50 protein-coding genes (1 of these 50 running past the window's edge) are annotated in these 57671 nt (G+C 68.6%); 31 read left to right on the top strand and 19 right to left on the bottom strand.

The annotated features are described in order from the left end of the window. Positions 1–384: 384 nt before the first annotated feature. From ABZS29_RS37495 to ABZS29_RS37485, 3 genes are read right to left on the bottom strand one after another with little or no spacing between them, the layout of a single operon-like run. Positions 385–1563: an SWIM zinc finger family protein gene (locus tag ABZS29_RS37495; protein WP_355469652.1), complete on the bottom strand. Its 1179-nt coding sequence runs from the start codon at positions 1561–1563 to the stop codon at positions 385–387. Continuing rightward, positions 1560–4298 (bottom strand): DEAD/DEAH box helicase, encoded by a 2739-nt coding sequence (locus ABZS29_RS37490; RefSeq protein ID WP_355469650.1) that lies wholly within the window; start codon positions 4296–4298, stop codon positions 1560–1562. The genes ABZS29_RS37495 and ABZS29_RS37490 overlap by 4 nt, the downstream gene beginning before the upstream one ends. Positions 4299–4348: 50 nt before the next feature. Next, positions 4349–6235 (bottom strand): ABC transporter ATP-binding protein, encoded by a 1887-nt coding sequence (locus ABZS29_RS37485; RefSeq protein ID WP_355469741.1) that lies wholly within the window; start codon positions 6233–6235, stop codon positions 4349–4351. Positions 6236–6372: 137 nt separating this feature from the next. Here ABZS29_RS37485 and ABZS29_RS37480 point away from each other — a divergent pair, with 137 nt between their 5' ends. The 5 genes from ABZS29_RS37480 to ABZS29_RS37460 all read left to right on the top strand — a co-directional run bounded on the left by ABZS29_RS37480 (position 6373) and on the right by ABZS29_RS37460 (position 12454). Then, positions 6373–7131: a TetR/AcrR family transcriptional regulator gene (locus ABZS29_RS37480; protein WP_355469648.1), complete on the top strand. Its 759-nt coding sequence runs from the start codon at positions 6373–6375 to the stop codon at positions 7129–7131. Positions 7132–7172: 41 nt separating this feature from the next. Next, positions 7173–7784: a helix-turn-helix domain-containing protein gene (locus ABZS29_RS37475; protein WP_355469646.1), complete on the top strand. Its 612-nt coding sequence runs from the start codon at positions 7173–7175 to the stop codon at positions 7782–7784. Further along, entirely contained in the window at positions 7778–9511 is a 1734-nt protein-coding gene (locus ABZS29_RS37470; RefSeq protein ID WP_355469645.1) for an ABC transporter ATP-binding protein, read from the top strand. Before ABZS29_RS37475 ends, ABZS29_RS37470 begins: the two co-directional genes overlap by 7 nt. Further along, positions 9508–11538: an ABC transporter ATP-binding protein gene (locus ABZS29_RS37465; RefSeq protein WP_355469643.1), complete on the top strand. Its 2031-nt coding sequence runs from the start codon at positions 9508–9510 to the stop codon at positions 11536–11538. The genes ABZS29_RS37470 and ABZS29_RS37465 overlap by 4 nt, the downstream gene beginning before the upstream one ends. 91 nt (positions 11539–11629) lie before the next feature. Then, positions 11630–12454, top strand: a complete 825-nt coding sequence (locus tag ABZS29_RS37460; RefSeq protein ID WP_355469641.1) for a DUF4232 domain-containing protein — start codon at positions 11630–11632, stop codon at positions 12452–12454. A 2-nt stretch (positions 12455–12456) separates the two neighbouring features. On the opposite strand, the gene ABZS29_RS37455 is transcribed toward ABZS29_RS37460, so the two are convergent. Genes ABZS29_RS37455 through ABZS29_RS37445 form a run of 3 tightly spaced genes read right to left on the bottom strand, consistent with a single transcriptional unit; the run spans position 12457 to position 15465 of the window. Continuing rightward, entirely contained in the window at positions 12457–13266 is an 810-nt protein-coding gene (locus ABZS29_RS37455; RefSeq protein ID WP_355469639.1) for an alpha/beta hydrolase, read from the bottom strand. A 49-nt stretch (positions 13267–13315) separates the two neighbouring features. Beyond that, on the bottom strand, positions 13316–14515 hold the full coding sequence (locus ABZS29_RS37450; RefSeq protein WP_355469637.1) for a M20 family metallopeptidase: 1200 nt from the start codon (positions 14513–14515) through the stop codon (positions 13316–13318). Between the two features lie 29 nt (positions 14516–14544). Continuing rightward, positions 14545–15465, bottom strand: a complete 921-nt coding sequence (locus ABZS29_RS37445) for a 5'-3' exonuclease H3TH domain-containing protein (RefSeq protein ID WP_355469739.1) — start codon at positions 15463–15465, stop codon at positions 14545–14547. An 83-nt stretch (positions 15466–15548) separates the two neighbouring features. Between ABZS29_RS37445 and ABZS29_RS37440 the strand changes: the two genes are divergently transcribed. After that, entirely contained in the window at positions 15549–15989 is a 441-nt protein-coding gene (locus tag ABZS29_RS37440; protein WP_355469635.1) for an Lrp/AsnC family transcriptional regulator, read from the top strand. 17 nt (positions 15990–16006) lie between these two features. Continuing rightward, entirely contained in the window at positions 16007–16672 is a 666-nt protein-coding gene (locus tag ABZS29_RS37435) for an HAD family hydrolase (RefSeq protein ID WP_355469633.1), read from the top strand. On the opposite strand, the gene ABZS29_RS37430 is transcribed toward ABZS29_RS37435, so the two are convergent. Further along, positions 16662–19106 carry a YfhO family protein gene (locus tag ABZS29_RS37430; RefSeq protein ID WP_355469631.1) on the bottom strand — a complete coding sequence of 815 codons (2445 nt, stop codon included), beginning with the start codon at positions 19104–19106 and terminating at the stop codon, positions 16662–16664. The two genes, ABZS29_RS37435 and ABZS29_RS37430, sit on opposite strands and share 11 nt — an antisense overlap. Before the next feature lie 231 nt (positions 19107–19337). Here ABZS29_RS37430 and ABZS29_RS37425 point away from each other — a divergent pair, with 231 nt between their 5' ends. Genes ABZS29_RS37425 through ABZS29_RS37415 form a run of 3 tightly spaced genes read left to right on the top strand, consistent with a single transcriptional unit; the run spans position 19338 to position 22394 of the window. Beyond that, positions 19338–20495, top strand: a complete 1158-nt coding sequence (locus ABZS29_RS37425; RefSeq protein WP_355469629.1) for an ROK family transcriptional regulator — start codon at positions 19338–19340, stop codon at positions 20493–20495. After that, positions 20492–21337 (top strand): sugar phosphate isomerase/epimerase, encoded by an 846-nt coding sequence (locus tag ABZS29_RS37420; protein ID WP_355469627.1) that lies wholly within the window; start codon positions 20492–20494, stop codon positions 21335–21337. The genes ABZS29_RS37425 and ABZS29_RS37420 overlap by 4 nt, the downstream gene beginning before the upstream one ends. Before the next feature lies 1 nt (position 21338). Continuing rightward, complete coding sequence (locus ABZS29_RS37415; RefSeq protein WP_355469626.1) at positions 21339–22394, top strand: Gfo/Idh/MocA family oxidoreductase; 1056 nt, start codon at positions 21339–21341, stop codon at positions 22392–22394. On the opposite strand, the gene ABZS29_RS37410 is transcribed toward ABZS29_RS37415, so the two are convergent. Beyond that, positions 22384–23283, bottom strand: a complete 900-nt coding sequence (locus tag ABZS29_RS37410) for an alpha/beta hydrolase (RefSeq protein WP_355469624.1) — start codon at positions 23281–23283, stop codon at positions 22384–22386. The two genes, ABZS29_RS37415 and ABZS29_RS37410, sit on opposite strands and share 11 nt — an antisense overlap. A 31-nt stretch (positions 23284–23314) precedes the next feature. Between ABZS29_RS37410 and ABZS29_RS37405 the strand changes: the two genes are divergently transcribed. Next, positions 23315–23788, top strand: coding sequence for a MarR family transcriptional regulator (locus tag ABZS29_RS37405; protein WP_355469622.1), 474 nt, complete (start codon positions 23315–23317; stop codon positions 23786–23788). 93 nt (positions 23789–23881) lie between these two features. Here the strand turns inward: ABZS29_RS37405 and ABZS29_RS37400 are convergent, their stop codons facing one another. Further along, a complete protein-coding gene (locus ABZS29_RS37400) occupies positions 23882–25363 on the bottom strand; it encodes a lysine 2,3-aminomutase (protein ID WP_355469737.1) in 1482 nt (493 codons plus the stop codon). A 150-nt stretch (positions 25364–25513) separates the two neighbouring features. Between ABZS29_RS37400 and ABZS29_RS37395 the strand changes: the two genes are divergently transcribed. The 7 genes from ABZS29_RS37395 (at position 25514) to ABZS29_RS37365 (ending at position 33434) form a co-directional block, all read left to right on the top strand. Further along, positions 25514–26557, top strand: a complete 1044-nt coding sequence (locus tag ABZS29_RS37395; protein ID WP_355469620.1) for an L-erythro-3,5-diaminohexanoate dehydrogenase — start codon at positions 25514–25516, stop codon at positions 26555–26557. Positions 26558–26560: 3 nt separating this feature from the next. Beyond that, entirely contained in the window at positions 26561–28165 is a 1605-nt protein-coding gene (locus ABZS29_RS37390) for an amidohydrolase (RefSeq protein ID WP_355469618.1), read from the top strand. Then, positions 28165–29733, top strand: a complete 1569-nt coding sequence (locus ABZS29_RS37385; protein ID WP_355469616.1) for a lysine 5,6-aminomutase subunit alpha — start codon at positions 28165–28167, stop codon at positions 29731–29733. Before ABZS29_RS37390 ends, ABZS29_RS37385 begins: the two co-directional genes overlap by 1 nt. Continuing rightward, entirely contained in the window at positions 29730–30482 is a 753-nt protein-coding gene (locus tag ABZS29_RS37380) for an OAM dimerization domain-containing protein (protein ID WP_355469614.1), read from the top strand. The genes ABZS29_RS37385 and ABZS29_RS37380 overlap by 4 nt, the downstream gene beginning before the upstream one ends. A gap of 2 nt (positions 30483–30484) precedes the next feature. Next, a complete protein-coding gene (locus ABZS29_RS37375; RefSeq protein WP_355469612.1) occupies positions 30485–30874 on the top strand; it encodes a hotdog domain-containing protein in 390 nt (129 codons plus the stop codon). Between the two features lie 390 nt (positions 30875–31264). Continuing rightward, on the top strand, positions 31265–32830 hold the full coding sequence (gene lnt / locus ABZS29_RS37370) for an apolipoprotein N-acyltransferase (RefSeq protein WP_355469610.1): 1566 nt from the start codon (positions 31265–31267) through the stop codon (positions 32828–32830). A gap of 49 nt (positions 32831–32879) precedes the next feature. Beyond that, complete coding sequence (locus ABZS29_RS37365) at positions 32880–33434, top strand: FxsA family protein (RefSeq protein WP_355469608.1); 555 nt, start codon at positions 32880–32882, stop codon at positions 33432–33434. 4 nt (positions 33435–33438) lie between these two features. Here ABZS29_RS37365 and ABZS29_RS37360 read toward each other — a convergent pair whose 3' ends face one another. The 4 genes from ABZS29_RS37360 to ABZS29_RS37345 form a co-directional block, all read right to left on the bottom strand. Beyond that, positions 33439–33945 carry a Uma2 family endonuclease gene (locus tag ABZS29_RS37360; RefSeq protein ID WP_355469606.1) on the bottom strand — a complete coding sequence of 169 codons (507 nt, stop codon included), beginning with the start codon at positions 33943–33945 and terminating at the stop codon, positions 33439–33441. After that, a complete protein-coding gene (locus ABZS29_RS37355) occupies positions 33942–35096 on the bottom strand; it encodes a GDSL-type esterase/lipase family protein (RefSeq protein WP_355469604.1) in 1155 nt (384 codons plus the stop codon). The genes ABZS29_RS37360 and ABZS29_RS37355 overlap by 4 nt, the downstream gene beginning before the upstream one ends. Then, positions 35093–35662, bottom strand: a complete 570-nt coding sequence (locus tag ABZS29_RS37350) for a WHG domain-containing protein (protein ID WP_355469602.1) — start codon at positions 35660–35662, stop codon at positions 35093–35095. The genes ABZS29_RS37355 and ABZS29_RS37350 overlap by 4 nt, the downstream gene beginning before the upstream one ends. 94 nt (positions 35663–35756) lie before the next feature. After that, positions 35757–36128, bottom strand: a complete 372-nt coding sequence (locus ABZS29_RS37345) for an RNA polymerase-binding protein RbpA (protein WP_130385606.1) — start codon at positions 36126–36128, stop codon at positions 35757–35759. A gap of 247 nt (positions 36129–36375) precedes the next feature. Between ABZS29_RS37345 and ABZS29_RS37340 the strand changes: the two genes are divergently transcribed. From ABZS29_RS37340 to ABZS29_RS37295, 10 genes are all read left to right on the top strand, one after another. Further along, positions 36376–37704: an HlyD family efflux transporter periplasmic adaptor subunit gene (locus ABZS29_RS37340; protein WP_355469600.1), complete on the top strand. Its 1329-nt coding sequence runs from the start codon at positions 36376–36378 to the stop codon at positions 37702–37704. Between the two features lie 34 nt (positions 37705–37738). Then, positions 37739–38431, top strand: coding sequence for an ABC transporter ATP-binding protein (locus ABZS29_RS37335; RefSeq protein ID WP_355469598.1), 693 nt, complete (start codon positions 37739–37741; stop codon positions 38429–38431). Further along, entirely contained in the window at positions 38431–39660 is a 1230-nt protein-coding gene (locus ABZS29_RS37330) for an ABC transporter permease (RefSeq protein WP_355469596.1), read from the top strand. Before ABZS29_RS37335 ends, ABZS29_RS37330 begins: the two co-directional genes overlap by 1 nt. A gap of 13 nt (positions 39661–39673) precedes the next feature. Then, positions 39674–40207: a hypothetical protein gene (locus tag ABZS29_RS37325; protein ID WP_355469594.1), complete on the top strand. Its 534-nt coding sequence runs from the start codon at positions 39674–39676 to the stop codon at positions 40205–40207. Positions 40208–40361: 154 nt separating this feature from the next. After that, entirely contained in the window at positions 40362–41687 is a 1326-nt protein-coding gene (locus tag ABZS29_RS37320; protein WP_355469592.1) for a sugar ABC transporter substrate-binding protein, read from the top strand. Then, entirely contained in the window at positions 41684–42652 is a 969-nt protein-coding gene (locus ABZS29_RS37315; protein ID WP_355469590.1) for a sugar ABC transporter permease, read from the top strand. The genes ABZS29_RS37320 and ABZS29_RS37315 overlap by 4 nt, the downstream gene beginning before the upstream one ends. Continuing rightward, complete coding sequence (locus ABZS29_RS37310; protein ID WP_355469588.1) at positions 42649–43515, top strand: carbohydrate ABC transporter permease; 867 nt, start codon at positions 42649–42651, stop codon at positions 43513–43515. Before ABZS29_RS37315 ends, ABZS29_RS37310 begins: the two co-directional genes overlap by 4 nt. Before the next feature lie 50 nt (positions 43516–43565). Continuing rightward, the gene (locus ABZS29_RS37305; RefSeq protein WP_355469586.1) at positions 43566–44960 is read left to right on the top strand and encodes a polysaccharide lyase 6 family protein; all 1395 of its coding nucleotides are present in this window, start codon (positions 43566–43568) and stop codon (positions 44958–44960) included. Next, positions 44957–45829 carry an AraC family transcriptional regulator gene (locus tag ABZS29_RS37300; protein WP_355469584.1) on the top strand — a complete coding sequence of 291 codons (873 nt, stop codon included), beginning with the start codon at positions 44957–44959 and terminating at the stop codon, positions 45827–45829. Before ABZS29_RS37305 ends, ABZS29_RS37300 begins: the two co-directional genes overlap by 4 nt. An 11-nt stretch (positions 45830–45840) precedes the next feature. Further along, complete coding sequence (locus tag ABZS29_RS37295) at positions 45841–47280, top strand: polysaccharide lyase 6 family protein (protein ID WP_355469582.1); 1440 nt, start codon at positions 45841–45843, stop codon at positions 47278–47280. Between the two features lie 108 nt (positions 47281–47388). On the opposite strand, the gene ABZS29_RS37290 is transcribed toward ABZS29_RS37295, so the two are convergent. Further along, complete coding sequence (locus tag ABZS29_RS37290; protein ID WP_355469581.1) at positions 47389–48762, bottom strand: MFS transporter; 1374 nt, start codon at positions 48760–48762, stop codon at positions 47389–47391. A 47-nt stretch (positions 48763–48809) separates the two neighbouring features. Next, positions 48810–49562 (bottom strand): glycerophosphodiester phosphodiesterase, encoded by a 753-nt coding sequence (locus tag ABZS29_RS37285; RefSeq protein ID WP_355469579.1) that lies wholly within the window; start codon positions 49560–49562, stop codon positions 48810–48812. A 26-nt stretch (positions 49563–49588) separates the two neighbouring features. Here ABZS29_RS37285 and ABZS29_RS37280 point away from each other — a divergent pair, with 26 nt between their 5' ends. Both ABZS29_RS37280 and ABZS29_RS37275 read left to right on the top strand, forming a co-directional pair. Next, positions 49589–50716, top strand: coding sequence for an aminotransferase class V-fold PLP-dependent enzyme (locus tag ABZS29_RS37280; RefSeq protein ID WP_355469577.1), 1128 nt, complete (start codon positions 49589–49591; stop codon positions 50714–50716). Beyond that, positions 50713–51372 (top strand): class I SAM-dependent methyltransferase, encoded by a 660-nt coding sequence (locus tag ABZS29_RS37275; protein ID WP_355469575.1) that lies wholly within the window; start codon positions 50713–50715, stop codon positions 51370–51372. The genes ABZS29_RS37280 and ABZS29_RS37275 overlap by 4 nt, the downstream gene beginning before the upstream one ends. Here ABZS29_RS37275 and ABZS29_RS37270 read toward each other — a convergent pair. The 4 genes from ABZS29_RS37270 to ABZS29_RS37255 are packed head-to-tail and all read right to left on the bottom strand — an operon-like array spanning position 51362 to position 57197. After that, positions 51362–52213 carry a carbohydrate ABC transporter permease gene (locus ABZS29_RS37270; protein WP_355469573.1) on the bottom strand — a complete coding sequence of 284 codons (852 nt, stop codon included), beginning with the start codon at positions 52211–52213 and terminating at the stop codon, positions 51362–51364. The genes ABZS29_RS37275 and ABZS29_RS37270 overlap by 11 nt on opposite strands. Beyond that, positions 52210–53073, bottom strand: coding sequence for a sugar ABC transporter permease (locus ABZS29_RS37265; RefSeq protein WP_355469571.1), 864 nt, complete (start codon positions 53071–53073; stop codon positions 52210–52212). Before ABZS29_RS37265 ends, ABZS29_RS37270 begins: the two co-directional genes overlap by 4 nt. Next, positions 53067–54404 (bottom strand): extracellular solute-binding protein, encoded by a 1338-nt coding sequence (locus ABZS29_RS37260; RefSeq protein ID WP_355469569.1) that lies wholly within the window; start codon positions 54402–54404, stop codon positions 53067–53069. Before ABZS29_RS37260 ends, ABZS29_RS37265 begins: the two co-directional genes overlap by 7 nt. A 30-nt stretch (positions 54405–54434) precedes the next feature. Beyond that, positions 54435–57197, bottom strand: a complete 2763-nt coding sequence (locus ABZS29_RS37255; RefSeq protein ID WP_355469567.1) for a family 78 glycoside hydrolase catalytic domain — start codon at positions 57195–57197, stop codon at positions 54435–54437. Between the two features lie 120 nt (positions 57198–57317). On the opposite strand from ABZS29_RS37255, the gene ABZS29_RS37250 reads away from it, so the two are divergent. Then, positions 57318–57671: the 5' end (the start) of an AraC family transcriptional regulator gene (locus ABZS29_RS37250; protein WP_355469565.1), read on the top strand. It continues 543 nt past the right edge of the window; only the first 354 of its 897 coding nucleotides appear in the window; its start codon is at positions 57318–57320; its stop codon lies beyond the right edge, outside the window.

Below are 57671 nucleotides of genomic sequence, written 5' to 3'. Positions count from 1 at the left end.
CGGGGGAGGTGGTTGCGGCGGAGAGGGGGCGTCGGGGCTGGTGGTGGTGGCGAAGGGGACGGGTGTGGTCCGGGGCGGGCCGCTGGGGGGATGGGCTGGTCCAGGGTGAGCGGGTGGGGTGGCCGCAGGGAGAGGGATGGGGTGGCTGCGGGGGCTGACGGGGGAGGTCGGGGGGTCGGGCCTGGTGGTGGTGATGAAGGGGAGGGCGGCGGCCGGCGGTGGCTGGCGCCGGGGAGGCAGGGGTGATCGAGCTCCGTCGCTCGGTCATCCGAACCGTCACAGAGGGAGCTAGTTACAATGACACTTGTACAAGAGGTCTTGTCTAACCGCTAGACGCGTGCGCTTTTTGGAAGGGGAAAACAAACACAGCCAAGGCGGCCGGGGTCAGGCGTCGACGGTGAGGGCTATGAGGGGGTCGGGGGATGCGGGGCCGGCTGGCGTCCAGGTGCCGTCGACCAGGCGGTAGCCGTGCCAGTTGCCCTGGCGATCGAGCCGCAGCTGCGTGTCCGGGTGGATCGTCAAGCGGTTGCCCGCGACGGCAACGTCCTCGAGCTCCTCCATGACCAACTCCGTGCGCGCCTTCGTGAGCTCGAGCGCACTCGGCTCCCACGCATGCTCCAGTACGTCGAGGCCTGCGACCCCGCCGTACTGCCAGGCTTGCACGCCGAGCGCGAGCTCGGTCGGCTGCCGGGTGGCCTCGGCGAGCGGCGCCAGCAACTCCGGGAAGTCTGCCGCCAGGCGCACGGCGTCCTGCCACTCGTCGAGCGGTTGTGGCTCCGGCGTGCCGTTGAGCAGCGCGATCAGCAGCGCCCGCGCTCGACGGGATGCGTCCAGCACGAGCATCGGCAGCACGCCGGCCGCCATCGACGGCGGCGGTTCGATGCCGCTCACGGCCAGTTCCTCCAGCTGCACCTTCGGCGGCACTGCGGGAAGATCGGGCAGCTCGCCCATCACCCTCGACTCGGCCGCTACCTCAACCTCAACTTCAGCCTGAGGCTCCGCGCCAGCCGACCGCGCCACGAGCTGATCAAGCAGCAGCTCGCGCGACCGCCCGCGGAGGTGCAGCAACACGAACGGATCAGAGTCGAGGAGCCACGCGACCTGGTAGGCCAACCCGGCCGCGTGCTGGCACGGCAGCTCCCAGTCGTCGCAGGTACAGCTCGGGTCCAGATCACCGATGCCCGGCAGCAACGCGACACCGGCTGCCTCCGCGGCCTCGACCAGATCGTGCGGCATCTCGCCGTCGAGAAGCGCGGCGATGTGACCCGCCCGCGCCGCGACCTGCTCCAGCAACTGCTCCCACTCGGCCTCGGTCAGCTCGTCCACCCGGACGACGACCTCGTAGGTGTCATCGGGGGAGTAGACCGTCGCGCCGATCCGGCCCGGACTGATCGTGATTGTCCCGACGTGGCCGGAGTTCGCGTACCGGCGGCCCTTCAGTAGCTGCGCGTTGTCCAGCGAGGTGTCCTCCAGCGCCTGCACCCACGCGCGTGCCCACCACGAGCGACCGCGCGTGCTCCGGCGTTGCGCCGGGAACGCCGGGTAGCCCTGTGCCGTACTCATCGCAGACCTCCCCGCAGCTCGACCAGATCGGCGAGCTCGCTGTCCGACAACTCGGTGAGCGCCGCCTCGCCGCCGGCCAGGACGGCATCTGCCAGTTCGCGTTTGGCTGCGAGCATGGCCGCGATCCGGTCCTCGATGGTGCCCTCGGCAATCAAGCGGTGCACCTGCACCGGCTTGGTCTGCCCGATCCGGTATGCCCGGTCGGTCGCCTGATCCTCGACGGCCGGGTTCCACCAGCGGTCGTAGTGCACGACGTGGTCGGCGCGGGTCAGGTTGAGCCCGGTACCGGCCGCCTTCAGCGACAGCAGGAAGACCGGTACGTCGCCCGCCTGGAACCGCTCGACCATCTCCTCGCGCTTCCGCACCGGCGTCCCGCCGTGCAGCAACTGCGTGCCGATCCCGCGCGTGGCGAGATGCCGCTCGAGCAGTCGCGCCATCGCGACGTACTGCGTGAAGACGAGGACGGCGCCGTCCTCCGCGACGATCGTCTCGACGAGCTCGTCGAGTAGTTCGAGCTTCCCGGACCGGCCGGTCAGCCGAGCGTCCTCGCCCTCTTTCAGATACTGCGCCGGGTGATTGCAGATCTGCTTGAGTCCGGTGAGCAGCTTCACGATCGCGCCTCTGCGCGCCATCTGATCGCTCGCCGCGATCGCCGCCATCAGCTCCCGCACGGTCGCCTCGTAGAGGACGGTCTGCTCACGCGTCAGCGAAACGGTCTGATCTGTCTCGGTCTTCGGTGGCAGCTCGGGCGCGATGCCCGGATCGGACTTCTTCCGCCGGAGCAGGAACGGGCGAACAAGCTTGGCGAGCCGGTCGGCGACTTCCTCGTCCTTGTCGGCCTCGATCGGCGTCGCCCACTGCGTACGGAAGGTGCTCAGCCGCCCGAGCAACCCCGGCGTAGTCCAGTCGAGAACCGCCCACAGCTCCGACAGGTTGTTCTCAACCGGAGTACCGGTCAGCGCTACCCGCGCCTGCGACGGCACGGTCCGCAGCGCCTTCGCCGTACCTGACGAGGGGTTCTTCACATGCTGCGCCTCATCAGCGACCACCAGGCCCCAGCGATGCGCCGCGAGTCGGGCGGCATCGCGACGAAGCGTCCCGTACGTCGTCAGCACGAATCCGTCGTCGGCGCCGTCGAGCGAGCGCGCCGAGCCGTGGAATCGCCGCACCGGCGTGCCGGGCGCGAACCGATTGACCTCGCGCTCCCAGTTGCCGAGGAGAGATGCCGGACAGACGACCAGAGTCGGCCCAGCGGTCCCGGCCGCCTCCTGCCGATGCAGGTGCAGCGAGATCAAGGTGATCGTCTTGCCGAGACCCATGTCGTCGGCGAGGCAGCCACCGAGACCGAGTGAGGTCATCTGCGCCAGCCAGCGCAGACCGCGCAGCTGGTAGTCCCGCAGTGTTGCCTGCAGCCCGGCCGGCGCGTCGACGAGCTCGTCGCCGCGCTCGGGATCCATGATCCGGGTGCGCAGCTCGGACAGCCACGCGGTGGGCTCGACCTTGACCTGGCGGCCATCCACCTCGGTGGTCCCGGTCAGCGCCGCGCTGAGCGCGTCGATCGGCGTGACCGGTTTGAGGATCCGCTCGCGTGCCTTGCGGGCGAGCTCCGGATCGATCAGCATCCACTGGTCACGCAGCCGGACGACCGGCCGGGTCGCCTCGGCGAGCTGGTCCAACTCCTCCTCGGTCAGTGGATCGTCGCCAAGGGCAACCTGCCAGCGGAAGTCGAGGGTCGCGTCGCCGCCGAAGAAGCTCGGCAGGTCACTCGGCCGGCGCTCGGGAGCGGTGATCGCGGCGCGCGCCTTGAGGTCCCGCCCAAGACTGCGCGGCCAGTGCAAGTCGATCCCGGCCGCGGTCAGCCGAGGCCCGGAACCAGCCAGCAGATCCGCGACCTCTTCGCCAGCCAGCTCCAACTGATCCGGTACGGCGGCGTCCAGCAACCGAGCTAATGGCGGCCAGACGCGTCCGGCCCGGCGGATCGCGAGGGTCGCGTCGATCCGGGCTCGCGGTCCGAAGCCCGGCACCTCGGTGGCCCAGACATCGTCCGCGTCGCGCACGAGGGTCGGATCCTTGAGGCTGTGCAGTTGCACGATGGCATGGAACGCCTGGCTCTCCGACATCTCGATCCGCAACGAGACCCGCACGCCGCTGTCGAGCCCGACCGACACCTCGTCGGCCCACCGCCGAAGGCCCTCGGCGCGCTGGGGTGCCTTCGCCGCGAACAGTCCACCGCCCTGCGCCTTGGCCGCAGCCGGCGAGCGCGGCATTCCGTCGGCCACCGCATCCCAGAAGGCGCGCACGAGCGCCTCGGCCGCGAGCTCTCCGGTTACCCCGTCCGGTGGCATCGCTTCGGCGAGCGCGACCAGCCGGGTGACGTCAGCCGGGTCGAGCGGTCCCATCCGCCAGGCGTCGTTCCCGTCGGGGGAGACGCCGGGCAAAAGCTTGCCCCGAGCAACCAGCTGGAGCGCGGCCACGGCGGCCGAACCCCAGAAGGCCGCGGTCGGATGGGCGGCCGGCTCGCGCCGCATCCGCCCCAGCATCGGTACGGCGTCCGCCACGCGCACGCTGACCGCGCGGACCGATCGCACCTCCGACTCGACCGTGACGTCGAGCCGGACCTGTTCGCCGACCCCGAGCGGCAACTCGCCACCGTCCGGATCCCAGAACACCACTCGACCGTCCCGCGGCGGATCCGCAGGCTCGAACCCGACCGCACACCCCGACAGAGCAGACAACCGCACTCCCAACCATTCCGACCGACGTCGACCTCGTTACCGCGGTTGCCTCAGACCGTGAGCACCTCCGCGTCGCTGGGCCCGGCGCCGGGCTGCTCGAACTGGGTGCGGTAGAGCTCCTCGTAACGACCGCCGGCCGCGAGCAGACTCGTGTGTGTGCCCTGCTCGACGATGCGGCCGTCCTCGATCACGAGGATCTGGTCGGCGGCGCGGATCGTCGACAGGCGGTGCGCGATGACGACCGCCGTCCGGCCGGCGAGCGCCTCGGTCAGCGCGGCCTGGACCGCTGCCTCGTTGGTGGAGTCGAGTGCGGCGGTGGCCTCGTCGAGGATGACGACCCGGGGCTGGGCCAGCAGAAGGCGCGCGATCGTCAGCCGCTGACGCTCGCCGCCGGAGAGCCGGTAGCCGCGCTCACCCACGACGGTGTCGAGGCCGTCGGGCAGTGACCGGATCAGGTCCTCGAGCCGGGCCCGGCGCAGCGAGTCCCAGAGGTCATCCTCGGCTGCCTCGGGGCGGGCGAGCAGCAGGTTCTCCCGGATCGAGTCGTGGAACAGGTGACCGTCCTGGGTGACCATGCCGAGCGTTTCGCGCAGGGACTCGGCCGACACGTCGCGGACGTCGACCCCGGCGAGCTGCACCGACCCCGAATCCACGTCGTACAGCCGGGGGATGAGCTGGGCGATCGTCGACTTGCCGGCGCCGGAGGAACCGACCAGGGCGACCATCTGACCAGGTTCGGCCCGGAACGTCATGTCGTGCAGGACCTCGACGCCGCCGCGCGTGTCGAGCTTCGCGACCTCCTCCAGGGAGGCGAGCGAGACCTTGTCGGCCGACGGGTAGGCGAAGTTCACGTTGGTGAACTCGACCGAGACCGGGCCTTCGGGGACCTTGCCGGCGTCCGGCTTGTCCTGGATGAGCGGCTTGAGGTCGAGCACCTCGAAGACGCGCTCGAAGCTGACCAGCGCGGTCATCACCTCGAGTCGCGCGTTGGCGAGTGCAGTAAGCGGTGCGTAGAGGCGGGTGAGCAGCAGTGCCATCGACACCACGGCGCCGGCGTCCAGCTGGTTGCGCAGCGCGTAGAACCCGCCCAGCCCGTAGACCACGGCCAGCGCGAGCGCCGACACGAGGGTCAGCGAGGTGACGAAGACCCACTGCACCATCGCGGTCCGGACGCCGATGTCGCGCACCCGGCGGGCCCGCGCGGCGAACTCCGCCGATTCGCGTGCCGGTCGCCCGAACAGCTTGACCAGGGTGGCGCCGGGCGCCGAGAAGCGCTCGGTCATCTGGGTGCTCATGGTCGCGTTGTAGTCGGCCGCCTCGCGGCCGAGGGCGGCCAGCCGGCTGCCGACCCGGCGGGCCGGGATCACGAAGACCGGCAGGATGATCAGTGCGAGCAGCGTGATCTGCCAGGAGACGCGCAGCATCACCACGAGGGTCAGGGCCAGCATCACCAGGTTGCTCACGACTCCGGAGAGCGTGTCGCTGAAGGCGCGCTGCGCACCGATGACGTCGTTGTTGAGCCGGGAGACGAGGGCGCCGGTCCGGGTGCGGGTGAAGAACGCGATCGGCATCCGCTGGATGTGGTCGAAGACCGCGGTCCGCAGGTCGAGGATCAGCCCTTCGCCGATCCGGGCGGACAGCCAGCGGGTGAGCATGCTGATGCCGGCCTCGGCGACGGCGATGACCGCGATCAGTACCGCCAGGCGCACGACGGTCCCGACGGCCTTGCCGTCGACGATCGCGTCGACCACGCGGCCGGCCAGCACGGGCGTCGCCACGGCGAGGATCGCCGCGCCGACGCTGAGCACGAGGAACGAGATGAGTTGCCGCCGGTGCGGGCGGGCGAACGCCAGGATCCGGAGCAGGGCCTCCTTGGAGAACGGGCGTCTGTCGTCTTGTGCGTGCATCGCGTGGTACAGCGAGTTCCACGCGGTCATTTCCATACTCACAGCGGGCTCCACGGCGTCGGTCGATCGGGGTGGTCGATGATTCCGTACCTCACCGACAATTTCCGACCGTAAGACCTCAACGAAACTTGAGGTCAATCTCCGATCGAACTGGGTACAGTGTACGCATGTCCCAGGAGTACACCGGTAGCGGCGACCCGGCGAAGAGCCTCGAGCTGCTCTGGCGCAAGCGGCCGCAGCCGACCCGAGGCCCGAAGCCGGCGCTGACCGTCGAAGGCATCGTCGAGGCCGCGCTCCGGGTCGCCGATGCGGAGGGGATCGCGGCGATGTCGATGCGCCGGGTCGCCGACGAGCTGGGCGCCGGCGCGATGACGCTGTACCGCTATGTGCCCGGCAAGGCCGAGTTGCTCGACGTCATGCTCGACACCGTGTACGGCGAGCTGCCGAAGCGCGTCGTACCGGGGGACTGGCGGGCGAAGCTCGACGAGGTCGCGCGCGAGAATCGCGAGCTCTACCTCAAGCACCCGTGGATGCTGCACGTCGCGGTGAGCCGGCCGCCGCTCGGTCCGCAGGTGATGGCGAAGTACGAGTACGAGCTGGCCGCGGTCGAGGGGATCGGGCTGAGCGATGTCGAGATGGACGCGACGGTTGCGCTGATCAACGGTTATGTGCATGGCGCGGTGCGGGCGGCCGTGGAGGCGCGGCAGGTCATCCAGCACTCGGGGATGACCGACAAGCAGTGGTGGCTGGCCCATGTCCCGCATCTCGACCGGATCGCCGATATCGACAGTTTCCCGCTGGCGACGCGGGTCGGGACCGCGGTCGGGGACGAGTTCGACGCACCGTACGACTCGGATCACGCCTTCGAGTACGGCCTCGGGCGGTTGCTCGACGGCGTCGCGGCACTGGTGAAGAATCGCCCGTAAATGCAGTTGTGAGTGAGTACTCACTCAGTTAGTCTCGTCGGGTGACACCACGAGCCACACCGCTACCCCCGGACGAACGGCGTGCCGCGATCATCGCGGCCGCACTGCCGTTGTTCGAGGAGCACGGACCGGACGTGAGCACCAAGCAGATCGCCGAGGCGGCAGGGATCGCCGAGGGGACGATCTTCCGCGCCTTCGGCAGCAAGGAGGCGTTGATCGACGCCTCCCTGGCCAAGGCCTTCGACGTCAGCGACCTGCTGACCGAGCTGATGGCCGTGGACCGGGCCTTGCCGCTGCGGGAGCGCACGATCGCGGCGGTCGAGGTCGCCCAGCGGCGCCTGCGCGGGCTGTTCCGGCTGATGTTCGCGCTGCGGCTGGCCCGGCCGCCGGACCTGAAGAACCAGACGTCCATGGACGAGGCCCGGCGCAAGCGCCAGTCCGACCTGGTCAACATGGCGTTCGCCGACCTGCTCCAGCCGGATTCGGACCAGCTCCGGTTCTCGCCCGAAGAAGTCGTACGACGTCTGCAGATGGTCACGTTCTCCGCGACCCACCCAATGATTTCCGGCGGCCAGGTGCTGACCGCCGAGGAGATCGTCGACTTCGCGTTCGACGGTGTCCGCAGATCCAACTCAGGGGATGATCGATGTTAGTTCGACTCTTGCGTACGCACCTGCGTCCGTACGCGGGATACCTGTCCCTGGTGGTCGTCCTGCAGCTGGTCGGGACGATCGCCTCCCTCTACCTCCCCAGCCTCAACGCCGACATCATCGACAACGGCGTGGCCAAGGGGGACACCGGCTACATCATGAGCACCGGCGGCTGGATGCTCGGCGTCAGCCTGGTGCAGATTCTCTGTACGGTCGTCGCGGTGTATTTCGGGGCCAAGTCGGCCGCGCTGTTCGGGCGGGACGTCCGGGCCGCGGTGTTCCACCGGGTCGGTGAGTTCTCGGCCCGCGAGGTGAACCAGTTCGGAGCGCCGACGCTGATCTCGCGCAGCACGAACGACGTCACCCAGGTGCAGATGCTCGTCGTCACCACCTGCACGATGCTGGTCGCGGCGCCGATCACGATGGTCGGCGGACTGTTCATGGCCATCCGTGAGGAGGCCGGTCTGGCCTGGCTGGTCGCGATCGCCGTACCGCTGCTGGCCGGGTCGATCGGGCTGATCGCGAGCAGGATGGTGCCGCAGTTCCAGCGGATGCAGAAGTACGTCGACGGTGTGAACCGGGTGCTGCGTGAGCAGATCACCGGCATTCGGGTGGTCCGGGCGTTCGTCCGCGAGCCGCACGAAACCACGCGGTTCGCCGCCGCCAACTCGGACCTGACCGACTCCGCGACCCGGGCCGGCCGGCTGATGGCTCTGGTCTTCCCCGTGGTGATGCTGATCCTGAACGTGTCCAGCGTCGCGGTGCTGTGGTTCGGCGCCTCCCGCGTCGAGAGCGGCGCGATGGAGGTCGGCGAGCTGACGGCGTTCCTGAGCTACCTGATCCAGATCTTGTTCTCGGTGATGATGGCGACCTTCGTGATGATCATGGTGCCGCGAGCCTCGGTCTGCGCGGACCGGATCAGCGAGGTGCTGAACACCGACTCGTCGGTGCGGCCGCCGGCCACGCCGATCAAGGCCTTCACCGGTCAAGGTCACCTGACGCTGGAGAACGCGTCGTTCAAGTTCCCGGGCGCTGCCGAGCCGGTACTGCGGGACGTCAGTTTCGAGGCGTTGCCGGGCCAGACGACCGCGATCATCGGAAGTACCGGCGCCGGCAAGACGACGTTGCTCTCGCTGGTACCGCGACTGATGGATGCGACCGAGGGTCGCGTGCTGGTGGACGGCATCGATGTCCGCGAGATCGAGCCGGAGTCGCTCTGGGAGCGGATCGGGCTGGTGCCGCAGCGTCCGTACCTGTTCTCCGGGACCGTGGCCAGCAACCTGCGCTACGGCAACCCGGACGCCACCGACGAGGAGTTGTGGACCGCGCTGGAGATTGCCCAGGGCAAGGACTTCGTCTCGTCGATGCCGGCCGGGCTCGAGTCGCCGATCGCCCAGGGCGGAACGAACGTCTCCGGTGGTCAGCGGCAGCGGCTGGCGATCGCCCGGGCGCTGGTCCGGAAGCCGGAGATCTATCTGTTCGACGACTCGTTCTCGGCGCTCGACCTGGCCACCGACGCCCGCCTGCGGGCGGCGCTGCGGCCGGTCACGCGGGAGGCGTGCGTCGTGATCGTGGCGCAGCGCGTCTCCACGATCGTGGACGCCGACCAGATCATCGTGATCGAGGACGGCGCGATCGTCGGCAAGGGCCGCCATGACGAACTGCTCGACACCTGCCCGACGTACGTCGAGATCGTCGAGTCCCAGCGTTCCGCGGAGGAGGCAGCATGAGCGAGGAAGTGGCTGCCCCTGAGGGCAAGCAGACGGTGAAGGCGACCGAGCGGCCGACCACGGGCCGGGCGTTCGGGCCTCCGGGCGGTATCCCGGGGGACAAGTCGATGAACTTCGGTCCGTCGGCCAAGCGGTTGCTGAAGCGGCTGCGGCCGCACCGGGTGAAGGTGTCCGGGGTGATCGTGCTCGCGATCTTCAGCGTCGGCCTGTCGGTGCTGGGCCCGAAGATCCTCGGCCGCGCGACCGACATCATCTTCGCCGGTTTCATCGGCAAGAAGTTCCCGAGCGACATGACCAAGGAACAGGTCATCGAGCAGACCCGCGCCGCCGGCAACGGCCGGATCGCCGACCTGCTCCAGGGCGTCGACCTGGTGCCGGGGATGGGCATCGACTTCGATGCCCTGCGCAACGTTCTGCTGATGGTGCTGGCCCTGTACGTCGGTGCCTTCTTCCTGTCCTGGATGCAGGGCTACATCCTGAACGGCGTCGTCCAGCGGACCGTCTACGACCTGCGCTCCGAGGTCGAGGACAAGCTGAACCGGTTGCCGCTGAGCTACTTCGACGGCGCACCGCGTGGTGAGCTGCTGAGCCGGGTCACCAATGACATCGACAACATCTCGACCAGCCTGCAGCAGACCCTGAGCCAGCTGCTCACGTCGCTGCTGACGGTGATCGGCGTACTGACCATGATGTTCGTGGTCTCGCCGTTGCTGGCGCTGATCGCGCTGGTGTCGATCCCGATCTCGATGATCGTGACCGCGGTGATCGCGAAGCGGTCGCAGGCGAAGTTCGTGGCGCAGTGGCGGCACACCGGCGCGCTCAACGGCCAGATCGAGGAGGCGTTCACCGGGCACGAGCTGGTGAAGGTCTTCGGCCGGCAGAAGGAGATCGAGGCGTCGTTCGCGCAGAAGAACGAAGAGCTGTACCAGGCCGCGTTCGGGGCGCAGTTCATCTCCGGCCTGATCATGCCGCTGATGATGTTCGTCGGGAACCTGAACTACGTGGTGATCGCGGTCGTCGGTGGACTGCGGGTCGCGTCGGGTCAGCTGTCGCTGGGTGACGTCCAGGCGTTCATCCAGTACTCGCGCCAGTTCACCCAGCCGCTCACCCAGGTCGCCTCGATGGCGAACCTGCTGCAGTCCGGCGTCGCGTCGGCCGAGCGTGTCTTCGAGGTCCTCGACGCCCAGGAGCAGGTGCCGGACGACGAGACCCCGGAGACCGTCACGCAGGCCCGTGGCCGGGTCGAGTTCGAGCACGTGTCGTTCTCGTACAACCCGGACAAGCCGCTGATCACCGACCTGAGCCTGGTCGCCGAGCCCGGGATGACGGTCGCGATCGTCGGCCCGACCGGCGCCGGCAAGACCACGCTGGTCAACCTGATCATGCGGTTCTACGAGCTGAACGGCGGCCGGATCACCCTCGACGGCATCGACATCACCGAGCTGACCCGGCACGACCTGCGCTCGCGGATCGGCATGGTCCTGCAGGACACCTGGCTGTTCGGCGGCACGATCCGCGACAACATCCTCTACGGCAACCTCGGCGCCACCGAGGAGGACATGCTGGCCGCGGCCAAGGCGACGTACGTCGATCGGTTCGTGCACAGCCTGCCCGACGGCTACGACACGGTCATCGACGAGGAAGGCAGTAATGTCAGCGCCGGTGAGAAGCAGCTCCTCACCATCGCCCGCGCGTTCCTGGCCGACCCGCAGTTGCTGATCCTCGACGAGGCGACCAGCTCGGTCGACACCCGCACCGAGGTCCTGGTGCAGCGCGCCATGGCCGCCCTGCGCTCCGACCGCACGAGCTTCGTCATCGCCCACCGCCTCTCCACCATCCGCGACGCCAACCTGATCCTGGTGATGGAGAACGGCGCCATCGTCGAACAGGGCAACCACAGTCAGTTGCTCGCCCTCGACGGTGCCTACGCCCGCCTCTACAACGCCCAGTTCAGCGGCGCCGTCGCCGGCATCGACGCCGAGCCGGTCCCGGCCGGCCCACCCGGCGCCCCAGCTCTGCGCAGCTGACCTCCGAAGCGCTCTCGCCGTTCATGCTCCTAACCGGAGTCATGGACGGCGAGACGCTTGTGGTGGCTCTGTTCTCTGATTGACTCCGTCAATGCGCAGCCAGCCACGCAAACTTGCCGCCCTGATGATCAGCGGCCTGCTGGTCACGGCATGCGGATCCCAGCCGCCTGCGCCCGTCTCCGACTCCTCCTGTGGGCATCAGCTCAGTGGTGCGCCTTCCGAGCCGAAGTCCGGCGTACGGCTGACCGGCGTGAGCCAAGCCGCGGACTGCGCCGAGGTTGAGATCACCAACTCCGGCAACGCAGCCGCCGTCTACACCATCACCATCACCTCGGTGGGCAGCTCCAAAGAGGCGCAAAGTGGGAGTCAAACGATGCCGGCCGTCGGCGCCGGCCAGACGAGGAAGTACAGCGTCGTTCTGGGCAAGCTCCGCCCGGCGGCTGGAAACACCATGCAGGTGAAGATCAGCCAAGTGCGCAGCGTCCCCCTGGCGGAAGCGCCCTCCTTCGGAGGCACTTGCCCACCCTCAGGCGCCCGCCTGTACGCCGACCCGGACCCCGACGCCGCCATGGGCCTCCGCGACCTAGGCATCCACCTGGAGAACTGCGGCAAACGCCCCGTCCATCTGACCGGCTACCCGCAACTCGAGCTCCTCGACGAAGACCACAAACCCGTCCCCGAAGTGAAACTCCTCCAAGCCAGCGGCCCTCCGCACCCCCTGACCCTCAAACCAGGCGAGCGCGCCTCCGCCCACCTCGTCTGGCGCAACACCACCGAGTCCGACGCCGCCCTTAACCTCCCCTACGCCAGACTCCGAGCCAACCCCGGCACCGCCCCCGTCATGATCACCCCAGAGTTCGACCTCGGCACCACCGGCAAACTCACCCTCCACCCCTGGAAGAAAGACCAGCCGTAGTCCTACTGCGCTGCTTTGGCGTGGTGAGTTAGCCATTCGCGGAAGGCGGCGGGGGCGGAGAACATGGGCATGTGGTCGGCGTGGGGGAGGACCGACAGGGTGGTGGTGGGGGCTTGGGCGGCTAGGCGGCGGGCCCAGAGTTGGGAGCCTTGGAAGTCGTGTTTGCCGACGAGGACGTGGATCGGGGGCGCGAGTTCGGCGAAGCGGGTTTTGACGGGTGGGTCGAGTTCTTGGCCGTGGGCTTCGGGCATGGTGAGGACGCGGGAGTTGGCGACGGCCAGGCCGGTGAGGAGACGGCGGGCGGGGGCGGGGACTTGGGGGCACCAGCCGTCGCCGTCGTGGGCTGCGGCTGCGGGGATGCCTTCGGTTTCGAGGAGGTCGGCGATCTCGGCGAAGTGCGCGCGCATGACGACGCGGGCCGCTTCCTCCTCCGGCGTCGGGTCGGGGAACTCGCCGAATGAGCCGGCGATGACGCACGCGCTTGTCACCCGGTCGGGGTGCCGGTGCGCGAAGGCGAGGGCGCGGCGGCCGCCGTCTGACGACCCGACCAGTACGGCGCGCTCGATGCCACCAGCGTCCAGTACGGCGAGCAGATCCGCGATCTCGTCGTACGGGCCGAAGGAAGCCGACGACAGGCCGTTGTCCCGGTAGTCCCAGGTGGTGACCCGAGCGAACTTGGTCAGCCAGGCAACGGTCGAATCCCACATCCGGGTATCGGCCAGGCCGCCGTTCAGCAGAACGACGTCCGGGCCGTCACCGTGCTGTTCGTAGTAGAGGTACCCGTCCGGTACGTCGACGAAGTCTCCGCGCATGCCCCGCAGTCTGACCGAGCGCGCGGCCCGCGCACATGGGGAAGATTCCCTAGATGCCGCGCGCCAGCCGCCGTACGGCGAGCTCGGCCAACAGGCCCGCCGCGTCGGGCAGAACCGAGTCGTCGAAGTCCGCCAAAGGCGAGTGGTTGTCGGCCGCCGAGTCGGGGTCGGCGGCGCGGCAGGCGCTGAGGTTGAGGTAGACGCCGGGGACCTCGTTGAGGACGTACGACATGTCCTCGGCGCCGCAGCGCGGATTGGCCCGCTCGCGGAACCGGTCGGCACCGAAGACGTCGATGATCGTGTCCCGGGCGAACGCGTACTCGTCGGGGTTGTTGACCGTGACCGGGTAGCCGATCTGGTACTGCACCTCAGCGACCAACCCATGAGCGGCCGCCATCGCCTCGACCAGCTGCACCGACGTCTGCTGCACCTTGGCCCGGGTCTCCTCGGAGAACGTCCGCACGGTCGCGTCGAAGAACGCGTCGTCCGGGATGATGTTCTCCTTCGTGCCACCCGCGATCCGCCCGACGGTCAGCACGACCGGGTCGAACACGTCGAACTGCCGCGTGATCATCGTCTGCAGCGCGGTCACCATCTCGCAGGCGACCGGAATCGGGTCCTTGCCGCGGAACGGGGTCGACCCGTGTGTGCCGGCGCCGACGACGCGCACGTGCAGCTGGTCGGCCGCGGCCATGAACGAACCCGGCTTGCTGCTCCACATCCCGAGCGGCTGGACCGCGGAGCCGACGTGCAGTCCGTACGCGGCGTCGGCGCGGCGGCCGGCGGCGTCGAGGACGCCTTCGCGGATCATGATCGGCGCGCCGCCGGTGGTCTCCTCACCGGGCTGGAACATGAAGACGATGTCGCCGGCCAGCGTGGGCTGCAGCGCGGACAGAACCTTCGCGGCGCCGACCAGCCCGGCCACATGCAGATCGTGGCCGCAGGCATGCATCATGCCGGGGTGCTGGGACGCATACGGTACGTCGACGCGCTCGGTCACCGGCAGTGCGTCCATGTCCCCGCGCAGCAGCACAACCGGGCCCGGGCCGGCGCCGCCGCGCAGTACGGCGGTGACCGAGGACAGCTCCTTGCCGAGCGTGATCTCGAGCGGCAGCCCGGCCAGCGCGTCCAGCACGAGCTGCTGCGTCTTGGGCAGGTCGAGGTCGAACTCCGGGACCTGGTGCAGCGCGCGGCGAAGGGCAATGATCTCGTCGCCGAAGCTCCGGGCAAGGTCGAGGGTCGCGGTCATGCGGTATCTCCGTGCTCGAGGGGAGGCGGTCAGGACTTCGGGCCGAGGTTGAGAGCGTTCATCACTCGCTGGGCGCTGCTGCCGAGCTCCAGCAGCTCGACCAGATCGAGCCAGCGCTCGGGGTCGAGCACCTGCTGCGGCAGCTGGAAGTTCGCCACCGTGACCGGCGCGTCCTTGGCGACCGCGACCACCTTCGGCGCGACGTCGAGGTAGTCGGCCGCGTCCAGGATCTTCCGCTTCACCCCGGCGGCCATCGGCGTACTCGGGTCGGCGGCGGCCGCGCGGATGCTGTCGAGATCGCCGTACGCCGTGATCAGCGACGCGGCCGTCTTCTCGCCGACCCCCTTGACGCCGGGCAGGCCGTCGGAGGCGTCACCGCGGAGCGTGGCGAAGTCGGCGTACCGGTTCGCGGGGATCTCGTACTTCGCCAGTAGCGCCTTCTCGTCGTACACCTCGGCCCGGCCGACGCCGCGCGCGGCGGTGTAGATGACCCGGATGGCGCGGCTGTCGTCGATCAGCTGGAACAGGTCCCGGTCGCCGGTCACGACGTCGACCGGCATCTGCGCCTGGTGCGACAGCGTCCCGATCACGTCGTCGGCCTCGTGGTCGGCCGCGCCCACGATCGCGATCCCGAGCGCGTCCAGGCAGGCGCGGATGTACGGTACCTGCACCTCGAGGCGGTCCGGCACCTCCTCGACCTGCTCGCCCTTCGGGGTCACGTACTCCACCCGCTGCGCCTTGTACGACGGAATCAGCGCGACCCGCCACGACGGGCGCCAGTTGTCGTCCCAGCAGGCGACCAGATGGGTCGGCCGGTGGTTCTCGACCAGGCGGGCGATGAAGTCCAGGAGCCCGCGGATCGCGTTGGTCGGCGTACCGTCGGCGGCCTTCATCGTGTCCGGCACGCCGAAGAACGCGCGGAAGTACAACGACGCGGTGTCGAGCAGCATCAGCCGCTGTCCTGTCCCAGGATCCATCTCAGCCATGAGGCGATGCTTTCATGCCGGGGTCCCGCGGCAGTAGGGTCTCCAGGATGGAGGACCTGGACCGCAAGATCGTCGGCCTGCTCGCGTCCGACGGCAGGATGAGTTTCACCGACCTGGGCAAGGCCACGGGCCTGTCCACCTCTGCCGTGCACCAGCGGGTGAAGCGCCTCGAACAGCGCGGCATCATCCAGGGCTACGCCGCCCTGATCGACCACACCGCCCTCGATCTCCCGCTCAGCGCCCTGATCGCGATCCGCCCGATCGACCCCGCCCAGCCCGACGACTACCCCGAGCGCCTCCGCGACGTCCGCGAGATCGAGTCCTGCTACTCCGTCGCCGGCGACTCCAGCTACGTCCTCATCGTCCGCGTAGCGTCCCCCGGCGCCCTCGAGAACCTCCTCGCCGTCATCCGCGCCCGGGCCAACGTCTCCACCACCACAACCATCGTCCTCAGCACCCCCTACGAACGCCGCCCCCCAGCGCTGTAATCGCGTAGGGTCTGGGGATGCGGCGAGTGCTTTTGAGTGATTTGTTCAGCACGTTGATTCCGGGTGGGGACGCGGAGCGGGGTGTTCTGAATGAGGCGATGGCTCGGGTGCTCGGGGTGGAGACCGCGCGGTTCGTGCGGGAGTTCGATGCGGCTGCTTATGAGCGGTTCACCGGCGTGTACGGCGATCTGGAGTCGACGGTTCGGTTGATCGCGGAGCGGGCCGGGGGTGAGCCGAGCGACGAGCAGGTGCTGGAGGCAACGAACTTGCGGCGGGCGCTGACGCGGCGGTTGATGCAGGGGTCGCCGGCGGGCACGCTCGGGACGTTGGCGAAGCTTCGGGCGGACGGGTGGCGGATCGGGTTGGTCAGCAACATCACCACCGAGACGCAGCTGCAGTGGAGCGGTAGCCCGCTGGCGCCGTACTTCGACACGACGGCGTTCTCGTCGGAGCTGGGTGTCGCCAAGCCGGAGGCCGCCATCTACATGGCCGCGTGTACGGCGCTTGGCGTGAGCCCGGCCGAATGTGTCTACGTGGGCGACGGCCGCGACAACGAACTCGCGGCTGCCGCGTCCCTCGGCATGCACACCATCCGCACCCTCGAGCACTCCAACAGTCACCCCGCCTGGGCCGGCGACTCGATCAACAGCTTCGCCGAGCTGCCAGCGTTGATCATGGCCTAATACGCCGTCGCCAGACGAGTACCCCCGCCAGCAGTAGCAGCGCGACGAGAGATCCAGCTCCAGCGGCCAGCCCGAGGCGTGCACCCGGCGGGCGGTACGTGCAATCGACCGTGGACGCCTGCGGCCCGACGGCAACCGTCAGCAGACCGGCCTGGCTGATCGTCGTGGTGGATCGGCCGTCGACGGCGCAGCGCCAGCCCTCGATGTTGATCGCCGCGACGGCCACGGTTGCGGCGCGGCCCGGCGTACGGCGGATGGTGATGCTGTGACCACCAACCTCCACGTCCGTCGGCGCGGACTCGTTGAGCTCGCGGACAGCCGCGGTCAGGCGTGCCCGGTCCAGACAACCCAGAGCGGTTCTCGACACGGCGACGGGCATCGAGGCCTTGATCTGGACGCGGACGTTGCCGCTGGCATCGGCTGTACCGACTCGAGTCAGGGGAGCGCCGCTGTAGATGCCGGGCCGTCGGTCACGCAGGGTCGGCTTCCACTTGCCATCGATCAGCAACTCGACGTACTCGGGCGCCTGAAGATAGACCTCCGAGCCAGGCCGGCAGGACGCAACCAGACTCGCCGTCGCACCGGCGGCGATCTTCGTGGGAGGCAACTTCGGCACGGTGTAGACGTCGGCGCCGAGCGCGGTCTCCTGGACGCCGAACGGTCCCGGATCCGTCGACTTCCACGGCGCGGCCGGGCGGACGGTGACCAGCGGCGCGACGACATCGTTCGGCACCAGCCGCGGGCCGGTGTCGGAGTCGTGGATCACCCGGCTGCGGATCGCGAAGACGGCGTCCACGACGGGGTTCACGGGATCGTAGAGAGCGCGCCCGTACAACGTGTAGCCGAATCCCAACGCGATCATGGCTTGCGAGGTCGTCTGCGGAATCGTGCTCGAGTAGAACTGCGGTCCCTGGCCACCGATCAGCATCGGATCGTTGAACGTCAGCAACTGTCCCGGTGTCGTCCGGTGCTTCGGCCAGCCGTCCATCGACTGCACCAGCGACCGCACCTCGGTGTGGTCCGGGCCCCAGTACCTCGAGGTCGAGAGCAGCTTCGCGCGAGCCGCGTCGATCGTCACCGACGAGGCCGTCACCTCGGCCAGTACCGCGACGAGCAGCAGCGCGACCGCACTCCGCCGTACCCACTGCGGTGAACGACCGCGAGTGAGCAACCACGCGAGCATCCCGATTCCGATCAACGCCGGTACGGCGACGCGCGTGGTCGGCGTGACGTAGCGGACGCCCCAGGTCCACGCGTACAGCCCGACGACGAGCGCGATCGGGGCGAGAACGGTCACGAGAGAGCGCAATCCCGCGCTCAGCGACAGCCATCCGACGATCACGAGCATGCCTGCGATCACGAAAGCCTGCCGGTAAGAACTTCCTTGCGGCGTGTCGAAGCCGTGCCAGACCCGGTGCGTGAACGCCACCTGCATGCTGATCACGGTCACTCCGACCGTGAGCGTCCAGACCAGCCGCTGCCGCATGGCGATCGCGCGGTTGAACGGGAGACTCAGCGCGAGCAGCAGCATCAGAGTGCCGACGGCGAGACCCGGGCTGGTACCTACTCCCTCGGTGCCGGGCAGCAAGCGGGACAGGAACTCCCGGGTCCCGGTCCGCTGGAACCCCTGCGGCGTACTCGGGGTCGCCACCTTGAGGAGCAGGAACGTCGGAGCCAGCGCGGGTGCGGCCAAACCGATGCCGAGAGCAACTGCCACGACGCAGCGCAGCCCGCCGGTCAGGCGGCGCCGCCACGACTCGGCGGGGTCGAGCGTCAGAAGCCGGGCTGCTGTGACCAGGCCGGCCGCGATCGTTGCCATGTACACCGAGTAGAAGTTCGACAGCCACAGCAGCGCCACCACGATCGGTGTCACCAGCACCGCGGCCAGAGAGCGTTTTCGCAGGATCCACTCGCAGAGCAGGCAGAGCAGCGGAAACGCGATCAGGCCGCCGCACAGCCAGATCGGCATGTACGCGCCGTCGTCGATGGCCCACGCACAAGCGCCGTACGACGTCCCGGCCGCGGCCGCGATCCAGACCGGACCGGCCGGGCGGAGCATCCGGAGGTAGATCGTCATCGCGGCAGCGCCGAGGCCGATCGCCACCGTCGTGATCACGAACATCGCGAGGTCGATGTGGTCACGGGGGAACACGAAGGCGATCCAGAACAGCGGGGAGCCGACGTAGGCCACGACTTCGCCGAAGAACGGGACGCCGAAGCCGCTCTGCCAGTTGAAGATCAGGTCCCCGGCGGCGTCGCCGGTGACGATGTCGCGCAGGTGCGCGGTCATCGGGATGAACTGCTGACCGAGGTCGTTCGTACTGCGGGTCCGGTCACCGAACGGGTAGGTGCCCCGGATGACCCCGCTGATGACGAACGCGGCCGAAGCCGCCGCACCCGCAACCACCGCCGGCCAGTTGTGCCGCACCTGCATCGTCGAGAACCCCCAGTTTCGGGCATGGCTGGAACGCCGGCCGTACCTCTTGAATGCGATCGGCGGCCGGTCAGGTTGCGTGCCGTGCGGAAGTGAGGGCGGCGGCTCGGTTGAGCCGAGCACCGGGTGCCTGGGCAATCGCTGTCCGTGAGCTTGAGAAGGTGCTTGTCAGGACGAGCGGTCGTCGACTAGCGTTGTTATTAAAGCCGGTTGGATAATTGGTTGGGGTCAATGGAGTCTGCTCCTGGTACTGCCCATGCGGAGCGGTCCGCGAACCAGGTCGCCTGTTTGCGCTGCTTGGCCGAGGCCGGCGTCGCGCAGACGGTCGGCGTGATCGCGGCCGAGACGGGATTGTCGCGTCCGACGGTGCACGCCGTACTGGATGACCTGGTCGCGGCCGGCCTGGTCGAGCCCAGCAACGCCGCATCGGCCGGGCCTGGACGGCCGGCGCGATCGTTCCGGTTCGTCCGGGAAGCCGGCCTGGTCGCCGGGGTCGACATCGGTCCCCGCGGCGCCCGGGCGGTGTTGAGCGATCTGGCGGGGGAGCGGCTCGGGTACGCCGAGCTGCCGCGCGAAGGCCGTGCCGTCGACCTGGTGCGTAAGGCCGTGGAGGCGGCGGCCAAGGAAGGCGGAGCCGATCTCGAACGGCTCCGGGCGGTCGGTGTCGCGCTGCCCGGCGTGGTCGAGGAGAGCGGCCGGCTCCGAGCCAGCCTGGCACTGCCCGAAGTTGTCGGAGCGCCGATCGCGGAGACCGTCGCGGACGAGCTCGGCTGCCTGGTCACCGTGGACAACGACATCAAGCTGGCGGCACTGGCCGAGCAACGCGGTGGCGCCGGCCGCGGGCATTCCGACGTTCTCTATCTGCAGGTCGGCAACCGGGTATCGCTGTCGATCGTCCTCGACGAGGAGATCCGGCAGGGCAGTCACCGCCTGGCTGGCGAGCTCGGCGCGCAGCGCGGCATGCGCTGGACCCGCAACGCCGAGCGCGGCCAGCTGGTCTGGACCTCGCACCCCACCGGCGAGGCCGTCCTGCAGGCAGCCGCCGCCGGCGCTGCGGACGCTCAAGCCGAGATCAAGGATTTCTGCGGGCAGATCGCCGGCCGGATCGCGACCGTACTGCTCGTCGTCGACCCCGATGTCGTCGTCGTGCGCTGCGGCGGCGCCGCCGAGAGCGCGACGCTGCTCGGCCCGCTGCAAGCAGCGGTCGCGAAGGAACTCGTCGTCCCCGAACTACCGCCGTTCGTCGCCGCGGCCCTCGGACGTGAGGCGGCCGTGCTCGGGGCCGCCGGCAACGCGTTCGACCGGTTCGGCTCCGCGATCTACGGCGTCCAGAACTACCCGAGTCCGTGGCACAAGCTCACGCATGACGAAGAGAGGAACTACCAGTGAAACTGGGAGTCAGTTCGTACAGCTTCAGCAAGCTCATGGCCCGCGGCGAGATGGACCTGGTCGGGGTCGTGGACTGGGTGGCGGCCTCACCGGCCGAGCACCTGGAGATCGCCGCCCTCGGCGACGACCTGCTGACCGACGACAAGCTGGTCGAGACCGTGGTGAAGGCCGCGGGCGACCGCGGTGTCCCGATCCTGAACTACCTGATCGGCGCCGACTTCCGCGAAGCCGACAGTGCCGAGATCGACCGCGTCCGCCGGCACGTCGACATCGGGCACCGCCTCGGCGCCCGGCTGTTCCGCCACGACGTCCTCCCGTGGGGCTGGCGGGAGGCGAACCAGGCCGAGTTCGAGGCCGTCTTCCCCAAGCTCGTCGAGGGTGCGCAGACGATCGCGGACCACGCGGCCGAGCTCGGGATCACCACGACGGTCGAGAACCACGGTATGTCGATGAACGGGCACGAGCGGGTCGCCCGGCTGGTGCACGCCGTCGACCGGCCGAACTTCCGGGTCACCCTCGACCTCGGCAACGGCCTGTGCGTCGGCGAGGTGCCGGGCCGCACGGTGTCCGGCCTGCTGGACGTAGCGGCCGCCGCGCACGTCAAGGACTTCCACATCCGCCGCTCGATCCCCAGCGACGGCTGGCTGAAGACGCTGGCCGGGGACTACCTCCTCGGCACGATCCCCGGTCACGGCGACCTCGACCTGCGGGCCCTGCTCGCGCTCGTCGCCACCAAGCCCGACCTGCCCGTCACGCTCGAGTTCGAAGGACTCGAGGCGGCCCCCGGTGCGGTCGAGCTCAGCCTCAAGAACGTTCTCGCACTGGCCGAAGGAGCCTCCTGACATGACCACCAAGATCGCCGTGATCGGCCTGGGCACGATCGCCCAGGAGCACGTGAAGGCCTATCAGAAGAACCCGGGCGCCGAGGTCGTGGCGCTCTGCGACATCGATATCGAGCGGGTCAAGCAGCGCGCCGAACAGTTCGGCGTACCGCGGGCGACCGGCAACTTCGAGGAGATCCTCGCCGACTCCGAGATCGATGCCGTCAGCATCTGCGTCCCGAACAACCTGCACGCCACGATCGCCGAGGCCGCCCTGCGGGCCGGCAAGGACGTGCTGGTCGAGAAGCCGATGAGTGTGTCGGTCGCCGAGGCCGAGTCGCTGGTCCGCGCCACCACCGAGACCGGTCAGGCGCTGCAGATCGGCTACGTCCGCCGGTACGCGCCGAACGCCCTGGTCGCGAAGCGCTTCCTCGACGAGGACGAGTTCGGCCGGATCTACGCCGCCCGGACGACGATCCTCCGTACGGCGGGCAATCCCGGCGGCTGGTTCGGCGACAAGGACGTGGCCGGCGGCGGACCGCTGATCGACCTCGGCGTCCACGTCGTCGACCTGTGCTGGTACCTGATGGGTCAGCCGGCCGCCGTCTCGGTCTCGGGTGCGACCTTCGACCCGATCGGTGCCCGGGACAACATTCAGAACCTGTCCCGGTACCGCGCCGCGTCGGCGACCCGGGTCAACAACGTCGAGGACTACGCCACCGCGCAGATCCGCTTCGAGGGCGGCGCCGTACTGAACGTCGACGTCTCCTATTCGCTGCACACCCGCAACGAGACCGCCGTCCAGTTGTTCGGTGAGAAGGGCGGTGTCGAGATCGAGCCGGCCCTGCACATGGTCACCGAGCGGCACGACACGCTGCTGCACATCGAGCCGCAGATCGACTCGCTCGGCTTCGACTTCACCGTCGGTTTCGCCAACCAGATCGAGAACTTCCTGCGCATCTGCCGCCGCGAGATCCCCGCCGACGCCCCCGCCGAGCACGGCCTCGAGATGGCCCGGATGCTGACCGCCATCTACGAGTCCGCCGCCACCGGTTCCGAGGTGAAGATCACCCACTGACCTTCGACGGTTCCGGCGCGGTCAGATGCGAGCGCACTGCTCGGCTGACCGCGCCGGGATTCTCGTCGAGCACGAAGTGCCCACCCGCCACCGTCACGACCTCCAGTGTCTGGACGCGGTGCCGCGGCCGCTCCATCAGTACGGCGGGGACGTAGCTGTCGTTGTCCCCGGCAACCATCAGCGTCGGAATCTCGTACGGCGCCTTCCAGCGCCGGCGCAGTACCAGCGCGGCGATGTCACGCGTGACGAACGCCGCGTGCATCCGCTGCCCGGCCGCCGCGACCTCGCGCTGTGCCGCGACTGTCGTGTAGGTGGTGACCAGTTCCTCGCTCCACACGGACTTGTCGCGGGCATCGCGGCTCAGGAACCACGAGAGAACCTTGGCGTTCGCTGCCACCACGCGACCCAGGACCGGGATCTCGAACAGCGCCGTGACCCACATCCGCCACAGCCGCGGCACGAGCCGCCGCTGCAGCGGCCACGGATGAATCTCGCTGATCGCGACCAGGCGCCGTACGCGCTGCGGGTAACTCAGCCCGACCTCGAAGGCCAGCCAGGCGCCCCAGTCGTGGCCGACGAGATCGACCGCGCCGAGCCCGAGCTGATCGAGCAGCGCGACGACCTGGCGGGCGCGCTCGGCGGTGGAGTAGCCGTTCGGCGATGGACCGCTCCAGCCGAACCCGGGAAGGTCGACGGAGATCACCCGATGGTCGTCCGCCAGGTCGGCCAGCACCCCGCGCCACGCATACCAGTGCTGCGGGAACCCGTGCAGCAGCACGACCGGGGGAGCGTCCTCCGCACCTGCCTCGGCCAGATGGATGCGAACGCCGGCTGCGGTGAGATAGCGGTGCCGGACGCGCTCGAGGGCAGGGAGCTCAACTGTGGACATGGCGGCCTTCCGCTGAGATATAGTCAGGAGCATGACTAACCTGCGGTCGCCGGCGAAGAAAGTCAAGCCCCTGACTACTTCGGAGCGGCCTCTCGGCGATCTCCTCCGGGAGGCGCACCGCACGCTCGTCACTCACCTCGAGCACGCCATCGCCACGGCGGGCTACCGCGACGTCGGTGCTCCGCACGTCTCGGTGCTGGCGACGGTGGACCCGGCCGGCACCAGGCTGGTCGAGCTGGCCGCCCGCGGCGGCCGGACCAAGCAAGCGACAGCGGAGCTGTGCACGGCACTGGTACAACGCGGCTACCTGGAACTGCAGCCCGACCCCACCGACGGGCGCGCCAAGCTCTACGCCGTCACCAAACCAGGACGCCGCCTGCTCGACGCCTGCCAAGACGTGGTCGTCGACTACGAGACCTGGCTGGACAAAGCGGTCGGAGCCGACGCGGTCGCCCAGCTCCGCGCCACCCTGACCACGATCATCGAGCGCCCGATCGCTCAGTAGCCGCCCGCACGGACAACCCCGCAAGCTGCAAACAGAACGCCTCCGGTGCCATCCCCTGCATCGATGGCACCGAAGGCGGATTGTGGGCGGAACTCAGATCAACGGCAGCAGCTTCTGGGCCTCGGCGGCCTCACGGGAGGCAGCGGCGCGGGACTCGGCTTCGGCCAGCGAGTTGCCGGCGTGCTGGGTCCACCACTCCTGACCCTCGGCAGGCAGGGTGTCGATCGGGTCGTAGTACTCGTAGGTGCGGTTCAGCGCTTCGGGGTCCTGCTGCTCGATCCCGGTGCGGTAGTTCTTCTTCCAGTACGAGATGCCGCGAACCTCGTCGTACTCCGAGAGCTGGTGCACCCAGCGCTTGCCGACGTACGGGACGTCGCAGACGATGCGCGGGGTGGCGAAGCCGGGGAGGTAGCCGAGGATGCCGTGCTGCAGGTGCTGGGCCTCCTTGACCGAGACCCGCCAGTGCTCGGAGAACGGGATCATGTCGCACATGTAGAAGTAGTACGGCGTGATGGTCGCGCCGTCGAGCAGTGCGAAGCACAGGTCGAGCAGCTCGGGGATCGAGTCGTTGACGCCGCGCATCAGCACGCCCTGGTTGCGGACGTCGCGCAGGCCGGCCTCGAACATCGCCTTCGTCGCCTCGGCGACCAGCGGGGTCACGGACTGAGCCGCGTTCACGTGCGTGTGCATGGCGATCATCACGCCACGCTGACGGCCGAGCTGCGCAACGCGCTCGACACCGGCGCGGACGTCGTCGGACAGCCAGTGCTGCGGCATGCCCATGAGTGCCTTGGTGGCCAGCCGGATATCGCGGATGTTCTCGATCTCGAGCAGGCTGGTCAGGAAAGCCTCGAGCCGCGGCCAGGGCATGTTCGCCACGTCGCCACCGGAGACGACGACGTCACGGACACCCGGCGTACGGCGCAGGTAGTCGAGCATGTCCTCGACCCGGGCGTTCGGCTTGGTGACGAACTTCAGCTTCTCGATGACCGGCGTCGAGTTGCCGACCAGGTCCATCCGGGTGCAGTGACCGCAGTACTGCGGGCAGGTCGGCAGCAGCTCGGCCAGCACCTTGGTCGGGTAGCGGTGGGTCAGCCCCTCCGTGGCCCACATCTCGTGCTCGTGCAGCGAGTCGCGCGTCGCGTGCGGGTGCGACGGCCAGTCGCTGCGGCGGTCGGTGAAGACCGGCAACATGTAACGTCGCACCGGGTCGGCGTAGAAGGCCTCTGTATAAGAACCAGCGTAGTCGGCCGCGCCGTGCGGGACGATCGTGTTCAGCATCTGCGGGGGCAGCAGCATCGACATCGTCGCGCGCTCGGCCTGGTCCCGGGTCAGGTCCTCGTAGAACCGCTCGTCGAGCAGGTCGCCCATCACGTCCCGCAGCTGCTTGACGTTCTTCACGCAGTGCGAACGTTGCCACTGCACCGAGCGCCACTCCTCGGCCGTCACGTCCTTCCAGCCGGGAATCCGGGTCCAGTCCGGCTCCACCAGCTCGGCACGCCGGTAGGCGTACGGCTGACCCGCGGCACTGCCGCCGCCCTCGGTGGGGTCGATCAGGTCAGCGGGGCTGATCAGGTCGGTCACGTGTCCTCCGGGGTTTCCGCGCGATGTGGTCAGATGTGAGGATAGCGATAGAACTTCCCCCAGATGCAACTATATGCCGCAAGAATTATCGTCGCAGTGATCTTTCAGTAGTATTTTGCCCGGTCGTTCAGAGGAGGACAGGTGCCGTCGAGCCCGGTAGGACTACACCGCGTGATCACGCCGTGCGGTGTGTTGCCGCAGGCAGCGGAGCGGTTGGACGCCCGCGCCGAGATTTGGCCCGACGAGGTCCGGATCGCGGTCGAGCGCCTGAACCTCGACGCCGCGTCGTACCGGCAACTGGCCGGCGCGCACGGCGGTGACGGTGCAGCCATCCGGCGCGCGGTGCTCGAGATCGTCCAGGCGCGCGGGAAGATGCAGAACCCGGTGACCGGTTCCGGCGGGATGCTGGTCGGTGTCGTGGACGAGGTCGGGCCGGAGTCGCCGCTCGGTCTCGCGGTCGGTGACCGGGTCGCCACGCTGGTGTCGCTGACGCTCACCCCGCTGCAGATCACCGACGAGCTGCAGAACTGGGACGGCCAGGGCGAGCAGGTCCCGGCCGCTGGGCACGCGATTCTGTTCGCTCGCTCGATCGTCGCGAAGCTGCCGGACGATCTGCGGCCGGAGCTGTCACTGGCGGTGATGGACGTGTGCGGAGCGCCCGCGCTGACCGCGCGCGTGGTGCGCTCATATGTCGACAAAGGCATTAAGCCTGTCGTGTCAGTAATTGGCGGCGCAGGTAAATCCGGCTCGCTGTCCCTGGCCGCGGCGCGCGACGCCGGGGCGGCCCGGACCGTCGGCATCGTCCCGGTTCAGCACGAGGCGGACACGCTCAACGCGGCCGGTCTGGCTGATGTTGTCGCGCTCGCCGATGCTCGGGACCCGGTCGCGCTGGCCGCGGCCGTCGCCGACGCCGGGGGACCGGCCGACATCACGGTCGTCTGCGTCGACGTCCCCGGTTGCGAGCACGGCGCCGTACTGTCGACTGCCGCCGGTGGCACGGTGATCTTCTTCTCCATGGCGACCTCGTTCTCGGCCGCCGCGCTCGGCGCGGAAGGCCTGGCGGCGGACGTGACGATGCTCGTCGGGAACGGGTACGTGCCCGGTCACGCGGAGTACGCCTTGCAGCTGTTGCGGAACGAGCCGGGTGTCCGCGGTCTGTTCGAGAGCAGGCTGGCGGAGGATTAGGCCGTGCGCACACTTCTGACCAACGGTTCCGTCTACTCACCCGCCGACCCGCATGCCACCGCGATCGCCTTCGACGACGGGGTGGTGACCTGGCTCGGCGACGACACCGGAGCCGCCTCGTACGCCGACGGCGCGGACGAGGTCATCGACCTCGACGGCAAGCTGGTGACGCCTGCCTTCGTGGACGCCCACGTCCACACGGTCGGGACGGGCGTGCTGCTGAACGGTCTCGACCTGACCGGGACCCGGACACTGACCGAGGCCCTCGACCGGCTCGCGGCTCACGCGGCCGAGCTTCCGGCCGACGCAGTGATCGAGGGGTCGAACTGGGACGAGACCCGGTGGCCCGAGCATCGCCCGCCGACGGCTGCTGAGCTCGACCGGGCTGCGGGCGGCCGGCCGGTGTATCTGTCGCGGGTGGACGGTCACTCGGGCGTGGTGTCGTCCGCGCTGGTCGCGGCGGTGCCGGGGCTGAGCGCGCGGGAAGGGTACGACGAGAGCGGCCGCGTGGAGCGGGCTGCGAATCACGCCGTACGGGACGCGCTGTCGGAGAACGTCGCAACCGAAGAACAAGTACTGGAAGATGCTCGTACTGCTCTCCAGGCAATGGCTGCGAAGGGGATCGGCGCGTTCCACGAGATGGCGGCGCCGCACATCGGCCCGCGCTGGGAGCTTCCGCTCGTGCGCCAGGCCGCCGACGAACTCGGCCTGCACTCCACCCTCTATTGGGGTGAGCCCGGCGTCTTCGAGGTCCTCGACCAGTACGGCGTAGTCGGCCTCGCCGGAGACCTCAACGCCGACGGCGCACTCGGCTCCCGAACTGCCGCACTGCGTGCGGCCTACGCCGACCAGACCGACCACCGCGGACACGCGTACCTGACACCCGAGCAGATCGCCGATCACCTCATCGCCTGCACCGAGCGCGACGTACAAGCCGGCTTCCACTGCATCGGCGACCAGGCGCTCGACAACATCGCCCGCGGATTCGAGTTGGCCGCCGAAAAGGTCGGCGCCCAGGCACTCGTCGCCGTACGGCACCGACTCGAGCACGTCGAGATGCCGAGCCCGGAGGCGATCGCGACCTTCGCCCGGTACGGCGTCGCCGCGAGCGTCCAGCCGATGTTCGACGGCCTGTGGGGCGGCCCGAACGACATGTACGCCGAGCGCGTGGGCGACCGCTGGCGCGACATGAACCCGTTCGCGTCGCTGGCCCGGGCAGGCGTCGTACTGGCGTTCGGCTCGGACTCCCCGGTCACCGAGCTCGGCCCGTGGGAGGCAGTCCGCGCGGCCGCGTTCCACCACAACCCCGACGAGCGCATCACCGTGCGCGCCGCGTTCCAGGCGCACACCCGCGGCGGCTGGCGGGCGGCCGGGATCGACGACGCGGGCGTACTCGCGCCGAACACGCCGGCGACGTACGCGATCTGGCAGAGCGAGGCCGACCTCGTCGTCCAGACCCCGGATCAGCGGGTCGCGGCGTGGTCGACCGACCCGCGGGCCGGCGTACCGGTGCTGCCGGATCTGTCCGAGGGCTCACCGGTGCCCACTTGCTTGCGGACCGCGGTCGGCGGTCGCATCGTGTACGACTCCGAAGGATGGACCACGTAATGGCGCGTGCCGAGAAAAAGCTCGACCTGGATCCGGTCACCGTCCGCAAGGCGCGCAGCCTGGCCCGCAAGGCCGGGCGGCCGATCGTCAACCTCGCCAAGCAGCACACGACGGTGTCGGTCGAACGCGCCGTACTGCGGCTGGCCGGGCTGGCCGGCGCGGACTCCGAAGGCATCCCGTGGGTCAACCGGCTCGCCGACACCGTGCGGGCCGATGTCGGGCTCGAGCACGGGTTCGCGTTGCCGGTCTGGGACGCGCTGCTGCGTGGCGAGGCCGAGGACCTGAACGTCCTTGCCCAGAAGGCCGCCTCGGGCTCGGTCACCTTCCGCCTCCCCGAAGGCCGCGACGCCCAACGAGCCCGTACGGCGGCCCGCAAGGCCGCGGCCGCCGGGATGAAGCAGATCGACGCCCGGCGGCGTGAACGCGACCGGCTGATCAAGAAGCACGGCGACCCCGAGCAGCGGCCGTGGATCTACCTGATCGTTGCCACCGGCGACATCTACGAGGACATTCCGCAGGCCCAGGCGGCAGCCCGCGCCGGCGCCGACATCATCGCGGTGATCCGCTCGACCGGGCAGTCGCTGCTCGACTACGTCCCCGAGGGAGCGACCCGCGAGGGCTTCGCCGGGACGTACGCCACCCAGGAGAACTTCCGGCTGATGCGGGCCGCACTCGACGAGTCGTCGCGTGAGCTCGGCCGCTACATCCGGCTCACGAACTACGCCTCCGGTCTGTGCATGCCGGAGATCGCGACGCTGGCCGGGCTGCAGCGGCTCGACATGATGCTGAACGACTCGATGTACGGGATCCTGTTCCGCGACATCAACCCGATCCGCACCTTCGTCGACCAGCGGTTCAGCCGGCAGATCCACGCCCGCGCCGGAATCATCATCAACACCGGCGAGGACAACTACCTGACCACCGCCGACGCGGTCGAGGCCGCGCACACGGTGACGGTCTCGCAGCTGCTCAACGAGTTCTTCGCCAAGGAGGCCGGACTCGAGGACTGGCAGCTCGGCCTCGGCCACGCCTTCGAGATCACCCCCGAGATCCCGGACTCGTTCCGGATGGAGCTCGCGCACGCGATGCTGGCCCGGCAGCTCTTCCCGGACGCGCCCCTGAAGTGGATGCCGCCGACCCGGCACATGACCGGCGACGTGTTCCGCGGCTACCTGCTCGACGGCTTCTTCAACCTGGTCGGCGCGATGACCGGACAGGGCATCCTGCTGGTCGGCATGATGACCGAGGCCGTCGTGACGCCGTGGATCTCCGACCGCGACCTGGCCCTGCAGAACGTGCGTTATGTCTTAGGGGCTGCCGGCAACCTTCACGAGGACTTCCGGCCCGCGCCCGACGGGTTCATCGCCAACCGGGCCCGCCAGGTGCTGGGGGAGTCGGTCGAGCTGCTCGAGAAGATCGTCGACGACGGTCTGCTGAACGCGATCGGCGACGGCACCTTCGGCTTGATGAAGCGCCCCCAGGACGCCGGCCGTGGTCTCGAGGGCGTCGCTCGTCGCTCCAGCGAGTACTACAACCCCGCGATCGAGTTGTTGGAGGAGGGCCAATGAGCATCATCCGGCCGTACGGCGACACCACCGGTGACGGGATGGTGCAGATGTCGTTCACGCTGCCGATCCCGCACGACAAGCGGGCCGAGGGCGCGGCGGTCCAGCTCGCCAACAAGATGGGCATGGACCCGGCGCTCGTCGTGCACGCGAAGCCGATGGGTCCCGACTTCACCTTCTTCGTCGTCTACGGGCCGGTGAACCACCTGGTCGACACCGACAAGGTCGAGGTGATCGAGCGCGACTACCCGCTGCTCACGCCCAAGGAGGTGAACCTCGCGATCCGCAAGAACCTGCGCCGCCGGCTCACCATCGTCGGCGCCTGTATCGGCACCGACGCGCACACCGTCGGCATCGACGCGATCATGAACATCAAGGGGTTCGCGGGGGAGAAGGGCCTGGAATACTACCGCGAGCTCAAGGTCGTCAACCTCGGCGCGCAGGTCGCCGTACCGGAGCTGGTACGCCGGGCCAAGGCCGAGAAGGCCGACGCGATCCTGGTCTCGCAGGTGGTCACCCAGCGCGAGGCGCACGTGCTGAACACCAAGGAGATGTCCGCGGCCTTCCGCGAGGCGTACACCGAGCACGCTCGTCCGGTGTTGGTTGCCGGCGGCCCCCGTTTCACCGAGCAGATGGCCGGCGACCTCGGCGTCGACCGGGTCTTCGGCCGCGGTACCACCCCGGGCGAGGTGGCCAGCTACCTGGTCGACGCGCTCGTCACCAAACGTCAACCTGTGAAGCGGAGCGCATAAAGGTGTCAAAGGCAACTATCGGCCTGACCGTCAAGCATCGCCGTTACGTCCCGTACAGCCACGCGCACTACGCGGGCAACCTGGTCGACGGCGCCTATGTGCTGGCGCTGTTCGGCGACGTGGCCACTGAAGTGTGCATCCAGGCCGACGGCGACGAGGGGCTGTTCGCGTCGTACTCCGACGTCCAGTTCCTGCAGCCGCTGCGCGCCGGTGACGTGGTCGAGGTGCAGGCGACGATCACCCGCGTCGGCACCCGCAGCCGCGACCTCGAGTTCAGCGCGTACGTCGTCTGCCGCGGCCGGCCGGACCAGTCGGAGTCGGCCGCCGAGGTGCTCGCCGAACCCCTTGTGATCACACGCGCGAAGGGGACCGTCGTCGTACCGGTTGGGTGACGAATAGTTGCCCTGGGTAACAGTTACGTGGAGTGACACAGGTGTAACTTCAGGCCCTGCTGACGGAAGTGTTACAACGGCCCCAATCCGCCGACGGAGAGGTTGACACCGTCCCCGGCAGCGAGCATCGTTTTGGGAGTCGTCATAACCCATCGGATGATCCCGCGACGCTGACCGCGCCAGTGCCAGGCTCGGGTCGACGGGGGCTGAGATCGCCGGTGGTGCGCCCCGCTCAGGGGCAGAGGTGGAAGAGGTTCGGCGCCCAGTAGACAACAGCCGTCCGGTTCGCAGCCAGCGGATCGCCGGTTGGTCCGAAGGGCGCCGAGCCTCTTTCCTCTTTTGATGTCCTCTACAGTGGTCACGCCTGTGGTGAGGACTGAGGGAGACGGCGTGAACCGGTTGAAGGCTCTGGGGCGGGTTCTGCCGCGCGTCATGGTGGCGGTGGTCGCGGGCATCGCTCTCGGCTACGCGTTCGAACCTCATACGCATCCCTGGCTGGCAGTTCTCTCTTTGCCGCTGTTCTTCGCGGCGCTGAACAGCCCCACTCTCTCCTCGAAGGCCGGCTTCCTGATCGGCGCCGGGTTCGGCATCGCCTACTACGCGACGCTCGTCCCCTGGCTGAGTGTGATCGGCGGCGACGCCGCGATCGCCCTGGCGATTCTCGAGGGCCTCTTCTATGCGGTCTTCGGCGCCTTCGCCGTCCGGGTGTTCCGGCACAAACTGTGGGCGCTGTGGATTCCGTGCCTGTGGGTCGCGACCGAGTTTGCGACCGCGTCGGTGCCGTTCGGCGGCTTCCCGTGGGGCCGGCTCGCGTGGGCCTTCTCCGACTCTCCGCTCGGCCGGCTCGCGGCGTACGTCGGAATCCCGGGTCTGAGCTTCGTCATCGCCGTACTGGGTGTGCTCGTGTACGTCGTGTTCCGGCAGGCGTCGCGTTTCCGGATGCGCGTGGTGGCCGTGATCGCCGGGGTGGCGATCTTCGGCGGCAGCGCGCTGATCAACCTGTCCACCGACGGCAACGGCAAAACCGTGACCGCCGCGATGGTCCAGGGCAACGTCCCCGGCAAGGGGCTGGAGTTCCTCGGCCGCGCCCGGACGGTGACCAAGAACCACCTGGCCGCGACGCTGGACCTGGAGAAGCGCGTCCAAGCCGGCACCGAGGCGAAGCCGGACGTGGTGATCTGGCCGGAGAACTCGACCGACATCGACCCGTTCAAGGACGACGAGACGCGCGCGGACATCGAAGAAGCGGTGAAGGCGGTCGGCGTACCGATCCTGGTCGGCGCGGTCCTCGAAGGGCCCGGCCCGAACGAGCGCCAGACCACCGGTGTTGTCTGGGACCCGCAGACCGGCCCCGGCCAGATCTACGCGAAGCGGCACCCGGTGCCGTTCGGTGAGTACATCCCGTTCCGTGAGCAGCTGCTGCCTTACATCAAGCGGCTCGAAATGATCGGCCGCCAGACCGCTCCCGGCAAGGTCCCCGGCATCGTGCCGATCCGCGGCGTCACCTACGGCGACGTGATCTGCTTCGAACTCGCCTACGACAACGTCATTGCCGACGTCCTGAACGGCGGCGCGCAGGTCCTGATCGTGCAGACGAACAACGCGACGTACGGCGGAACAGGTCAGCCCGAGCAGCAGTTCGCGATCACGCGGATGCGTGCGATCGAGACCGGCCGTACCGTCCTGATCGCGTCGACCAGTGGCATCTCCGGGGTGATCCAGCCCAACGGCAAGGTCGAGCACAAGTCCGGCCAGTTCGTCGCGGATGTCTACGTCGCCAAGGTCCCCGTCCGCGACGGCAAGACCCTGGCCATCCGCCTCGGTGCCTGGCCGCAGTGGATCCTCACCGGCCTCGGCCTGCTCGGCATCCTGCTCGCCCTCGGATCACGCTCCACCCCCAAGCGTCCCCAGGAGCCACCGGCGGCCAAGCCCGCGCGCCAGAAGGTCCCCGTCTAGAGCTTGGTCCGACTCCGTATCCTGGCCTGAAGCAGGAGAGGGGTACGACATGGGCTGGTTGGTGGCACTCGCGCTGCTCGTAGTGCCGATCGTGGAGATCTACGTGATCATCCAGGTCGGCCAGGTGATCGGCGGCTGGCCCACGGTCGCCCTCCTCGTCCTCGAAAGCGCCTTCGGCGCCTGGCTCATCAAACGCGAAGGCCGCCGCGCCTGGGCCGCCCTCCAGTCCTCCTTCGAAACCGGCAAAATGCCCGGCCGCGAACTCGCCGACGGCGCCCTCGTCCTGATCGGCGGCACCCTGCTCCTCACCCCCGGCTTCGTCACCGACATCTTCGGCTTCTTCTTCGTGCTGCCGTTCACCAGGCCCCTGGCCCGCCGAGCCCTCACTGCGTTCCTAGGCCGCCGAGTAACCCAACTAGGCACCAACGCCCTAGGCGGCCTCGGCGGAGGACTAGGCGGTCCGACCTTCGGCCCCGGCACCCCCGGCCCGACCAACAGCGCCGGCTTCCCGGGCTTCGGCCAGCGCCCCGGCCCGACCGCACCCGGCTCGTCCGCCGACAACGTCGTACAAGGCGAAGTCGTCGACCCCGAACCCCCGAAGTAGCCGGTCAGAGGCTGGTCAGCTGCACCGCGACCGGAAACGGAGCGGTGGCTTTGACCTCGCCCGTGAACACCTCGCTGTCGCGATAGGTACGGCTCGCCGGGTCCAGCACATACGTATAGACGATCGGTACGCCGGTCGCCGCCTGCTCGACGCGCCAGTAGAACGCGATCCCGGCCTTCGCGTACTGGGTGGCTCGATCGTTGGAGGGCGCGAAGTCGACTACCAGCAGCGTGTGCTCAGGGCGGGTAGGAAATACGTCGATGGTGTCGGCCCGGTAGACGACCACGTCCGGTCGGCGATTCGTCAGCGGGACGTCTTGTAGACGGAGGTCGATGCCTGTGCCTGCAATCCAGTCGGGACCCGCCGCCGCGTCGAGAGCATTGGCCAGAGTACGGCGCAGGCGCTGCTCGCGTTTGGAGCGCGGCGGGTTTCTGACGAGCTCGCCTTCGACGATCTCGAGGTCGGCGCATTGGTCGGCCGACCACGCGTCGTACTGCTCTGCGGTGATCACTGGGCGAAGGGGCCCTTGGTGGTGAAGGCGTGGGTGGCGAAGCGGTTGGCCATCAGGGCGTGGGCGGCGGCGTCGGGGTGGAGGTCGTCGGGGAGGGGATGAGCGGCAGCGTCGGTGGGGCCGTAGAGGGTTCGGCCGTCTAGGTAGTGGAGGTTGGGGTCGGCGGCGGCGCGTTGGGCGACGATGCGGGACAGTGCTGTGCGGATGGTGGTGAGGGTTAGCTTGCCGGCCGGTACGTCGGCTGGGTCGCCGTCGGCGGTGAAGGCCAGGCGGCCTTCGGCGAGGGCGGTGAGGTCCCAGCCGGTGGGGCCGGGGGTGTCCTCGTGGATGGGGCAGAGGATGGGGGAGATCACCAGGAGGGGCGTGGTGGGGTGGCCGTCGCGAATCGTGTCGAGGAAACCGTTGACGGCGGGGACGAAGGTGCGCAGGCGCAGCGAGTCGCTGTTCACGACGTTGATGCCGAGTTTGACGCTGATCAGGTCGGCGGGCAGGTCGCGGATCGTGCGGGCGACGAACGGCTGCACGAGCGCACTGCCGCTGAAGCCGAGGTTGATCAGCTCGACGTCACCCTGCGCGGCGGCCAGCGCCGGCCACGTCCCGGTCGGGCTCGCCGCGTTCGAGCCGTGGCTGATCGAGCTGCCGTGGTGCACCCACGTACGACGACCAGCCGCGACAGCCGCGATCGGCGCATCGGTCCGCAGCGCGACCAGCTCGGTCGTCTCGTCATGCGGCAACCAGATCTCGACTGTCTTCTCCGCGGAACCCAGCTCGGCGAACCGGACAGTCGTCGGCGCCCCACGCCGTACGTCGGCAGTTCCAGCCATCAGGTCGACGGTCATCACGTCGCCCGCCGTGGTCGACGCCTGCCCGGCGAGAACGCCGTCGACGACCAAGTCGTACACACCATCCGGTCGCGGCGGCGCACCGAGATAGTCCCGCTTCGTCGCGACCACGTCGAGCTCAACAACGCTCGCTGAGCTGCGGAAGACGATCCGCACGCCGGACGGCTGCGACTCCGCGCCAGCGAGCTGGTCGTCCTCGTTCTGATCGCGCGCCCAGCTCGGAAGCCGGTGCGGTACGAGCCCGCGGTCGGTGGGCTCGAGTTCGAGCACGCCGCGGACGAGGTCGGGAGTGATGGGGGTGGTGATCATGACTTGGTCCAGTTCCGGAGTAGTGAGTCGATCGCGTCGAGGATGCGTGGCCAGCTCTCGTCGCTGCTGGGGGAGGTGTGGGCGAACGAGCCGCCGAGCTCGAGACCGATGTAGCCGTTGAACAGGCTGCCGAGCAGCCGGATCGCGTCCGTCTGAGCCGGCTCATCCAGGTTGTAGCCGCGCAGAACCGCCCGGGTCAGCTCCGAATGCCGCCGACCCGCGTCCACCGCGGGCGAGCCCGGATCCACCCGGTACTGCGAAGCGGCGTACCGACCGGGGTGCTCGCGGGCGTAGTCGCGGTAGACCGCGGCCAGCGCCACCAGCGCGTCCCGACCAGCCCGGCCGGCCAGTGCCTCGGAAGCCCGGTCAGCCATCTCGTCGAGGGCCACCTGAGCGATCCGGGATCGCAGGTCGTGCGCACCCCGGACATGGGCGTACAAGCTCGCGACCTGGACGCCGAAGCGGCGAGCCAGCGCCGACGGGCTGACCTGATCGAAGCCGATCTCGTCAGCGAGCTCTGCACCGGCCCGGGCCAGCCGGTCCGGGGTCAACCCCGCTCTTGCCATAACTCATTATGTGCAAACCTAAAGGCTTTAGGCAAACGAGAATACGAAGAAGCCCGGATCGCGCCGTTGCGATCCGGGCTTTCTCGACGTTCGATCAGGCGGTGCGCTTGGTCCGGTGCAGGTGCGCCGGGCCGATCTCACCCTTGCGGAGCAGGTCCACGCGCTCGGCGAGCAGCTCCTCCAGCTCCGAGATGCTCCGGCGCTCCCGCAGCATGTCCCAGTGCGTCCGGGCCGGCTTCTCCTGCTTCGGCTCCGGCTTCTCACCGGTCGAGCGAGCGGCCTCGCTGCCGCAGTGCGGGCACTCCCAGATTGCGGGCACCTCGGCGTCGTGCGCCATCGTCACCTCGACCACGTGACCGCGGGGGCAGTCGTACGTGATCATCTGGCGCGGCGCGAACTCGACACCGCGGTCATCCTCGAAGCTGACCCCACCCAGCCCCGAACCACGCAGTACGCGATTAGACATGTCAAACCTCCGAGATCGTCATCCGTGCCAACGGTCGGCCGGCCCGGATCATTCCCATTTTGGCATGCCTGAGCGATATGTACGCACCTGACAGCACCGTCATGACGCCCTGTCATCGGGTGTGCACAGATCACGGTGTGTCGCGAGCCTGCCCAAAGACACCACAGCTACAGACGCGCGAAGTTCACAGTCAGTTGCCAGGAAGCAGGGATCACTTCCTCAGCAACCGTCTCTACCTTCAGGTCCCATGGTGCTACCCCGCCACAAAGTCCGTGGCCTCAGTCTGCTCAATGTGGCCCTGGTGGCCATCGTCGCGGCGATCGCCGTCACGGCGTACCTGCTGTTCTTCCGGGGCGGCGAACCGTCGGCGGCGGCGACCCGCCCGAGTGTGGCGGTGGCCCGCGGCGACGTGGTGGCGAGCGTGAGTTCGAGCGGGACGCTGGCCAGTTCGCAGACGGCCTCGCCGCAGTTCGAGACCTCCGGCACGGTCACCCAGATCCTGGTCAAGGTCGGCCAGGTGGTCGCCAAGGGCGCCGCGATCGCGAAGGTCGATCCGGCCGCGGCCGAGCGGCAGTTGCGGATCGCCGAGCAGAACCAGATCGCCGCGGCCAACTCCGTGACGGCTGCCGGTGAGTCGCTCGACGACGCCGAGGAGGCCAAGGAGGCCGCCGACGAAGCGTCCGCCTCACCCACGCCGACAGGTCAAGCTCAGGCACAGGGTCAGACCCAGACGCAGAACCCGGAGGTTGCCGTCAGCAACGCCGAGGCGTCGCTGGCCCGCGCGAAGGCGGACAAGGAACAGGCCGACCAGGACGTCGAGGCGGCCAAGTCGGCAGTCGCCGCAACCACGCTGAAGGCGCCGATCGCGGGCACCATCACCGCGATCAACGGCTCGGTCGGTTCGGTCGCGGGCTCGAGCAGCGGTTCAACGGCAGGCGGCAGTGGCTCGACCTCAGGTCAAGGTTCAGCCTCCACCGCCAGTACGACGTCCGCCGGCACCGGCTTCGTGGACATCGCCGACCTGAAGGCGCTCCAGGTCTCGGCCGCGTTCCCCGAGGCCGACGCGATCAAGATCAAGGCCGGCCAGTCCGCCACCGTCACCCTCAACGCCGAACCCGGAACCACCCTCACCGCGACCCTGGCCGCGGTCTCGCCGACCCCGACCACCACCAACGGCGTCGTCGCGTACTCGGCCACCTTCTCGCTCGCCAAGCTCCCGGCCAACGCCCGGATCGGCCAGACCGCGAACGTCACCGTCCAGACCGCCAAGGCGGCCAACGTCCTCTACGTTCCTAGTACGGCGATCGTCACCACCGGTACGGCGACCACCGTGACGATGGCCGACGGCAGCAGCCGCGAGGTCGTGATCGGCATCAAGGGCGGCAGCTTCACCCAGATCAAGTCCGGACTCACCGAGGGCGAACAGGTCGAACTCCTCCAAGGCACGATCGGCGGCACCGCCCAGACCGGCCAAGGGCGGGGCAGCGGTCAGTTCCCGGCCGGAGGCGGCCAATTCCCCGGCGGTCAGTTCCCAGCGGGCGGCGGGCAGCAGCGCAACGCGGGCGGCAACCGGTGAGCGGCCGGCAGTCGCACGCCCTGGGCGGCACGCGGTGAGCGCCGACGCTCTGATCGACCTCCGCGGTGTCACGAAGACCTACGGCGCCGGCGAGACCGCCGTTCATGCGCTGCGCGGTGTCTCGCTGCGGGTCGAGGCCGGCGAGTACGTCGCCGTGATGGGCTCGTCCGGCTCCGGCAAGTCGACCCTGATGAACATCCTCGGCTGTCTCGACGTCCCGACCCGCGGCGAGTACTTCCTCGACGGCAGCAATGTCGCCGGGCTTTCCGAGGACCAGCAGGCGCTCGTCCGCGGTCGCAAGATCGGCTTCATCTTCCAGTCGTTCAACCTGATCCCGCGCACCACCGCGCTGGCCAACGTCGAACTCCCGCTCACCTACGCGCACCTGCGCCGCGCTGAACGGCGTACCAGGGCGAATCGTGCGCTCGAGCTGGTCGGGCTCGCGGACCGCGCCGGGCACCGACCGAACCAACTGTCGGGCGGACAACAGCAGCGGGTCGCGATCGCCCGTGCGCTGGCCACCGGCCCGCGGATCCTGCTCGCCGACGAGCCGACCGGCAACCTGGACGCGCACTCGACCGACGAGGTGCTCGGCATGTTCGACCACCTGAACGCCGAGGGCCGCACGGTCGTCGTGATCACCCACGAGAACGACGTCGCGGCGCGGGCTCGCCGCCTCATTCAGGTGGCCGACGGCCGGATCGTCGTGGACGAGGTGACCCGCTGATGACCCCTCGCGATCTGTTCGGGGCCGCCGTGCGCGGCCTGAGCGCCAACAAACTGCGGTCGCTGCTGACCGTGCTCGGCGTCTCGATCGGGGTCGGCGCCGTCATCGTGCTCGTTGCGGTAGGCAACGGATCCGGCAAAGCCGTGCAGAGCCGGCTGGAGGCCATGGGCACCAACCTGCTGACGGTCTCGACTACCGGCGGCGGGGGCGGGTTCGCGCGCGGTCAGGCCGGGCCCTCGGCTCAGCAGTACGCGCTCACCCTCGACGACGTGGCCGCACTCGCCGACCGCCGCCTCGCCCCGGACATCGCCTCGGTCGCTCCGGTCATGACCAGCTCCGGTACGGCGACCAGCGGCGACACCAGCTACACGATCAACCAAGTGATCGGTACGACGCCGGCGTACCTGCCGGCCACGAACACGCCGGTCGGATCCGGCCAGTCGTTCACCCAGGAAGACGTCGACTCCGCGGAGCGAGTGATCGTGCTCGGGCAGACCACGGCGACCGAGTTGTTCGGCCGGGCCCAGGCCGCGATCGGACAGACGATCAAGCTCGGTGCGGTCGACTTCGTCGTACGGGGTGTGCTCGCCAGCAAGGACAGCACCGGGTTCAACGATCCCAACGCGACTGCGATCGTCCCGATCAGCACACTGCGCGCAACCCAGGCCGGGTACGGCGCGCTGAGCCAGATCGTCGTCCAGGCGGCAGGCAAGGACCGGGTCGACCTGGCGCAGGCCGAGGTCACCCAGTTGCTGACCGCACGGCATCAGGTGCCGACGACAACGACCTCGCCGTTCCGGATCACGAACTCGGCGCAGATCCTGCAGACCAGCCAGGACACCGCGGCGACGTTTACCGCACTGCTGGCCACGGTCGCCGCGATCAGTCTGGTGGTCGGCGGGATCGGGGTCACGAACATCATGCTCGTCACGGTCACCGAGCGGACCCGCGAGATCGGGATCCGGAAGGCACTCGGGGCCCGGCGGCGCACGATCCTCGGTCAGTTCCTGATCGAGGCAACTCTGCTCAGCTTGATCGGCGGCGCGGTCGGAGTCGCGGCCGCGCTGATCATCACCCAGTTCCAGCTGGCCGGGGTCACCCCGGTTCTGGTCCCGTCGTCGATCGCCCTGGCCCTCGGCGTCTCCGCCGCGGTCGGCCTGTTCTTCGGCAGCATGCCGGCGCACCGAGCCGCCGGTCTTCGTCCCATCGACGCCCTACGTCACGAGTGAGAGGCACTACCCGATGAGCAATCAGACGCCCGACGAGTTCGCCCAGATCGGGTCCGACGAGGAGGTCGACGCGGCACTGCAGCCGAAGAAGACCCTCAGCCTGCCGACGGCGACCGCCGTACTGGCCGGCGTGGTGGTCCTCGCGATCGGCCTGGCCGGCGGCGCCGGGCTGCACGCGGCCTTCGCCGCTGACAGCACCCCCCAGCAGACGCAGGCCGGCCGCGGACCAGGCGGAGGGTACGGCGGGTTCCGGGGTCAAGGTGGCCAAGGCGGTGCCGGGGGAGCGGCCACGGTCGGAACCGTGGTGTCCGCCACCGATTCCCAGCTCGTGGTGAAGACCCAGAACGGCGATGTGACCGTGAAGCTCACCGGCGAGACCGACGTCGAGATCACCGCGAAGGGCAAGGCGAGCGACCTGAAAACGGGGGAGCAGGTCGTCGTCACCGGGCAGAGCACGGACGGCTCGGTGACGGCCAGTTCTGTCCGTCAGGGCGGCACTTTTCCGGGCGGCGGCTTCCGCAACCCGAGCGCGACCCCCACGCGCTGATCCCTGGTCGAGCGCCCGGCCGGCACCCCGGCCGGGCGCTCACTCATGTCACGGCCCGGCAACAGAGATCCGATGACTCATTGACCGGCTTCGATGGAAAGCGCTATCTTCCGACGAAATGAGGTCCAAAAAGTACAAATTTGAGGTGGGCGGGATGGCGAAGTCGTTGAAGTGGGTTGCGCTCGGGCTTGGGGCAGCCCTGGCCGTCGGGGGTTGCGGAAGCACCGGGGCGGCGAAGACCGACCAGGATCCGAAGGCCACGCTAGAGCTGTGGACCCGGACCACGCCAGGCGGCGACGGCGAGAAGGGGATGAAGAAACTGGCCGCCGCGTTCGAGCAGGCGACCGGCCAGAAGATCGAGGTCACCGCGATCTTCGACGATTTCGAGACCAAGCTGTCCCAGCGCGCCGCGCAGAAGGACCTGCCGGATATCGTCATGAACGACTCCTCGCAGCTCGGCACGATGGTCACCCAGGGCATCGTCCGCGAGGTCGACCCGGCCGCCATCAAGAACAGCGACCAGCTGCTCGAGTCCGCGCTCGCCGCGGCCAAGTCCGGCGACGGCAAGATGTACGGCGTTCCGTACTCCGCGCAGGCCTCCGCACTGCTGATCCGCAAGGACTGGCGGGCCAAGGTCGGCCTGCCGGTGCCGACCGACCGCGAGCAGTTCGTGGCGCTGGCCAAGGCGTTCACCACCAAGGACCCCGACGGCAACGGCAAGAACGACACCTACGGCCTCGCCGTACCGGGGTCGACCAAGCGCGGCTACGCCTCCTGGTACTTCTCGAACTTCCTCTGGGGCGCCGGCGGCGACTTCATCGCCAAGCAGGCCGACGGCAAGTACAAGCCGGCCATGTCCACGCCGGAGTCGGTGGCCGCGACCAAGTGGTTCCGTGACCTGGCCTGCACCGAGAAGGTCGTGCAGCCGGGCGCGGCGACGATGGACACCCCGCCCACCAACGAGACCTTCGAGGCGGGCCGGGCCGGCATGTACGTCGTCGGTCCGTACCTGATGCCGCGGTTCGACGGCAGCCTCGGCAAGGACAAGTACGAGGTGGTCCCGGTCCCGAAGGGCGCCAAGGACTCGACCGTGCTGGCCGAGGGCGGTAGCGCCTACCTGATGGCCGGGTCGCCGAACGAGGCCGGGCAGAACGCCTGGGCGTCGTACATCATCTCGCCGGAGGCGCAGAAGCTCGGGATGGAGGGCCAGAAGGCCTTCAACGTGCAGCTGCCGGTGAACAAGACCGTCGACGTCACGTCGGTCCGCAAGGACCCGCGCTGGAAGGTGTACGCCGACGTCTACCGCGAGCACAGCCGGTACGCGCCGAGCATCCCGAACTGGACGCCGGTCCGGCAGGCGAGCGCCGACACCATCAACGCGCTGATCGCCGACTGCGGCCTCGACGTGGCCGCTGAGCTGACCAAGCTCGACGGCAAGCTCGGCGAGTCGCTCAAGCAGCAGGGCATCAGTGCATCGTGAGTGTCCGTGAAGCCGAGGCCCGACCGGCAGGTCGGAAGTCGCGGCCGCCCGTAGGGGAGGCCCGGCGTACGCCGTCGCGCCGCCTCGGCCGCAACCGCCGCAGCACGGGTTCCTGGTGGATCCCGTGGCTGTTCCTGGCGCCGGCGCTGATCCTGTTCCTGTACTTTAAGTTCATCCCGATGGCCCAGGCCATCTCGATGTCGGTGCAGGAGGTCCGGCCTTACCTGGGCAACCTGTGGGTCGGGTCGGCCAACTACAGCGAGATCCTGTCGTCGGAGGGCTTCCGCTCGGCGACCTGGAACACGATCGTGCTGGCCGTCGGGCAGACCGCGGGCTCGATGATCCTGGGGTTCGTGCTGGCGCTGCTGGTGGAGGGCCAGACCCGCAAGCTCAGCTTCATCCGGTCGGCGGCGTTCCTGCCGGTCGTCGTACCGATCGCGGTGGTCGCCGAGCTCTGGCGGATCATGTACCACCCGACCGCCGACGGTCTGCTGAACCAGATCCTCGGTCTGGTCGGGCTCGGACCGTCGGGGTTCATCAACGACCCCGACACGTCACTGGCCTCGATCGTCGTCACCGGCATCTGGCGCGGGGCGCCGTACGACATGATGATCTTCCTCGCCGGGCTGGCCGGGATCGACCGCGGCCTGTACGAAGCAGCGGTCGTCGACGGCGCCTCGACCAAGCAGCGCATCCTGCACGTCACGCTGCCCGGGCTGCGGCCGGTGTTCGCGATCCTGTTCGTGCTCGCCGCCGTCCGCGGGTTCCGTGCCTTCACCGAGGTCTTCCTGCTCACCAACGGCGGGCCGAACGGCTCGACCGAGGTCCTGATGACGCTGATCTACAAGCTCGGCTTCGAACAGAACCGGCTCGGGATCGCTTCGGCCGGCGCGGTCCTGCTGTTCCTCGCGACGCTCGTCCTGACCGTCTGCGTCCAAATGCTCCGAAGGAGGCGAGTCGCTTGAGCGCCGCCACCGAGACCGCGCTCGGTCTCACCGAAAGCAAGAGTCCCGCTGCCCGGGTGGCGCGGACCGTGATCTACACCGGGTTGTTCGTGGTGTTCGCCGGGCCGTTGCTCGCGCTGCTGGTCAGCTCGTTCAACCATGTGTCGGACCCGACGCAGCTGAGCGTGATCCCGACGAGCCCGACGCTGGACAACTTCAAGATCGCCTTCGACCACGGCGTGCTGAAGTACCTGCTCAACTCGTTCTTCGTGGTCGGCTTCGGACTGCTCCTGCAGGTGGCCGTCTCGGTGCTGGCCGGCTACGCGCTGGCCCGGAAGATCTTCCCCGGCGCGACGCTGGTGATGGTCGCGATCCTGGCCACGATGATGCTGCCCGAGGAGATCCTGGCTTTGCCGCTGACCCTCGTCCTGGCGGATGTTCCGCTCGTGCACATCAACCTGATGGGCACGCTGGCCGGGATGATCGTGCCGCTCGGGGCCTGGGCGTTCTCGATCCTGGTGATGACCGAGTTCATGAAGGATGTGCCGCGCGAACTGGAGGAGGCGGCCCGGATCGACGGGGCCGGCGAGTTCCGGATCTTCGGGCAGATCATCCTCCCGCTCTGCAAGCCGGCCCTCGGCGTGATCGGGGTCTTCGGCTTCACGATGATCTGGGACCAGTACCTGCTGCCGTTGCTGGTGGCCACCAACTCCGATTCGTACACGCTGCCGCTGGCCCTGCGGACCCTGCGGATCGACCCGGTCGTCACGCCGGGCGTGGTGATGGCGGCCTCGCTGCTTGCACTGCTGCCGTCGGTGACGGTCTTCCTGTTCTTCCAGCGTTCCTTCGCCCGCGGCCTGACCGCGGGCGCGTTGAAAGGGTGAGGCGAATGAACCGCCGTACTTTTCTGGCCACTGCCACTGCTGGAGTTGCTATGAGCACCGCCATGAACACCGCCGCTGTCCGCCCTGCCGCGGCGTTGACCTTGGACCGACGGCACGTGCGAACGCTCGACGAACTGCGCCGTGCCCTCGGTACGGCGGGACCGGGCACGGTGATCACCGTTGCCGACGGCATCTACCAGGTACCGGCCGGGCAGCCGATCGCGGTCACCGGCCTGCGCGGCCGCCCGCACCGCCCGATCGTGATCCGCTCGGAGTCGGTCGGGGGCGCCGTACTGACCGGTGAGCAGAGCTTCGTGTTCACGGGGGCGTCGGACATCACGCTGGAAGGCTTCGCGTTCCGGCAGAGTACGACGTTCGAGCTGCCGCCGGACTGCCGCCGGATCCGGCTCACCCGGAACGACTTCCAGCTGGCCGATATCGAGGGCGTGCACTGGGTGATGGTGCGGGCCGACCACACCACGCTCGACCACAACGCGTTCCACGGGAAGACGACGCTCGGGATCTATCTCGGCATCGAGGGCGCGGGGGACGATCAGATGGCGCAGGGTGTGCATGTTTATCGCAATCATTTCAGCGACCACAGCTTTCCTGGTGACAACGGCGGTGAGCCGATTCGGCTGGGCGTCAGTCCGCGGGCGCTCTCGACGGCGGGCGCGATCATCGAGTCCAACCTGTTCGAGCGCGCGAACGGCGACCCCGAAGCGATCTCGGTGAAGTCGTCGGGCAACGTGATCCGGCACAACACCATCCGCGACAGCCTCGGCGGGATCGTGCTGCGGCACGGCAACGGCAACCGGGTCGAGGGCAACTACCTGCTGTCGGGCCAGAACGGGATCCGGATCTACGGCAACGACCACCAGATCGTCAACAACTACCTTTCCGGCATCGCCGGGACCGGCATCGTGCTCGGCAGCGGTAGCGTTCGCGACCACTTCCCGGGGGAGCCGAAGACCTCGCGGACCGGCAACGACGCGCCGGACAACGTCCAGATCGCGCTGAACACCATCGTCGACTGCGACAACGCCGTGGCGGGTGAGAGCAAGCGGACCCTGCCGCCGCTCGGTTGCACGATCACCGACAATCTCCTGGTGGGCGATCGAGGACAACTGATGAACATGCCATTCCCGGACGGCGTGACCTGGTCGGGCAACCTGCACTGGGGCGCGGCCACCGACGGGAACTCTCCGGTGGGCGGTTTCCGCCGGGCCGACCCGCTGCTGGTCGCCGGTCCGGATGGCATCCGCCGGCTCGCCAAGGGCAGTCCGGCGATCAACGCGGCCACCCAGACCTACTCCGATATCGACACCGATATCGACGGCGACCGGCGTACCGGGCGGGCGGATGTAGGCGCTGACGAGTACTCCCGCCGGCCGCACTGCCGGCGGCCGCTGACCCCGGGTGACGTCGGCCCGCACGCCTCATGAGTACGCCGCCGGAGACGGCGGACGTGGTCGCCCCGACGACGCAGGCCGACCAGGAGCTGATCCGGGCTCAGCTGGACCGGTTGCGGCTCGACCTCGTCGTGGCGGCCCGGATCACCAAGGTGCACCGGGGCTGGTCACGCCCGCTGCTGCCGGATCCGTTCTCGCGCCTCTACCTGATCCTCGAGGGCGAAGGGCGGCTGGTGGTGGGGGACAAGGAGCTGTTCCCCAAGCCGGGGGAACTGTGTTATCTCCCGGCCGACGTCCCGGTGTCGTACGAGACGATCAGCGACAATGTGTTCCGCAAGCACTGGCTGCACTTCTCGGCGCTGATCGGTGACCGCGACATCGGTGAGGTGCTCACCTTGCCGAACATCGTGCAGAGCAAGTCGCCCGACGAAGCCGCCCTGTTGTTCGAGCAGGTCGGCGCCGCCGACCGCGATCCGCCCGGGCTCGCGGCGCCGCTGCGGGTGCGGTCGGCGCTGACGGCCCTGTTCGCGCACTACCTGGACAGCGCACCGCCCGGTGCGATCCGGCTGGCGCAGCAGACCACCAGCGAGACCAGCGTCGCGCAGTACATCCAGGAGAACCTCGGCCACGCACTGACCGTGGAAGTCCTGGCCGCCCACTTCGGGCAGGACCTGGCGAGCTTCGTCCGGCGGTTCCGGACCGAGTTCGGTCTGTCGCCGAAGCAGTACATCAAGCGCACCCGGATCGAATGGGCTCAGCGCGAGCTCACCACCACCAACCGCCCGATGGAGGAGATCGCGGCCGCTGTCGGAATGGACCAGTCGTACTTCTCGAAGGTCTTCCGCCAGGTCAGCTCGGTCACGCCGAGCGAGTACCGAAAGCTGTACCGCCCACGCAGTTGAGGAGACTCGTCATGAAACGTCGTACTCTCTTGGCCGGTGCCGTCGGCGCGATCGGCGCCACGGCCGTCGCGGTCAGAGCCGCGGACGCCCGCGAATCCGCACTGGTCACATCACTGTCCCAGCTCCAGTCGGCCATCAACTCGGCCACCGCCGGCACCACGATCACGCTGGCCAACGGCTCGTACGCCGTCGGTACCAGCGGCATCACGATCACCGGCCGCAACGGCACCACCACCTCGCCGATCGTCATCCAGGCCGAGACCAAGGGCGGGGTGACGCTGACCGGCACGAAGAGCTTCGTGTTCTCGAACTCGTCCAACATCACGATCAGCGGCTTCATCTTCAAGCAGACCACGTCGCTCGACCTCGCGGCGACCGCGAGCCGGATCCGGCTGACCCGCAACGAGTTCGCGCTCGGGTCGGCCGCCAGCCACTCGGTCGTCGTACGGGGTAACGACGTGAAGATCGACCGCAACATCTTCCGGGACAAGACGACCGTCGGCTGTTACCTGGTGATCGACGGTCCGACCAACGACCCGGCGAACGAGAACATCGCGCAGCGCACCTACATCCTGCGCAACCACTTCCGCGACCACAGCTTCAGCGGCGACAACGGCGGCGAACCGATCCGGCTCGGCGTCAGCAGTCGGGCGCTGGCCGACGCCGACGCGACCGTCGAGTACAACCTGTTCGAGCGGGTGAACGGCGACCCCGAGGCGATCTCGATCAAGTCGTCCGGCAGCACCATCCGCTACAACACGATCCGCTCGTCGAAGGGCGGCATCGTCCTGCGGCACGGCAACGGCAACCGGATCGAGAGCAACTACATCCTCGGCGGCGAGAACGGCATCCGGATCTACGGCAACGACCACCTCATCGTGAACAACTACGTCGACGGCGTCACCGGCTCCGACAGCGCCGGCATCGTCCTCGGCAGCGGCAGCGAGCGGGACCACACCCCCGGCGAGTCCGACACCGACCGCAAAGGCAACGACGCCCCCGACCGGGTCGTCATCGTCCTCAACACCCTGCGCAACAACACCGCGGGAATCGCCGGCGAAAGCCAGCGCACCGTCCAGCCCCAGTCCTGCCAGATCCGCGACAACCTCATCGTCGGCACCAGCGGCAACCTGACCGACCTGCCCTACCAGTCCGGCATCACCTTCTCCGGCAACATCCTCTGGGGCTCCGCCTCCAACGGCACCATCCCGTCCGGCGGCTTCACCCGCGCCGACCCGAAGCTCACCGCCGGCTCCGACGGCGTCTATCGCCTCGGCTCTGGCAGCGCCGCCATCAACGCCACCACCGCCAACCACGCCACCCGCGTCACCGACGACCTCGACGGCCACGCCCGCACCGCGCCGTACGACGTAGGTGCCGACGAATACACCACCGCCGCCCCCGTCCGCCGCCCCCTGCTCCCCACCGACGTAGGCCCCAACGCCACCTGACCCTCCCCGCAAATGGAACGGATATCCGTCCGAGTTGCCCCTTCTCAGCCCGTACACGGGGGGAAGAAGGGGCAACACCAGCGGATATCCGTTGGTGTTGCTGGGGTGTCAGACGAGGGTGGGTTGGGAGTTGCCGGCTTCGGTGATGCCTCGGCGCATGTCTACTCGGCTGAGGAGGACGAGGCCGACCAGGAAGAACAGGCCTAGGGCGACGATGGCTGGGCGGTAGGAGCCGGTGAGTTGGTGGACGAGGCCGAAGACGAGGGTGCCGAGCCAGGAAGTGCCGCGCTCGCCGGCCTGGTAGAGGGAGAAGTACTCGGCTTCGCGGCCCTTGGGGATGAGCTGGCTGAAGGCTGAGCGGGACAGCGCCTGGGTGCCGCCGAGGACGATGCCGATCGCGACGCCCATGGCCAGGAACGGCGCCACCTGGCGTGCGGGGAGCATGAAGCCGGCGATGACGATCAGCATCCAGACGACGAGGCCGCTCATGATCGTGCGCTGGGTGCCGAAGCGGCGCGCGAACCGGCCGAAGGCGAGGGCGCCGAAGAACGCGACGAACTGGACCAGCAGGATGGTCATGATCAGGATCTGGGTCTCGAAGCCGAGCTGCTTCTCGCCGTACGTCGAGGAGACCGAGATGACCGTCTGGATGCCGTCGTTGAAGAACAGGTACGCGACCAGGAACAGCAGCGTCACCGGGTAGGCCTTCATATGGGTGAGCGTCGCCGCGAGCTGACCGAAGCTCTGCTTGATCAGGCTCCCGCTCCGCACCGGTACGACGTTCGCCGGCGGACGGTTGCGCAGTTTCACGAACGGGAAGAACGTGAACGCGCCCCACCACAGCCCCGCGCTCAGCAGGCTGAGCCGAACGGCCGTGCCCTGACTGAGACCGAGCGCCTCATGCGCCGTGACGACCCCGAGGTTGATCGCGAGCAGAATGAACCCGCCGAGGTACCCGAACGCCCACGCCCGCGACGACACGTCGTCGCGATCGTCCGGCGGCGCGATGTCGATCAGGATCGAGTCGTAGACGACCAGCGACGACCCGAGGCACAGGTTGCCGATGAACAACAGCAACGCCCCGAGCTCCCACCGCCCGCCGCCCACGAAGACCATGCAGCAGGCCGCCAGCGCACCGGCCCACGCGAAGCCGCACATCAGCAGCTTCTTGCGCTCGAGCCGGTCCGCGATCGCCCCGACCACCGGCAGGAACAACGCCGAGATCAACGTCGCGACCGTGACCACGTAGAACGCCAGTGAGCCTGGCGAGATCCCCAGTCCCAGTACGTCGAGATTCGTGTGACACGGCCTGTCCGCCGTACCGACGTACCCGCACGCCGCGGTTTCCGCGACCGACGTCAGGTACGGCGCGAACAACACCGTCCCGACCGTGGTGACATAACCGGAGTTGGCCCAGTCGTACAGGCTGAAGCCCCAGTACTCCCGCTTGTCGACGCCGGCGGGGGCGGAGAGAAGTCCCATGCGCAGAGTGTGTCAGCTCCGAGAGTCCGCCGCCGCCAGCCCGGCCTTCACGGCCACTGGCCGCGTTCGGTCAGTACGTCGCGGAGGAGGTCGGTGCGGTCGGTGATGATGCCGTCGACGCCGGCTTCGAGGAGGCGGCGCATGGTGGCGGGGTCGTCGACGGTCCAGACGTGGATCTGTTTGCCGGCGGACTGGGCGCGATCGATCAGGCCCGGGGTGAGGACGCGGAGGGACTTGTACTTCTCGGGAATCTGCAGGCAGGCGCCCTTCGACGGCAGGGCGATCGGCAGGAACCGCAGGAGCGCGATCTCGATCTCGCCGTAGCCGGTGCAGAGGCGGGGACCGAGCAGTTTGCGGATGCGGCGGACGCGGGACTGCGAGAACGACGAGACGCAGATCCGGTCGATCGCGTTCGCGGCCCGCAGTACGTCGGCCGCCGGGACCAGGCCGTTCTCCGCCTTGATGTCGAGGTTGAAGCGGATGTCCGGAAAGTGCTCGAGCAGTTCGTCGAGGCGGGGGATCGGCTCGTGGCCGTTGATCTTGGCCTTGCTCACCTCCGACCAGGGCAGCTCGGCGATCACGCCGGTGCGGTCGGTGACCCGGTCGAGGACGGAGTCGTGGAAGGCGATCACGACACCGTCGCTGGTCGCGTGCAGGTCGGTCTCGAGGTAGCGGTAGCCGAGGCCGACGGCGTGCTCGAAGGCGTGCAGCGAGTTCTCGTACCCGATCAGGTCCGGGTGTTTGGCGCCGCCACGGTGCGCCATCGCGATCGGACCGTCGTGGTCGAGGTAGGGGTACACGTCAGGAATTATGTACCGTTTGGCTGGTGACGGTACTCAGCCCCCGCCCAGACCTGTGGTCCCTCGACCCGTCCGTGGTGCACCTCAACCACGGCTCGTGGGGTGCCGTTCCGCGCCGTACGCAGGAGGTCCTGAGCGCACTGCGCGCCGAGGCCGAGGCGAACCCGATGGTCTGGTTCCGCTCGGTGGCGGCGCGGCTGACCGTCGCCCGGCTCGAGCTCGCTGCCTTCCTGCAGGCCGACCCCGACGGCTTCGCCCTGGTGCCGAACGCGAGCGCCGGCATCACCGCCGCCTTCGCCACGGTGCCCGTCCCGCGCGGCAGCCGCATCGTCACCACCAACCACGTGTACGGCGCCTCCCGGTACGCCGCCGAGCGGGTCGCGCGGGCACAAGGTGCGGAACTGTTCGTGGTCGACCTGCCGATGCAGGCGGACGACGACACCGTGGTCGCGCTGATCGAGCCCGCCCTGACCGGCGCTTCGGTGCTGCTGATCGACCACATCAGTGCCGCGACCGGCACGATCCTTCCGGTCGCACGACTGGTCGAGCTCGCGCACGATCGCGGCGTACCGGTTGTCGTGGACGGCGCGCACGCGCCCGCGCTGATCGACGCGCCGACCGGCGACGGCGCCGACTTCTGGACCGGCAACTTCCACAAGTGGCCGGCCGCACCACGGGCGACCGCCGGGCTGGTCGTCGCCGAGAAGTGGCGGCAGGCGTCGTACCCGCTGATCGCGTCTTGGTCCGAGTACGACGAGCGGCTGCCGGAGCGGTTCGACATGCAAGGCACGCAGGACTACGCGCCGTGGATCGCGGCGCCGGAGTCGCTGCGCGTGCTGGCCGACCTGGACTGGCCGGTGCGCCGGCCGCAGATCACCGCGATGCTCGAGGAAGGTGCGCGGCTGGTCGCCAAGGCGCTCGGTACGTCGGTCGGCGAGGTGGCGAATGCCGCGCCAACCCTGCGGTTGGTGGAGTTGCCGACCGCGGTCACCGACGCCGAAGCCCTGAAGGCGCACGTCTCCCGCGAGCTGCAGATCGAGATCACGCTGACCGGCTTCGAGGGCCGCAGCTTCGTGCGATTGTCGGCGCACGCGTACAACCAGCCGTCGGACTTCGAGAAACTGTCGGTGGGGCTTCCTAGAGTCCTCGCGTGAACGATATCGAGGGCTCTTACAACACCGCCGCGACCGACTACCACGCCATGCTGAAAGACCTCGTCGGCAAAGGCGTGGCCGAGCGCGTGATGCTCACATACTTCAGCGAGAAGGTCCCGCCCGGACCAGTCGGCGACCTCGGCTGCGGCACCGGCCGCATCACCGGATACCTGGCCGAGGCAGGCCTGGACGTGTTCGGGATCGACCTCACGCCCGGCATGATCGAGGTCGCCCGTAAGGCTTATCCCGAGCTGCGGTTCGAGGTCGGCTCGATCTTCGAGCTCGACCTGAAGGACGGCGAGCTGGCCGGGGCGCTCCTGTGGTACTCGCTCGTCCACACACCGACCGAGCAGCTCCCGGCCGCCTTTGCCGAGGTCCACCGGGTGCTCCAGCCCGGCGGCACTCTTATCTACGGCTACAAGGCGGCGCCGACCGGCTCGGGGGCGGTGCCTGTAGGCAACACGGCTGCATATCACCTCACGACGGCGTACGGGCACGACGTCGCTCTCGACGTCTTCGTGCAGGAGCCCGCGGAGGTCGCGAGTCTCCTCGCCGCCGCCGGCTTCGAGGAGATCGCCACGCTCACCCACGCTCCTGAGTGGGGTGAGAAAACGCCGCAGGCCTACAACCTGGTCCGCAAACCACTCAGCCTTTGACCGCTCCCGACGTCATGCCGGCGACGATCTGCCGGTTGAAGAACAGGAACATGATCAGCGGCGGGATCGTGATCAGCAGGATGTTCATGAACAGCAGGTTGTACTGCGTTGAGTACTGACTGGAGAAGTTGTACAGCGTCAGCTGGACGGTGGCGTTCTTGTCGCCGGGCAGGAAGTAGAGCGGGTTGACGAAGTCGTTGAAGACCGCGACCGACTGCACCACCACGACCGTCACGACGACCGACCGCAGCAGCGGGAAGATCACCCCGAAGAACAGCCGCAGCGGTCCGGCGCCGTCGATGATCGCGGCCTCGTCGAGCTCGCGCGGGATCGTCGACACGAACGCGCGGAACAGCAGAATGCAGAACGACAACCCGTAGGCGATCTCGATCAGGATCAGCCCGGGCATGGTCCGGAACAGCCCGAACTGCTGCAGCACCCAGATCGTCGGTACGACGGCCGGCGGGATGATCAGCCCGGCCAGCACCAGGAAGTTGATGAACGGGTTCCAGCGGCTCTTGCGGCGCTGCAGGACGAATCCGGCCATCGCTGCCAGCACGACCATCCCGGCCACACTGGCCACTGTCAGGATGGTCGAGTTGATGAACGCGATCACCAGCATGTAGTCGCGGGCCTGGACCACCTCGATGAAGTTCTGCACGAAGCGGAACTGGTGCGGCCAGGAGAAGTCGAGCAGCGCGGACTGCTGCCGGTCCTTGACCGCGGTCAGCACGATGAACGCGAACGGGACCAGGAACACCACCACCGAGGCCACGATCGCCACCGCGCTGAGCGCGAGTTTGCGACCCGGCCGGTGGTTGACCAACTCCGCCGTACTCACAGCTCCACCTCCCGCCGGTTCAGGAACCACGTCAGCGGAAGCACGACCGCAGTGACGACGACGAACAGTACGACGTTGCCCGCCGTCGACAGACCGTAGAAGCCGGCCTGGTACTGCTTGTAGATCACCGACGCGATCACGTCCGAGGTGAACCCCGGCCCGCCCCGCGTCATCGCCCAGATCAGGTCGAACGACCGCAACCCGCCGATCAGCGACAAGATGATCACCGTCACGGTGGCCGGTCGTGACAGCGGGAGCACGATCCGCCGGAACGTCTCCCACGAACCCGCGCCGTCGACGCGCGCGGCCTCGACGTACTCACGGGGGATCGAGACGATGCCGGCGATGTAGATCAGGGTGGCCAGGCCGACGCCCTTCCAGACGTCGACCGCGGCCACTGAGAGCAACGCCCACTTCGGATCGGTCAGCCAGCCCGGTCCGTCGATCCCGATCACGCTCAACGCGCCGTTGATCAGGCCGCGTTCGGGGTTCATCAGGACCGTGAAGGTGAGCCCGACACCGATCGTCGAGACCAGCACCGGGAAGAACACCACCGACCGAAGGTAGCCACGGGCAACGATCTGCGACGTGAGCAGCACCGCCAGCAGCAGCCCGAGGACGACCTTCGACCCCGACGTGACGACCGCGTAGATCAAGGTGTTCGTGAAGCCCTTGACCAGCGCCGGCTCCTGGAAGAACAACTTGAAGTTGTCGAACCCGATGAACTTCGACTCGAACAGGCTCCACCGGGTCAGGCTGAAGTAGAGCGAGGCGAAGGTCGGGACCAGGAACAGCACGCCGTAGATCAGCGCGGTCGGCAGGTAGAACCAGTTCGAGTAGGGGCGGTACACCCTCACCATCCCGCCAGTCCCAACTGCTGCGCCTGCTTCTTCACGTCCTCGTCGTACCGGGCGGCACCGTCCTTGGCCTTGCGGATGCCCGAGCCGACCTCGACCGTGATCTGCTCCAGCGACGGACCCTTGACCGGCGACAGGAACTCCAGCGCGAGGCTGGACCCGCCCGGCTTGTCGAGGTACGGCTGCATGTCCTTGATCGCCTGCGGTACGTCGTCCGGCAGCGTGCAGCCCTTGACCGCGTACGGCCCGGTCGGCGCCGCGGCCTTGGACAACGAGGCGCATCCTTCGGGACTGGCGAAGAAGGCGAGGAACTTCTTCGCCGCCTCCAGCTTGTCGCCGGTCGTGGTCTTCGGGATGTAGTTGGCGCCGGGCGTCCAGACGGTCAGCCCGTTCTTGCTCGCGTCGTCACCAGGCAGCGCGAAGAGGCCGACGTTCTTCGCCGCGTCCGGGTAGGTCGAGACCATGTTCGCGACGACGCCGGACAGGTTCGGGTAGTGCGCACCCTTGCCCTGGGCAAGCATCCGCAGGCCGTCGGGGAGCTTGGCCGAGGCGAAGTCCTTGTTCTCGTAGCCGGCGTCGTGGACGGCCTCGGTGTGCTCGAAGCCCTTCAGCGCGGCCGGCGACGTCGCGTACTTGGCCTGGTTCTTCGTGTAGCGATCGGCGAAGTCGGGCTCGGCGGCGGCCACGTTGTGGAAGTCGCCGAGCACGAACAGCTGCGAGGTCCAGGTCTCGCCGTACGTCTGGATCACCGGCGCGACGCCGCCACCGGCCGCCTTGATCTTGGCGTTGTTGGCCATGAACTCGGCCCACGTGGTCGGGACCTTCAGGCCGAGCTTGGTGTAGACGGGGATGTTGTAAAGCACCCCGCCGCCCATGAAGCCGCCACCCGGTACGCCGTACACCTGGCCGTCGGCGGTGACGGTCTTGGTGAAGTTCTCGTCGAGGTCCTTGATGTACGGCTGGTCGCCGAGCGGGACCAGGTTCTTCTGCGGCGCGATCGCCTGGAACAGCGAGCCGGTGTTGTAGTTGAACACGTCCGGCATGTCACCGGTCGCCAGCCGGGTCTTGACGATGTTGTCACCCTCGCTGCCGGCCGGCCGGGTCTCGGTCTTGATCGTGATGCCGGGGTTCTTCGCGGTGAAGTCCTTGACCAGCTGCTCGGCGGTTTTGATGTCCTGGTCCTGATTACCGATCAGATAGGTGATCGTGACCGAGCCCCCGCCGCCCGAGTCGCTGCTGGAACCGAGACTGCCCGCGCTGCACGCGGTCAGGGCGAGTGAGCCGGCCGCCAGTACGGCGACGGCGGCTCCTCGCATGCCTGGGCGGAACGTCATCATGACCTCCTAGGGGAATGCTGCGATGGGTCAGTGATTGAGAAGGGACTCGAGGGCGGCTCGGACTGCGGCCGGATCACCGGCGGCTTCGGCCAGTGCGGATGCGGGCTGGTCGAGGTACCGCTCCAGCCGAGCGGCGAGTAACGCGTCGTCCGCCGCGAAACCGCTCTCTCGCGCTCCCGCGACCACCGCGTCCCAGCTCGCTTCGTGATCGATCAGCTGGCGCACAGTCGGTTCGGCCGGCAGTTCCGGCTCCGCGACGTACGGGTCGGTGGCGGTCCATTCGTGCGTGCCGTGGCCGACCTCGACCGCGTCGCTCGCCCCCGGTACGTCGACTCGCGCCCGAGCCCCGACTGGAACGGTCACCGAGAGCGCTATCTCGCCGTTGCTCCGCGTCCACGCGACCGCGGCCTCGCCGTACGGCGTGAGGTGCTTGGCCGAAGCGCTGGTGAGTTGGCCGGTGATCAGCGGGCTGATCGTCAGAGAGCGGAATCCCGGTGTTGCCGGGGCGAGGCCGGCGACGCGGCGATGCATCCAGTCGGCGACCGCGCCGAGGGCGTAGTGGTTGAACGAGGTCATCTCGCCCGGGTTGATGCTGCCGTCGGGGAGCATGCTGTCGTAGCGCTCCCAGACCGTTGTCGCGCCCATCGTCACTGCGTACAGCCAAGACGGGCAGTGTGTCTGCAGCAGAAGCCGGTACGCGAGGTCCGCATGTCCGGTATCGGCCAACGCGTCGGCGATCAGCGGCGTACCGACGAAGCCGGTGCTGATCCGGAAGGCCGCCGTACGGACCAGGTCGGCGAGCCGCTCGGCGGCGCGCTGCCGCTGGTGTTCGGTCGGGAGCAACGCCCACTGCAGGGCGAGCGCGTAGTTGGTGGCGGCGTCGCTGAGGACGCGTCCACCTTCGGTGGTGTACTCGGCCGCGAAGGCCTGGCGGACCCGCGCTGCAAGATCGGCGTACTCGCGGGCGACCTCGGTGTCACCGACGACCTCGGCGGCCAAGGCAACAACCTCGGCCGACCGCGCCAGGTGTGCGGTCGCGAGTACGTCGGGGTCAGCCTTGGCGCGGAACGGGTCGTCCGGCGGCGCGGTCGGGTCGAGCCAGTCCCCGAACTGGAAGCCGCCTGACCACAGAAGGTTGTCGCCGGCCAACGCGGTCAGCTTGTCCACCCAGGCCCGCATGCTCGGCAACTGCCGGGCGAGCAGTGCAGCGTCACCGGTTCGGTTGTAGAGCACCCACGGCACGATCGTTGCCGCGTCACCCCAAGCGGCCGTGGCCGGCTCCGGATTGCGCAGTACGTCGGGGATGACGAACGGCACCGAACCGTCCTTCAGTTGCTCGGCCGACAGATCCGACAGCCAGTTGCCGAGGAACCCGGCGGTGTCGAACAGGAAGCTCGCGGTGGGGGAGAAGACCTGGATGTCCCCGGTCCAGCCGAGCCGCTCGTCGCGCTGCGGGCAGTCGGTCGGAACGTCGACGAAGTTGCCGCGCATGCCCCACACCACGTTCTCGTGGAACTTGTTCAGCAGGTCGTTCGACGACTCGAACCATCCGGTCCGCCGCAGATCGCTACTGACCACGACCGCGGTCAGGTCTTCGACCTGAAGCCCCGGTACGCCGGTCACTTCGGCGTACCGGAAGCCGTGGAAGGTGAGCGGGGAGTCGAGCACAACCTCGTCCGGCCCGGCCAGCACATAGGAGTCCGTCGCCTTGGCCGAGCGGAGCGGACGAACGCCGAGCTCGCCGTTCTCGAGAACCTCGGCATGCCGGACAACGACCTCGTCACCGGCCGCTCCACCGCGGACGGTGAGCTGCACACGGCCGACGAGGTTCTGCCCGAAGTCGATCAGCGTCTTGCCGCTAGGAGACGTGGAGAGCGCTATCGCCGGGACTCTGTCGACGATGCGGACCGGCGGGCCGTCCGGTGCGACGAGGAGACCGAGATCGGCGTCGAGCACGTCGACGGGCGAGTCGGCTCCTGGGGTCCGGCGCAGGTCGGTCCGCTGACCGTCGTACAGGTCGTCGGCGAGGATCGCGCTCTCTCGCGCGGTCCAGCTCTCGTCGGTGCCGAAGGTATGGACCTGGCCGTCGCCCGTCGTGACTTCGAGTTGCGCGAGGACGGCCAGCCGGGTGCCGTACACCTGACTCTGCTCACGGAAGCCGAGCCGACCGCGGTACCAGCCGTTGCCGAGCAGGAACTCAAGCTCGTTGTTGTCGCCGGCATGCACCTGGTCCGTCACGTCGTAGGTCTGGTAGCGCAGGCGATGCTGGTACGCCGTCCAGCCCGGTGCCAGTTCGTCGTCACCGACGCGGCTGCCGTTGAGCTCGGGCAGGTAGATGCCGTGCGCGGTGACATAGAGCCGCGCCTTGGTGATGTCACCCGGCAGGTCGAGGGTTGCGCTGAGCAGGGGAGCGGGCGAGCCGAGCGCGTTGTCACGTGGGCTGATGAAGCGCGCGCTCCAGTCGTCCGGACTCAGCAGACCGGCTTCGACGCTCGCCGGTTCGCTCCACCCACTCCAATCGCCGGCACCGCGAACACGGATCCGTACGTCGGCCCGTTCGCGCGAGGCCAGTGGCTCACCAGGCCACGGGACCAGCACTTGGTCGGCGGACTCCACGACGTACGACTGCTTCGTCGTACCGGTGATCTCGACCTCGTAGGCCGTCTGGGCGTAGTCGTCGGGTGCGGTCGTGGTCTGCCAGGACAGCCGGGGGCTGGCAGTGCCAATTCCGAGCGGAGTATCGGTCCGATGTTCGAAGCGGACGCGGCTCGGTGCGGCGAGATTCGGCATGAGGCTCCAACCGTTGCGAATGAAACGATTCAGAGTCAGCTTGCTGTGGTGGAGCGCCGAGAAATAGTCCGGAGTGCACGAGTCCTAGCACGAAATGAACCTCGGCCCCTATCGTGAGGCATGGCCGACGAGCCGGTACGGACCCGAGGAACCCTGCTGCACTTCGTCGAGGGGGCGATCGTGCACGCGGGACCACATCTGCACGCCGCTTCGCACCCCGCGCACACCCACAGTTTCTTCGAGGTCGCGCTGGTGATCGGCGGCGAGGGCGTGCACCACAGCCAGGCCGGCCGGCAGCGGCTGCGGTTCGGTGACGCGATCCTGTTGCGGCCGGGAGTGTGGCACGAGTACGAGGACTGCGAGGACCTAGTGGTCTACAACTGCTGCTTCTCGGCCGACCTCGTACGGCGTGAGCTGGCCTGGACACGGGAGGATCCGCTGCTCGGCTATCTGCTCTGGACGGGACCCTTCTCT

The sequence above is a fragment of the Kribbella sp. NPDC005582 genome (assembly GCF_040605415.1).
Lineage (GTDB): Bacteria > Actinomycetota > Actinomycetes > Propionibacteriales > Kribbellaceae > Kribbella.
The sequence above is the reverse complement of the archived record's forward strand: the minus strand, read 5'-3'. Positions and strand labels throughout refer to the sequence as shown.

What these genes read in the sequence shown, in the direction of transcription:
- ABZS29_RS37340 (WP_355469600.1), top strand. Translation starts at nt 36,376, where the DNA reads ATGGTGCTACCCCGCCACAAAGTCCGTGGCCTCAGTCTGCTCAATGTG.
- ABZS29_RS37425 (WP_355469629.1), top strand. Translation starts at nt 19,338, where the DNA reads ATGGAGTCTGCTCCTGGTACTGCCCATGCGGAGCGGTCCGCGAACCAG.
- ABZS29_RS37410 (WP_355469624.1), bottom strand. Translation starts at nt 23,283, where the DNA reads ATGTCCACAGTTGAGCTCCCTGCCCTCGAGCGCGTCCGGCACCGCTAT.
- ABZS29_RS37440 (WP_355469635.1), top strand. Translation starts at nt 15,549, where the DNA reads ATGGAGGACCTGGACCGCAAGATCGTCGGCCTGCTCGCGTCCGACGGC.
- ABZS29_RS37300 (WP_355469584.1), top strand. Translation starts at nt 44,957, where the DNA reads ATGAGTACGCCGCCGGAGACGGCGGACGTGGTCGCCCCGACGACGCAG.
- ABZS29_RS37435 (WP_355469633.1), top strand. Translation starts at nt 16,007, where the DNA reads ATGCGGCGAGTGCTTTTGAGTGATTTGTTCAGCACGTTGATTCCGGGT.
- ABZS29_RS37305 (WP_355469586.1), top strand. Translation starts at nt 43,566, where the DNA reads ATGAGCACCGCCATGAACACCGCCGCTGTCCGCCCTGCCGCGGCGTTG.
- ABZS29_RS37260 (WP_355469569.1), bottom strand. Translation starts at nt 54,404, where the DNA reads ATGACGTTCCGCCCAGGCATGCGAGGAGCCGCCGTCGCCGTACTGGCG.
- ABZS29_RS37255 (WP_355469567.1), bottom strand. Translation starts at nt 57,197, where the DNA reads ATGCCGAATCTCGCCGCACCGAGCCGCGTCCGCTTCGAACATCGGACC.
- ABZS29_RS37470 (WP_355469645.1), top strand. Translation starts at nt 7,778, where the DNA reads ATGTTAGTTCGACTCTTGCGTACGCACCTGCGTCCGTACGCGGGATAC.
- ABZS29_RS37415 (WP_355469626.1), top strand. Translation starts at nt 21,339, where the DNA reads ATGACCACCAAGATCGCCGTGATCGGCCTGGGCACGATCGCCCAGGAG.
- ABZS29_RS37450 (WP_355469637.1), bottom strand. Translation starts at nt 14,515, where the DNA reads ATGACCGCGACCCTCGACCTTGCCCGGAGCTTCGGCGACGAGATCATT.
- ABZS29_RS37290 (WP_355469581.1), bottom strand. Translation starts at nt 48,762, where the DNA reads ATGGGACTTCTCTCCGCCCCCGCCGGCGTCGACAAGCGGGAGTACTGG.
- ABZS29_RS37385 (WP_355469616.1), top strand. Translation starts at nt 28,165, where the DNA reads ATGGCGCGTGCCGAGAAAAAGCTCGACCTGGATCCGGTCACCGTCCGC.
- ABZS29_RS37495 (WP_355469652.1), bottom strand. Translation starts at nt 1,563, where the DNA reads ATGAGTACGGCACAGGGCTACCCGGCGTTCCCGGCGCAACGCCGGAGC.
- ABZS29_RS37430 (WP_355469631.1), bottom strand. Translation starts at nt 19,106, where the DNA reads ATGCAGGTGCGGCACAACTGGCCGGCGGTGGTTGCGGGTGCGGCGGCT.
- ABZS29_RS37465 (WP_355469643.1), top strand. Translation starts at nt 9,508, where the DNA reads ATGAGCGAGGAAGTGGCTGCCCCTGAGGGCAAGCAGACGGTGAAGGCG.
- ABZS29_RS37330 (WP_355469596.1), top strand. Translation starts at nt 38,431, where the DNA reads ATGACCCCTCGCGATCTGTTCGGGGCCGCCGTGCGCGGCCTGAGCGCC.
- ABZS29_RS37380 (WP_355469614.1), top strand. Translation starts at nt 29,730, where the DNA reads ATGAGCATCATCCGGCCGTACGGCGACACCACCGGTGACGGGATGGTG.
- ABZS29_RS37405 (WP_355469622.1), top strand. Translation starts at nt 23,315, where the DNA reads ATGACTAACCTGCGGTCGCCGGCGAAGAAAGTCAAGCCCCTGACTACT.
- ABZS29_RS37460 (WP_355469641.1), top strand. Translation starts at nt 11,630, where the DNA reads ATGCGCAGCCAGCCACGCAAACTTGCCGCCCTGATGATCAGCGGCCTG.
- ABZS29_RS37485 (WP_355469741.1), bottom strand. Translation starts at nt 6,235, where the DNA reads ATGACCGCGTGGAACTCGCTGTACCACGCGATGCACGCACAAGACGAC.
- ABZS29_RS37325 (WP_355469594.1), top strand. Translation starts at nt 39,674, where the DNA reads ATGAGCAATCAGACGCCCGACGAGTTCGCCCAGATCGGGTCCGACGAG.
- ABZS29_RS37345 (WP_130385606.1), bottom strand. Translation starts at nt 36,128, where the DNA reads ATGTCTAATCGCGTACTGCGTGGTTCGGGGCTGGGTGGGGTCAGCTTC.
- ABZS29_RS37365 (WP_355469608.1), top strand. Translation starts at nt 32,880, where the DNA reads ATGGGCTGGTTGGTGGCACTCGCGCTGCTCGTAGTGCCGATCGTGGAG.
- ABZS29_RS37445 (WP_355469739.1), bottom strand. Translation starts at nt 15,465, where the DNA reads ATGCTGCTCGACACCGCGTCGTTGTACTTCCGCGCGTTCTTCGGCGTG.
- ABZS29_RS37265 (WP_355469571.1), bottom strand. Translation starts at nt 53,073, where the DNA reads ATGGTGAGGGTGTACCGCCCCTACTCGAACTGGTTCTACCTGCCGACC.
- ABZS29_RS37455 (WP_355469639.1), bottom strand. Translation starts at nt 13,266, where the DNA reads ATGCGCGGAGACTTCGTCGACGTACCGGACGGGTACCTCTACTACGAA.
- ABZS29_RS37320 (WP_355469592.1), top strand. Translation starts at nt 40,362, where the DNA reads ATGGCGAAGTCGTTGAAGTGGGTTGCGCTCGGGCTTGGGGCAGCCCTG.
- ABZS29_RS37295 (WP_355469582.1), top strand. Translation starts at nt 45,841, where the DNA reads ATGAAACGTCGTACTCTCTTGGCCGGTGCCGTCGGCGCGATCGGCGCC.
- ABZS29_RS37480 (WP_355469648.1), top strand. Translation starts at nt 6,373, where the DNA reads ATGTCCCAGGAGTACACCGGTAGCGGCGACCCGGCGAAGAGCCTCGAG.
- ABZS29_RS37355 (WP_355469604.1), bottom strand. Translation starts at nt 35,096, where the DNA reads ATGATCACCACCCCCATCACTCCCGACCTCGTCCGCGGCGTGCTCGAA.
- ABZS29_RS37350 (WP_355469602.1), bottom strand. Translation starts at nt 35,662, where the DNA reads ATGGCAAGAGCGGGGTTGACCCCGGACCGGCTGGCCCGGGCCGGTGCA.